This is a genomic window from Helcobacillus sp. ACRRO (assembly GCF_022347125.1).
Lineage (GTDB): Bacteria > Actinomycetota > Actinomycetes > Actinomycetales > Dermabacteraceae > Helcobacillus > Helcobacillus massiliensis.
In genome coordinates this window covers 1-57,671 of the sequence record NZ_JAKRNG010000014.1, presented here as the reverse complement: position 1 = coordinate 57,671, position 57,671 = coordinate 1, and the positions used below count along the sequence as shown (strand labels likewise).

Annotated in this window: 47 protein-coding genes and 6 tRNA genes (1 of these 53 running past the window's edge); 22 read left to right on the top strand and 31 right to left on the bottom strand. The window is 68.7% G+C overall.

Annotation, left to right across the window (positions count from 1 at the left end):
* Positions 1-899, bottom strand: the 5' portion of a protein-coding gene (gene pabB / locus MHY20_RS06695) for an aminodeoxychorismate synthase component I (RefSeq protein ID WP_239375786.1). 1,348 nt of this gene lie to the left of the window's left edge; the window shows 899 of its 2,247 coding nt (coding positions 1-899); its start codon is at positions 897-899; its stop codon lies off the left edge, out of view.
* A gap of 45 nt (positions 900-944) precedes the next feature.
* Positions 945-1,709 (bottom strand): aminotransferase class IV, encoded by a 765-nt coding sequence (locus tag MHY20_RS06690; protein ID WP_183376537.1) that lies wholly within the window; start codon positions 1,707-1,709, stop codon positions 945-947.
* A 174-nt stretch (positions 1,710-1,883) separates the two neighbouring features.
* On the opposite strand from MHY20_RS06690, the gene MHY20_RS06685 reads away from it, so the two are divergent.
* From MHY20_RS06685 to MHY20_RS06665, 5 genes are all read left to right on the top strand, one after another.
* Positions 1,884-3,128 (top strand): dicarboxylate/amino acid:cation symporter, encoded by a 1,245-nt coding sequence (locus MHY20_RS06685; RefSeq protein WP_239375784.1) that lies wholly within the window; start codon positions 1,884-1,886, stop codon positions 3,126-3,128.
* Positions 3,129-3,201: 73 nt separating this feature from the next.
* Positions 3,202-4,488: a sensor histidine kinase gene (locus MHY20_RS06680; RefSeq protein WP_239375782.1), complete on the top strand. Its 1,287-nt coding sequence runs from the start codon at positions 3,202-3,204 to the stop codon at positions 4,486-4,488.
* Entirely contained in the window at positions 4,485-5,264 is a 780-nt protein-coding gene (locus MHY20_RS06675; RefSeq protein ID WP_183376531.1) for a response regulator transcription factor, read from the top strand. The genes MHY20_RS06680 and MHY20_RS06675 overlap by 4 nt, the downstream gene beginning before the upstream one ends.
* 70 nt (positions 5,265-5,334) lie before the next feature.
* The gene (locus MHY20_RS06670; protein WP_239375780.1) at positions 5,335-6,216 is read left to right on the top strand and encodes an ATP-binding cassette domain-containing protein; all 882 of its coding nucleotides are present in this window, start codon (positions 5,335-5,337) and stop codon (positions 6,214-6,216) included.
* Positions 6,213-7,397 carry an ABC transporter permease gene (locus tag MHY20_RS06665; protein ID WP_239375778.1) on the top strand — a complete coding sequence of 395 codons (1,185 nt, stop codon included), beginning with the start codon at positions 6,213-6,215 and terminating at the stop codon, positions 7,395-7,397. The genes MHY20_RS06670 and MHY20_RS06665 overlap by 4 nt, the downstream gene beginning before the upstream one ends.
* Positions 7,398-7,668: 271 nt before the next feature.
* Here MHY20_RS06665 and MHY20_RS06660 read toward each other — a convergent pair.
* Positions 7,669-7,741 (bottom strand) — tRNA-Lys (locus MHY20_RS06660).
* A gap of 191 nt (positions 7,742-7,932) precedes the next feature.
* Positions 7,933-8,751, bottom strand: a complete 819-nt coding sequence (locus MHY20_RS06655; protein ID WP_239375776.1) for an IclR family transcriptional regulator — start codon at positions 8,749-8,751, stop codon at positions 7,933-7,935.
* A gap of 224 nt (positions 8,752-8,975) precedes the next feature.
* Here MHY20_RS06655 and MHY20_RS06650 point away from each other — a divergent pair, with 224 nt between their 5' ends.
* Together MHY20_RS06650 and MHY20_RS06645 are read left to right on the top strand one after the other, a co-directional pair.
* Positions 8,976-9,755, top strand: coding sequence for an N-carbamoylsarcosine amidohydrolase (locus MHY20_RS06650; RefSeq protein ID WP_239375774.1), 780 nt, complete (start codon positions 8,976-8,978; stop codon positions 9,753-9,755).
* Positions 9,756-9,871: 116 nt separating this feature from the next.
* Positions 9,872-11,269 (top strand): MFS transporter, encoded by a 1,398-nt coding sequence (locus tag MHY20_RS06645; protein WP_239375772.1) that lies wholly within the window; start codon positions 9,872-9,874, stop codon positions 11,267-11,269.
* Between the two features lie 132 nt (positions 11,270-11,401).
* Here MHY20_RS06645 and MHY20_RS06640 read toward each other — a convergent pair whose 3' ends face one another.
* The 7 genes from MHY20_RS06640 to MHY20_RS06610 form a co-directional block, all read right to left on the bottom strand.
* The gene (locus MHY20_RS06640; protein ID WP_183377186.1) at positions 11,402-11,707 is read right to left on the bottom strand and encodes a GlsB/YeaQ/YmgE family stress response membrane protein; all 306 of its coding nucleotides are present in this window, start codon (positions 11,705-11,707) and stop codon (positions 11,402-11,404) included.
* Between the two features lie 366 nt (positions 11,708-12,073).
* Entirely contained in the window at positions 12,074-15,991 is a 3,918-nt protein-coding gene (locus MHY20_RS06635; protein ID WP_239375770.1) for a hydantoinase B/oxoprolinase family protein, read from the bottom strand.
* Positions 15,992-16,241: 250 nt separating this feature from the next.
* Complete coding sequence (gene nrdF, locus MHY20_RS06630) at positions 16,242-17,213, bottom strand: class 1b ribonucleoside-diphosphate reductase subunit beta (protein ID WP_239375768.1); 972 nt, start codon at positions 17,211-17,213, stop codon at positions 16,242-16,244.
* A gap of 34 nt (positions 17,214-17,247) precedes the next feature.
* Positions 17,248-19,380: a class 1b ribonucleoside-diphosphate reductase subunit alpha gene (gene nrdE / locus MHY20_RS06625; RefSeq protein ID WP_239375766.1), complete on the bottom strand. Its 2,133-nt coding sequence runs from the start codon at positions 19,378-19,380 to the stop codon at positions 17,248-17,250.
* 5 nt (positions 19,381-19,385) lie between these two features.
* Positions 19,386-19,793, bottom strand: coding sequence for a class Ib ribonucleoside-diphosphate reductase assembly flavoprotein NrdI (nrdI, locus tag MHY20_RS06620; RefSeq protein WP_183377190.1), 408 nt, complete (start codon positions 19,791-19,793; stop codon positions 19,386-19,388).
* 61 nt (positions 19,794-19,854) lie between these two features.
* Positions 19,855-20,115 carry a glutaredoxin-like protein NrdH gene (nrdH, locus tag MHY20_RS06615; protein ID WP_239375764.1) on the bottom strand — a complete coding sequence of 87 codons (261 nt, stop codon included), beginning with the start codon at positions 20,113-20,115 and terminating at the stop codon, positions 19,855-19,857.
* A gap of 368 nt (positions 20,116-20,483) precedes the next feature.
* Positions 20,484-21,818 carry a Gfo/Idh/MocA family oxidoreductase gene (locus tag MHY20_RS06610; RefSeq protein ID WP_239375762.1) on the bottom strand — a complete coding sequence of 445 codons (1,335 nt, stop codon included), beginning with the start codon at positions 21,816-21,818 and terminating at the stop codon, positions 20,484-20,486.
* A 196-nt stretch (positions 21,819-22,014) separates the two neighbouring features.
* On the opposite strand from MHY20_RS06610, the gene MHY20_RS06605 reads away from it, so the two are divergent.
* A complete protein-coding gene (locus MHY20_RS06605; RefSeq protein ID WP_239375760.1) occupies positions 22,015-22,653 on the top strand; it encodes a lysophospholipid acyltransferase family protein in 639 nt (212 codons plus the stop codon).
* Positions 22,650-23,036 carry a universal stress protein gene (locus MHY20_RS06600; protein ID WP_239375758.1) on the top strand — a complete coding sequence of 129 codons (387 nt, stop codon included), beginning with the start codon at positions 22,650-22,652 and terminating at the stop codon, positions 23,034-23,036. The genes MHY20_RS06605 and MHY20_RS06600 overlap by 4 nt, the downstream gene beginning before the upstream one ends.
* A gap of 168 nt (positions 23,037-23,204) precedes the next feature.
* On the opposite strand, the gene MHY20_RS06595 is transcribed toward MHY20_RS06600, so the two are convergent.
* Together MHY20_RS06595 and MHY20_RS06590 are read right to left on the bottom strand one after the other, a co-directional pair.
* On the bottom strand, positions 23,205-24,659 hold the full coding sequence (locus tag MHY20_RS06595; RefSeq protein ID WP_239375756.1) for a catalase: 1,455 nt from the start codon (positions 24,657-24,659) through the stop codon (positions 23,205-23,207).
* A 43-nt stretch (positions 24,660-24,702) separates the two neighbouring features.
* Complete coding sequence (locus tag MHY20_RS06590; protein WP_239375754.1) at positions 24,703-25,158, bottom strand: Fur family transcriptional regulator; 456 nt, start codon at positions 25,156-25,158, stop codon at positions 24,703-24,705.
* Between the two features lie 97 nt (positions 25,159-25,255).
* Between MHY20_RS06590 and MHY20_RS06585 the strand changes: the two genes are divergently transcribed.
* Complete coding sequence (locus MHY20_RS06585) at positions 25,256-26,197, top strand: NAD(P)-dependent oxidoreductase (RefSeq protein WP_239375752.1); 942 nt, start codon at positions 25,256-25,258, stop codon at positions 26,195-26,197.
* A 56-nt stretch (positions 26,198-26,253) separates the two neighbouring features.
* Here MHY20_RS06585 and MHY20_RS06580 read toward each other — a convergent pair.
* The 3 genes from MHY20_RS06580 to MHY20_RS11755 all read right to left on the bottom strand — a co-directional run bounded on the left by MHY20_RS06580 (position 26,254) and on the right by MHY20_RS11755 (position 28,451).
* Positions 26,254-26,326 (bottom strand) — tRNA-Glu (locus tag MHY20_RS06580).
* Positions 26,327-26,417: 91 nt separating this feature from the next.
* Positions 26,418-27,107 (bottom strand): response regulator transcription factor, encoded by a 690-nt coding sequence (locus tag MHY20_RS06575; protein ID WP_239375750.1) that lies wholly within the window; start codon positions 27,105-27,107, stop codon positions 26,418-26,420.
* A 51-nt stretch (positions 27,108-27,158) separates the two neighbouring features.
* The gene (locus MHY20_RS11755; protein ID WP_239375748.1) at positions 27,159-28,451 is read right to left on the bottom strand and encodes a histidine kinase; all 1,293 of its coding nucleotides are present in this window, start codon (positions 28,449-28,451) and stop codon (positions 27,159-27,161) included.
* Between the two features lie 126 nt (positions 28,452-28,577).
* Between MHY20_RS11755 and MHY20_RS06565 the strand changes: the two genes are divergently transcribed.
* The 4 genes from MHY20_RS06565 (at position 28,578) to MHY20_RS06550 (ending at position 32,181) form a co-directional block, all read left to right on the top strand.
* Complete coding sequence (locus MHY20_RS06565) at positions 28,578-30,320, top strand: alpha/beta hydrolase (RefSeq protein ID WP_239375746.1); 1,743 nt, start codon at positions 28,578-28,580, stop codon at positions 30,318-30,320.
* 67 nt (positions 30,321-30,387) lie between these two features.
* A tRNA-Thr gene (locus MHY20_RS06560) sits at positions 30,388-30,460 on the top strand.
* Positions 30,461-30,668: 208 nt separating this feature from the next.
* The gene (locus tag MHY20_RS06555) at positions 30,669-31,886 is read left to right on the top strand and encodes an FAD/NAD(P)-binding oxidoreductase (protein WP_239375744.1); all 1,218 of its coding nucleotides are present in this window, start codon (positions 30,669-30,671) and stop codon (positions 31,884-31,886) included.
* Positions 31,879-32,181 carry a hypothetical protein gene (locus MHY20_RS06550; RefSeq protein WP_239375742.1) on the top strand — a complete coding sequence of 101 codons (303 nt, stop codon included), beginning with the start codon at positions 31,879-31,881 and terminating at the stop codon, positions 32,179-32,181. Before MHY20_RS06555 ends, MHY20_RS06550 begins: the two co-directional genes overlap by 8 nt.
* A gap of 40 nt (positions 32,182-32,221) precedes the next feature.
* On the opposite strand, the gene hrpB is transcribed toward MHY20_RS06550, so the two are convergent.
* Complete coding sequence (gene hrpB, locus MHY20_RS06545; protein ID WP_239375739.1) at positions 32,222-34,861, bottom strand: ATP-dependent helicase HrpB; 2,640 nt, start codon at positions 34,859-34,861, stop codon at positions 32,222-32,224.
* A 42-nt stretch (positions 34,862-34,903) separates the two neighbouring features.
* On the opposite strand from hrpB, the gene MHY20_RS06540 reads away from it, so the two are divergent.
* Positions 34,904-35,704 (top strand): HAD-IIA family hydrolase, encoded by an 801-nt coding sequence (locus tag MHY20_RS06540; protein ID WP_239375737.1) that lies wholly within the window; start codon positions 34,904-34,906, stop codon positions 35,702-35,704.
* A gap of 94 nt (positions 35,705-35,798) precedes the next feature.
* Positions 35,799-35,872: transfer RNA gene (locus tag MHY20_RS06535), tRNA-Asp, on the top strand.
* Positions 35,873-36,017: 145 nt separating this feature from the next.
* Here MHY20_RS06535 and MHY20_RS06530 read toward each other — a convergent pair.
* The 3 genes from MHY20_RS06530 to MHY20_RS06520 all read right to left on the bottom strand — a co-directional run bounded on the left by MHY20_RS06530 (position 36,018) and on the right by MHY20_RS06520 (position 38,531).
* Positions 36,018-36,443, bottom strand: coding sequence for a hypothetical protein (locus MHY20_RS06530; RefSeq protein WP_239375735.1), 426 nt, complete (start codon positions 36,441-36,443; stop codon positions 36,018-36,020).
* Between the two features lie 4 nt (positions 36,444-36,447).
* A complete protein-coding gene (locus tag MHY20_RS06525; protein ID WP_239375733.1) occupies positions 36,448-37,665 on the bottom strand; it encodes a glycosyltransferase in 1,218 nt (405 codons plus the stop codon).
* Between the two features lie 80 nt (positions 37,666-37,745).
* Positions 37,746-38,531 (bottom strand): PIG-L family deacetylase, encoded by a 786-nt coding sequence (locus tag MHY20_RS06520; RefSeq protein WP_239375731.1) that lies wholly within the window; start codon positions 38,529-38,531, stop codon positions 37,746-37,748.
* A gap of 164 nt (positions 38,532-38,695) precedes the next feature.
* On the opposite strand from MHY20_RS06520, the gene MHY20_RS06515 reads away from it, so the two are divergent.
* Positions 38,696-38,768 (top strand) — tRNA-Phe (locus MHY20_RS06515).
* A gap of 100 nt (positions 38,769-38,868) precedes the next feature.
* On the opposite strand, the gene MHY20_RS06510 is transcribed toward MHY20_RS06515, so the two are convergent.
* Complete coding sequence (locus tag MHY20_RS06510) at positions 38,869-39,648, bottom strand: hypothetical protein (RefSeq protein WP_239375729.1); 780 nt, start codon at positions 39,646-39,648, stop codon at positions 38,869-38,871.
* 335 nt (positions 39,649-39,983) lie between these two features.
* On the opposite strand from MHY20_RS06510, the gene MHY20_RS06505 reads away from it, so the two are divergent.
* Positions 39,984-40,898 (top strand): hypothetical protein, encoded by a 915-nt coding sequence (locus MHY20_RS06505; RefSeq protein WP_239375727.1) that lies wholly within the window; start codon positions 39,984-39,986, stop codon positions 40,896-40,898.
* Positions 40,899-41,200: 302 nt separating this feature from the next.
* Positions 41,201-42,874 carry a formate--tetrahydrofolate ligase gene (locus MHY20_RS06500; protein WP_239375725.1) on the top strand — a complete coding sequence of 558 codons (1,674 nt, stop codon included), beginning with the start codon at positions 41,201-41,203 and terminating at the stop codon, positions 42,872-42,874.
* A 281-nt stretch (positions 42,875-43,155) separates the two neighbouring features.
* Here MHY20_RS06500 and mnhG read toward each other — a convergent pair whose 3' ends face one another.
* Genes mnhG through MHY20_RS06470 form a run of 6 tightly spaced genes read right to left on the bottom strand, consistent with a single transcriptional unit; the run spans position 43,156 to position 49,595 of the window.
* The gene (gene mnhG, locus MHY20_RS06495) at positions 43,156-43,713 is read right to left on the bottom strand and encodes a monovalent cation/H(+) antiporter subunit G (RefSeq protein ID WP_239375723.1); all 558 of its coding nucleotides are present in this window, start codon (positions 43,711-43,713) and stop codon (positions 43,156-43,158) included.
* Positions 43,710-44,012 carry a monovalent cation/H+ antiporter complex subunit F gene (locus tag MHY20_RS06490; RefSeq protein ID WP_239375721.1) on the bottom strand — a complete coding sequence of 101 codons (303 nt, stop codon included), beginning with the start codon at positions 44,010-44,012 and terminating at the stop codon, positions 43,710-43,712. The genes mnhG and MHY20_RS06490 overlap by 4 nt, the downstream gene beginning before the upstream one ends.
* Positions 44,005-44,574 (bottom strand): Na+/H+ antiporter subunit E, encoded by a 570-nt coding sequence (locus tag MHY20_RS06485; RefSeq protein ID WP_239375719.1) that lies wholly within the window; start codon positions 44,572-44,574, stop codon positions 44,005-44,007. Before MHY20_RS06485 ends, MHY20_RS06490 begins: the two co-directional genes overlap by 8 nt.
* Entirely contained in the window at positions 44,571-46,133 is a 1,563-nt protein-coding gene (locus tag MHY20_RS06480; RefSeq protein ID WP_239375717.1) for a Na+/H+ antiporter subunit D, read from the bottom strand. Before MHY20_RS06480 ends, MHY20_RS06485 begins: the two co-directional genes overlap by 4 nt.
* Positions 46,133-46,726 (bottom strand): Na(+)/H(+) antiporter subunit C, encoded by a 594-nt coding sequence (locus MHY20_RS06475; RefSeq protein ID WP_183376286.1) that lies wholly within the window; start codon positions 46,724-46,726, stop codon positions 46,133-46,135. Before MHY20_RS06475 ends, MHY20_RS06480 begins: the two co-directional genes overlap by 1 nt.
* A complete protein-coding gene (locus MHY20_RS06470) occupies positions 46,716-49,595 on the bottom strand; it encodes a Na+/H+ antiporter subunit A (RefSeq protein ID WP_239375715.1) in 2,880 nt (959 codons plus the stop codon). Before MHY20_RS06470 ends, MHY20_RS06475 begins: the two co-directional genes overlap by 11 nt.
* A gap of 72 nt (positions 49,596-49,667) precedes the next feature.
* Here MHY20_RS06470 and MHY20_RS06465 point away from each other — a divergent pair, with 72 nt between their 5' ends.
* The gene (locus MHY20_RS06465) at positions 49,668-51,041 is read left to right on the top strand and encodes an MFS transporter (protein WP_239375713.1); all 1,374 of its coding nucleotides are present in this window, start codon (positions 49,668-49,670) and stop codon (positions 51,039-51,041) included.
* 21 nt (positions 51,042-51,062) lie between these two features.
* On the opposite strand, the gene MHY20_RS06460 is transcribed toward MHY20_RS06465, so the two are convergent.
* Entirely contained in the window at positions 51,063-51,758 is a 696-nt protein-coding gene (locus tag MHY20_RS06460; protein WP_239375711.1) for a hypothetical protein, read from the bottom strand.
* Positions 51,755-52,345: a dCTP deaminase gene (gene dcd, locus MHY20_RS06455; protein ID WP_239375710.1), complete on the bottom strand. Its 591-nt coding sequence runs from the start codon at positions 52,343-52,345 to the stop codon at positions 51,755-51,757. Before dcd ends, MHY20_RS06460 begins: the two co-directional genes overlap by 4 nt.
* An 84-nt stretch (positions 52,346-52,429) precedes the next feature.
* Between dcd and MHY20_RS06450 the strand changes: the two genes are divergently transcribed.
* A tRNA-Gly gene (locus MHY20_RS06450) sits at positions 52,430-52,503 on the top strand.
* A 55-nt stretch (positions 52,504-52,558) separates the two neighbouring features.
* Here the strand turns inward: MHY20_RS06450 and MHY20_RS06445 are convergent.
* Positions 52,559-53,824, bottom strand: coding sequence for a DUF1524 domain-containing protein (locus tag MHY20_RS06445; RefSeq protein WP_239375709.1), 1,266 nt, complete (start codon positions 53,822-53,824; stop codon positions 52,559-52,561).
* A 110-nt stretch (positions 53,825-53,934) separates the two neighbouring features.
* On the opposite strand from MHY20_RS06445, the gene MHY20_RS06440 reads away from it, so the two are divergent.
* On the top strand, positions 53,935-56,376 hold the full coding sequence (locus MHY20_RS06440) for an excinuclease ABC subunit UvrA (protein ID WP_239375708.1): 2,442 nt from the start codon (positions 53,935-53,937) through the stop codon (positions 56,374-56,376).
* Between the two features lie 70 nt (positions 56,377-56,446).
* Here MHY20_RS06440 and MHY20_RS06435 read toward each other — a convergent pair.
* A partial coding sequence (locus MHY20_RS06435; protein ID WP_239375707.1) for a hypothetical protein occupies positions 56,447-57,671 on the bottom strand: 1,225 nt, incomplete at its 5' end.

The following is a 57,671-nucleotide window of genomic DNA, read 5'->3' as shown; positions in this document are numbered from 1 at the left end:
CGGGACCCGCCGGGTCCGCTCGCGTGCGCGCTGTGGGTGATGACGTGGGAGTCGGGGCCGTCGAGGGCGCCCATGACGGAGATCTCGGCGCGGGCGTCGTGGGAGTTGGAGTCGAGCCAGACGGCGGTGTCGTCGTCGGCGTAGAGGGCGCGGAAGAGGGCGTCGCCGTCGGCGGTGAGCGGGATGGGGCCCTCGAGCGCGAGCCGGTGGGTGGGGTGCGCTGTGGGGGTTCCGACGGGTGCGCGGCGCGGCGCGGGGCCGCCGGTCTGGGCGGCGCTGGTGCCGGAGCCGGGCACAAGGTCGATGCCGAGGAACGTGCCGATGATGAGGCGGCCCGCGTCGGAGCGGATCGACTCGGGGTGGAACTGCACGCCGATGAACGGGTGGGTGCGGTGGCGGATCGCCTGGATGACGCCGTCCTCGGAACGGGCGGTCACCTCAAGGGCTTCGGGCAGTTCGGTGATGGCGAGGGAGTGGTAGCGGACCACGGTGAACGGGGAGGGGACGTCCTCGAACATCGCATCGCCGGTGTGGGTGACGAGCGATTCGAGGCCGTGCATCGGTTCGGGGGCGCGGGAGACGCGGCCGCCCTCGACCACAGCCATCAGCTGCAGGCCCAGACAGATGCCGAGCACGGGGACGGAGCGGGCGGCGCAGGCCGCAAGGACCGCGGGGCAGATGCCGACATCGGCCGGGTTGTGGGGTGTGCCGGGACCGGGCCCGATGATGACGTGGGTGAACTGGTCGAGGAGGTCGGCGACCGCGTCGGGGCCGTAGTCATCGTTGGCGATCACGACCGGCTCCTCCCCCGTCACCGACGCCACCAGGTGCGCGATGTTGTGGGTGAAGGAGTCGATGTTGTCGACGATCAGAACGCGCGGCGCGCTGCCGATGCCCATCAGTGCCCGAACCTCCCGAGTTCTTCAGCGGCCCCTGGCGGGGCGTCAGTCGCGGTCGGTGAGCGCGCGCAGGTCCTGCGCGCCGGCCCACAGCCGCTGTTGGAAACTACCACGTGAGGGGGTTGCGCCCCGGCCAGCAGCGAGGCCGACGGGTGCGCCGTCCACGTGCGTGACCTCCCGGATCGTGTGCAGGGCGCTCAGCAGCCACACTGCGTCGGCGTCCCGGAGCTCGGCGGGGGTCAGCGGAGCGGTGGTGGTGCGCAGCCCGTCGGCCTCGGCGGCGGCGATCAGCGCTTCCTCCGTGGTGGAGGGCAGCCGGCCGACGGGTGCCGCACTGACCAGGGCGCCGTCGCGCCACGCGACGACGGTGCCGAACGCGGTTTCGCGGATGGTGCCGTCGGGGCCGAGGAGGAGGGCGTCATCGGCGCCGGCGCGCACTGCTGCCTTGCGCACCGCGGTCTGGAACGGGAAGTCGGGGCCTTTGATGTGGGGCCGGGTGCGCTGATCGGGCCCGGGGTGGGTGATGAGCCGGGCGGTGGCGCTGAGGCGGTCCGGGGTGATCGGCCGGGGGTCGATGCTGAGCATCCCGGGGGCGTCGCCGAGGAGGATCTGCGGGAACAGCAGCGGGCCCGCGTCCGCAGCGGCGGTGCGCAGCTCGGTGAGGGCGGTGGTGATGGCGGCCTGGTCGGCGCCGGCGGCCGCGAGGCGCCGACGGTGCCCGTCGGGGTTGATGAGGGCGCTGCCGCGCAGGAGGAAGGAGGTGCGGGCGCCGGGGACCCAGGCGGGGGCCGCGGTCCACGGGGTGGTCACGGTACTGGATCCGACTGGTCGGATGATATTTTCCTCGACTGGCGCATGAACGCAGTCTAAACGGCGGCGTGCGCGAGTGCGCCCATAGAATCCATGCACGCGATGCACATCGTCGTGCAGAGCCCCCGCACCAGCAGTGCGGTCTGAGTCGCCGACATAGGAGTCCCCGACGGCATGAAACTGTTCCAATCCCTTCTCTTCAGGATCCTGATTGCGATCGTCCTCGGCTTCGCCGTCGGCATGATCGCACCGGAGTGGCTGAGCCGCACCTTCCAGACCTTCTCCACCCTGTTCTCCGGGTTCCTGGGCTTCGCGATCCCGCTGATCATCATCGGCCTCATCGCCCCCGCGATCGCCGAGTTCGGTCGCGGCGCGGGCAAGTGGCTCGGCGTCACCGCCGGCATCGCCTACTGCTCCACCATCTGCGCGGGCCTGTACGCCATCTCCGCGGGCTACCTCACCTTCCCGTTCCTGCTGAACCGCGGCGGGGACCTGAAGGAGGTCGCCAACCCCGAGGATGCCGGGTTCAAGCCGTTCTTCGAGATCGTCATCGATCCGGCGTTCGGTGTCCTCACCGCCCTGCTGATCGCGTTCGTCCTGGGCCTCGGCATCGCCGTGCTGCGCTCGCAGGGCAAGAACACGCTGTTCAACGTGGCCGATGAGTTCCGCACCGTTGTCAACCTGCTGATCTCCTCGCTGATCATCCCGCTGCTGCCGGTGTACATCTTCACCGTCTTCGCGACCATGACCGCTGATGGCACCCTCGGCGAGATCATCCTCGACATGCTGACGATCGTGGTCCTCGCCTTCGTGCTGACGGCGCTGATGCTGATCTGCCAGTACACGGTCGCCGGCGTCATCACCCGCCGCAACCCCCTGACGTCCCTGGTCGGCATGCTGCCCGCCTACGCCACCGCCCTCGGCACCGCTTCCTCCGCGGCCACGATTCCGGTGACCACCCGCTGCGCGCAGAGCATCGGCGTGTCCAAGCCGGTGGCGAGCTTCGTGATCCCGCTGTGCGCCACCATCCATCTCGCGGGCTCCACCGTGAAGATCACCCTGTTCGCCCTGGCGATCATGTGGACCACCGGCGCGACCATCTCCGTGCCCGCCCTCATCGGCTTCGTGTTCCTGCTCGGCATCGCCATGATCGCCGCGCCGGGCGTGCCGGGCGGCGCCATTGTGACCGCTGCTGCGCTGCTGCAGTCCAACCTCGGCTTCAACGAGTCGCAGGTGGCGCTGATGGTCGCGATCTACATCGCCATCGACTCCTTCGGCACCGCCACCAACGTCACCGGTGACGGCGCCATCGCGATGATCGTGGACAAGCTGGCGCAGGGCCGCGACATCGTCACCGGCCGCACCGGTCGTGACGCCGAGGCGAACCTCGCCGCGGCCGACGGCCCCACCGCGGCCTGAGGCTCCTCGCCTTCGCGCATCTCCCCCAACCGGCGGATCCCTTCGGGTCCGCCGGTTGTCTATTCTCGTGGGCATGACCGTTCCCGCCCCTGTCGGCACTGATCCCGCCGGTGCAGGCCCCGTCGGCCCCTCCCCCGCCAGGCCGGTGCGGCGCCTCCCGGAGGACTGGCTGCGCCGCGACCTCCTGCTCACCGCGCTGCTGTGCGTGGTCAGCATCGAAATGACCTATCTGACGGCGTTCGCCATGCCAGGCCTGCTGCGGGTCGACACCGGCTGGGCCGTGCTGGTGGGTGTGGCGATCTGCCTGCCCGTGGTGACGGCCCGCCGCTTCCCCATCCCCACGGGCCTGGTGATGATGGCGATGTTCACCGGCTTCGGCATCGCCACCGGGTTCGAAACAGTCGGCACCAATATCGCCATGTTCCTGGCGATGCATGCGATCGGGGCGTGGGAGCCGAACCGTCGGCGAGCCACCATCGCCCGCACCGTCATCGTGGTCATCGCCTGCACATGGATCCTGGGCGAAGCGGTGCGCGGCTTCTACGACCCCACCACCGGTGAGCGGGGCGTCAACGCCTATTTCGCGATGCTGATGATCAACGTGACGGTGAACCTGTTCTACTTCACCGCCGCGTGGGTGTTCGGCAACCGCGCGTGGCAGCAGGCGCTGCAGCGGCAGGACCTCGAGGACGCAGCCGCCACCATCGAGGATCAGCGCACCGTCATCGCGCGCAACGCCGTGGAGCTGGAGCGGATCCGCATCGCCCGCGAACTGCACGACGTCATCACCCACCACGTCAGTGCCATGAGCATTCAGGCCGCGGCGGCGCGGCGCCTCCTGCACCGGGACGCGGACCGCGCCGAGCAGTCCCTGCTCTCCGTGGAGTCCTCCGCCCGTTCCGCGATCGAAGACCTGCGCACCATGGTCGGCACCCTGCGTGACCCGTCCACGAACGCGCCCTCCCCCACGCTCGCGCAGCTTCCGGAGATCGTGGAGGATGCTCGCCGCGCCGGCCAGAAGGTGGAGCTGCGCGTGCTGGACCCCCTCACCGATCTGCAGGAGACGGCGTCGACCGCGCTGCTGCGAATTGCTCAGGAGTCCCTGACGAACGCCCGCAAGCACGCCGGGGCGGCCGCCCGCGTCACCGTCACCCTGCGCCGACGTTCCGACGGCGCCGCCGAACTGGACGTCTCCGATGACGGCTTCGCCCGCCGGGCCGCTCTGCCCGGCACCGGGACCGGCATCCAGGGGATGCGGGAGCGCGCCGAAGCAGTCGGCGGCACCCTGGAGGCCGGCGCGAAGGAGACGTGCGGGTTCCTGGTCCGCGCCGCTGTCCCCATCCGAGGAGGAACCCCATGATCCGCGTCCTGCTGGTCGACGACCAGGCGATGATCCGCACCGGCTTCGCCGCCATCCTCTCCACCGCCGACCTCGACGGCGAAGCGATCGAGGTCGTCGGGGAGGCAGCCGACGGGGCCCAAGCGGTCACCATGGTCCAGGAGCTCCTGCCCGATGTGGTGCTGATGGACGTGCAGATGCCGGTGATGGACGGCATCGAAGCGACCCGCCGCATCACCGCTGAGGACGGTGCACCCGCCGTGCTGGTGCTGACCACGTTCGACCGCGACGACTACCTGTTCTCCACCCTCGATGCGGGCGCCTCCGGGTTCCTGCTGAAGACCGCGGAAGCGGAGACGCTGATCAACGCGGTGCGGGTGCTCGCACGCGGCGATGCGCTGCTGGCGCCGGAGGTGACGCGCCGCGTCATCGCCCGCAACACCGGTGGCAGCGCTGACGGCTCCGGCGCTGAGTCGCCGAGCGCGCCGACGAGGTCTGCTGACGCTGCTGAACCGGCGCAGGCGCAGCACCCGTCGGCCGCTTCCCCGGACGCGGCCGCCGCCCTGGACAGGGCCCCCACCCCGGAGGCGCAGCGCGCCCTCAACCTCCTCACCGCTCGGGAGCGCGATGTGTTCGACCTCGTGGTGCAGGGCCTGTCCAACCGGCAGATCGCCGAGCGCCTGTTCCTCGGCGATGCGACGGTGAAGACGCACCTCTCGAACGCTCTGATGAAGCTGCAGATCCGCGACCGCATCCGTGCCGTCATCTGGGCGTACGAGAACCACGTGGTCGGCTGAGAAGATCTCCCCCGCATATCTCCCCCGGGTGGGGGATCTGCGGCGGACCACGGCTCCGTAGGTTGGAGCCATGATCACACTCACCGACATCAACAAGACCTACGGCACCCACCATGTGCTGCGCGACGTCTCGTTCTCGATCAAACCCGGGCTGATGACCGGGTTCGTGGGCGGCAACGGCGCCGGCAAGACCACCACCATGCGGATCATCCTCGGGGTCCTCTCCCACGACTCCGGTGAGGTCACCGTCAACGGCGAACGGATCGACGCCGACTTCCGCGCCCGCGTCGGTTACATGCCCGAAGAGCGCGGCCTGTACCCGAAGATGAAGGTGCTGGACCAGCTCGTCTTCCTCGGCCAGCTGCACGGCATGAGCGCCAGCTCCGCCCGCAGCAGCGCCACCGACCTGCTGGAGCGCCTCGGCCTCAGCGAGCGCGGCGGCGACACCCTCGAATCCCTGTCCCTCGGCAACCAGCAGCGCGCCCAGATCGCGGCGGCGCTGGTCCACCAGCCCACGGCCCTCATCCTCGACGAGCCGTTCTCCGGCCTCGACCCGATGGCAGTGGACACCACCCTGGAGGTGCTGCGCGATGTCGCCGCCTCCGGCGCACCGGTCCTGTTCTCCTCCCACCAGCTGGATGTGGTGGAGCGGCTGTGCGACGAGCTCATCATCATCGCCAGCGGACAGATCGCCGCAGCCGGCACCCGCGACGAGCTGCTGCGCGCCGGCGCTGAGCCCGATTGGGAGCTGCGCGCCGGCTCCGACACCGGCTGGGTGCGGGACATGCCGGTGACAGTCCGCGAGTTCGACGGCGGCTACGTCCGATTCGCCGCCCGCTCCCTGGAGGACGCCAACGCCGTCCTCGCCGAAGCGCAGGCCCGCGGCACCGTCCTCTCCTTCGGCCAGCGCACCCCCACCCTGCACGAGATCTTCACGGAGGCAATGCGATGAACACCCAGGCACCCCACACCGACCCCTCGACCAACTCGGGCAGCACTGCCGAATCCAGCCGCGTCACCCGCGGCGGCGCCGGCGCCGGCGCCTCCGCCCGCCCCACCTTCTGGCAGGCCGCCCTCACGATCGCTCGTCGCGAGATCATGGTGAAGCTGACCAGCCGCGCCTATGTCCTCTCCACGGTCGTCGCCCTCGCCCTGGTGCTGTTCGCGGGTCTCGCCCTGCCGCGCATGGGTGAGATCTTCTCCTCCGAGGACACGATCGCCGTCACCGCGGACACGAAGCCGCTGGTGGATCAGCTCGGCGACGGCTACACCGCCGAGGTCGTCGCCGACACCGACGCCGCCGAGGCCGCGGTCCGATCGGAGAAGGCCGACGCGGCTGTCGTCCCCTCGGACTCCTCCCCCACGAAGGTCGCCGTGATCGGGCTGCGGGACACCCCCGATGAGCTCACCGGGGTCCTCTCCCTGCGCCCGGAGGTCCAGCTGCTGGATCCCAATGCCCCGAACCCGCTGCTGGTCTACATGATCGCGCTCGGCTTCGGCCTGATCTTCATGATGATCGCGATGACCTACGGCCTGCAGATGGCGCAGTCCGTGGTCGAGGAGAAGCAGTCGCGGATCGTGGAGATCATCCTCGCGACCGTCACGGCCCGCGCCATCCTCGCCGGCAAGGTGATCGGCAATTCAGCGCTCGCATTCGGCCAGGTGGGCCTGCTGGCGCTGGCGAGCCTGCTGACCGTGCAGATCAACGGCGGTGTGCTCAACCTCGACGGCCTCGGAATGCCGATCCTGCTGTTCGTGGGACTGTTCGTGTTGGCGTTCCCGATGATAGCCTCCCTGTACGGCGCTGCGGCGTCCCTGACCTCCCGCCAGGAGGACATGAACCAGGTGGCTGCTCCGCTGATGTACCTGGTGATGTTCCCGTACATCGCGGTCCTGATCTTCCATGACAACCCTGCCCTGATGACTGTGCTCGGCCTGTTCCCGTTCTCCTCTCCGGTTGCGGTGCCCGTGGGCGTGTACACCGGACAGTTTTCCTGGGGCTTCGTGGCGCTGAGCGCGGCGATCCTCGTGGCGTCCCTGGTCCTGGCCGTGATGTTCGCGGCGCGGGTGTACGAGCGCTCCATTCTGCGCACCGGCAAGCGGATCTCCTGGAAGCAGGCTCTGCAGGGCTGACGCGCTGCGCCTGGCGGGACGCGGCCGGCGCGCCCACCGCAGCCGGCGCGCCGCGGCTGACGATCCTTCTGCGCAATCGGGATTTCGCGCGAGGAAAACCCCGAACTCGACGAAGGATCGTCGGGGTCGCGGCCCTGGGGCTCCGGCACCGCCACGACAGCGCATCACCACGCTGACCCGACCGCACAGCACCACGCTGGCCCGACAGCGACGAACCCCTGGCCTCACCGTCATGACGGTGGGACCAGGGGTTCGTCTGCTGTTGTACGAGTGGGCCCTGCGGGGATCGAACCCGCGACCGGCGGATTAAAAGTCCGATGCTCTGCCAACTGAGCTAAAGGCCCCTGCTCGAAGCCCTGCCAGTATAGGGGAGCTCAAGCCAGCCGACGGAATCAGGGAGAACGACGCCTCACACCGAGCACACCGCGCACATCGGCGCTGCGGCATCCGTCGGCCCGACCGCCCCGCAACTCTCTGACCGCGCTCCCCGCCCCCGGGCGGCAGCGCAGCCGGATCAGCCCGCGACGTCCTCCTCTCAGCCTGCGACGTACCCCATCCTCTTCGAGATCTGTTCAGCGGTGTCGCGCACGGTCGCCAGGATGAGGTCGCGGTGCTCACCCTCCACGCGGGCGCGCGGGGCGGAAATGGTGACGACGGCGGCGAGATCACCGTCGTAGTCGTGCACCGGGGCGGAGGCGCCGAACTCCTGCGGATGGGTGAGCCCGTCGTTCACGGCGATCCCCTCACGGCGCACCGACTCCAGCAGAGTCAGCACCTGCCTGCGCTCCTCCGAGCTGCCCACCGGCGGCGCCGACGAGATCTCACCGGATCCGATGATGCTGAGCGCCTCATCCGCATGGAGGTAGGACATCGCAACCTCAAACGAGGAGCTGTGCCAGCGGTTGTACCGGGTGCCCACGTACTGGGTGTGCTTGACGAACTGGGGGCAGTCCACCTGCTCCACGACCACGGGGAACACGCCGTTGAACACACTGAGGGCGGTGGTCTCGCCAGTGGTGTCGGTGGCCTTCTCCAGGAGCTCGGCGGCGACTTTGCGGACGCTGAGGTTCGCCAGCAGCGGGCCGGCGAGCGAGATGAGGCCGAGACCGAGCATGTACTTGCCGCTGCTCTCGCTCCGCTCCACGTAGCCCGCCTCCGCCATGCCCTGCAGGATGCGGGACACGGTGGACTTGTGCAGGCCGACCCGTTCAGCGATCTCGGTGACGCCGAGGACGGGTTCGGCGATGGTGAACGCCTCCAGAACGCTGAAGCCGTTCAGCAGGGACGCGGCGATCCCCTGCGGCTTCGCGGTCCTCTCGGCGCGCTCGGAGTCCGAGACTGGTCGTCGGCTCATGGGCGCTGTCCCCTCTCGTCAGCGTCGGTCTGCGGGCAAAAGCCCAGTTCAGTGTAGGCCGATGAAGGCCGACGGAACCCGGGAAGAGGAATTCCGCGAAACCCCTTCCATTGTGATGCACCGCACTGTATTGTTCTCTGCATCAGCAACTTAGTTTCTGACTCAGCAACAGTAGAGATGGTGGTCGGACCGCACCGCGACCGACCTGACGAAAGGACACTGGCATGACCGACCAGAACAACGACATCGAATCCCGCCTCTCCGCGATCCTCGAAGAGGCGTTCAAGGCAGGCGAGGGCATCTACAACAAGCGCGGCTTCAAGCGCCGCGTGGGCTACGGCAACCGCCCGGCGATCATCCACATCGACCTCGCGAACGCCTGGACCCGCCCCGGCCACCCCTTCACCTGCGCCGGCGTGGACGACATCATCGAGAACGTCCAGAAGATCAACGCCGCCGCCCGCGAGAAGCACGTGCCGATCTTCTACACCACGAACGTCTACGAGAACACCGACGCCACCTCCGGCACCAACGACATGGGCCTCTGGTACTCGAAGATCCCCACCGAGACCCTCCCGCGCGACTCCTACTGGGCGCAGATCGACTCCCGCATCGAGCCAGCGCCGGAGGATGTGGTCATCGAGAAGAACCGCGCCTCGGCATTCCCCGGCACGAACCTCGAGCTGTTCCTCACCTCGAACCGCATCGACACGCTGATCGTCACCGGCGCCACCGCAGCCGGCTGTGTCCGCCACACGGTTGAGGACGCGATCGCGAAGGGCTTCCGCCCGATCATCCCCCGCGAGACCATTGGCGACCGCGTGCCCGGCGTGGTCCAGTGGAACCTCTACGACATGGACAACAAGTTCGGTGACGTCGAAGCGACCGACGACGTCGTCGCCTACCTCAACAACCTGCCCATGTTCGAGGACACCGAGCCGAAGACCCTCGCCGACCCCCAGCCCGAGGTGGAGTGCCCGGCCGATCCGGAGGAGCGCCTCTGACACTCCCCGGGTGAGGTCTGCCTCGTCCACACCAACGGCCCGTGCCGCAGCATCTGCCCGATGTCGCGGCACGGGCCGTGCCGCCTCCTCCGAATCCCCCAGCTCTAGGAGCACCCATGTCCACCGCATCCGATTCACCTCCCGACGCCGCGCCCGCCAAGGTCTCGCAGCAGACCCTCAACAAGGTGACCTTCGCCGGCGGCGCAGGAACCGTGGTCGAATGGTTCGACTTCGCGGTCTACGGCTTCACCGCCCCGATCATCGCCACCACCTTCTTCCCCGACTCCGAAGGAGCCACCGCCCTCCTGCAGACCTTCGCGATCTTCGCGGTCGCCTTCGCCCTGCGACCCCTCGGCGGCGCGGTCTTCGGCCGCCTCGGCGACCGCATCGGCCGCAAGAAGGTGCTGGCCATGACGGTGATGCTGATGTCAGTGGCCACCACCGCGATCGGCCTGCTGCCCGCCTACGCCACCATCGGAATCTGGGCACCGATCCTGCTGACCGTGGCCCGCTGCGCACAGGGCCTCTCCGCCGGCGGCGAATACGCCGGGGCCGCCGCGTACGTCATCGAGCACGCCCCCGATGACCGGCGCGCCCGCTACGGATCCGCCATGCCCGCCGCCACATTCGGCTCGTTCGCGGCGGCGGCCACCATCACCTGGATCCTGACGGAGCTGTTCGGCCAGCAGGGCATGCAGGACTGGGCGCGGCGCGTCCCGTTCCTCATCGCCGCGCCGCTGGGTCTGGTCGCGTTCTTCATCCGACAGAAGCTGGACGAGACCCCGGAGTTCCAGAAGGCGCAGGCGGAGCGGGACTCCGCTGAGGCGGAGCAGCCGTCGATTCGGTCCGTGGTCCGCAGAGAGTGGCGAGCCATGGCAGTGCTCGCCGGCTACATCTCCATCACCGGCCTGAGCTTCTACATGTTCTCCACCTACATGACCACCTTCCTGCAGCAGGTGGTGGGCATGTCCTCAGACACCGTGCTGCTGTCCAACGTGCTCGCCCTGGTGTTCGCCACGGCGCTCGCACCGGTCATCGGCATCATCTGCGACGGCGTGGGGCGCAGACCGATCATGTACGCCTCGGCGCTCCTCCTGGGCGGCCTCGCCATCCCGGCATACCTCCTGGCGCAGAACGGAACGCTGGTCACTGCGCTGTCCAGCCAGATCCTGCTGGCGCTGGGGGCCGTGTCAGCGAACGTGGTGACGGCGGTGCTGCTGTCCGAAGCATTCGCGACGACGAGCCGCTACATTGCCTCCGCGATCACCTACAACGTGGCGTACGCGATCTTCGGCGGCACGGCACCCTACGTGGCGACCTATCTGGTGGACCGCACCGGCAGCGCCATCTCCCCCGCCGTCTACCTGACGGTGATCTGCGCACTCGGCCTGATCGCCATCCGCCTCATGCCGGAGACCAGCGGCCGACCCCTCGCGGAGCAGCTGACCATGACGGGCGACATCCCGGTGGTCGCAGCGGATGAGACCACGGACGACAGTGCCCCACATCACTGAGGGCTGACCCGACAGCACGGCTCCTCGCGCCGCCGCACCCGGGCAGAGACGAAGGAACGCCCCCTCCGCAGCGGAGGGGGCGTTCCTGGTGCTCAACCGCCGCAGGGGGTGCGGCTGGTCAGATCACGGTGATCAGCGGGCGGTGTTGCGGTCGCCAGCGGAGTTCTTGGTGATCAGACCGTAGACGAACATGACGATCAGCGCGCCGATGACGGCGAGGATGATCGTGCCGATGCTCCACGGGTTGTTGATGATGCCGGCAACGCCGTTGCCGCCAAAGAGGCCGCCGATGAAACCGCCGACGATGGCGCCGACGACGCCGAGGACGATGGTGGCGCCCAGGCCCATGGCCTGACGACCCGGCATGATCGCACGGGCGATGAGGCCGATGATGGCACCGATGATGATCCAGGAAATGATTGCCCACAGAAGGCCCATGATGTTCTCCTTTAGAGGGAAGGGAAACCGATTGACTCTTGAATTATATCAAACCGTGACCATCGGTCAAATGTGTCGATTTCAGCGACGCACCCATCGCATCCGAAGCACGTCTCGCCCACTCAGCTTTTCCCGGGGCCCGGCGCCGCGTTTCCCCTGGACAACGGCCTGCAGAGCGCCATCATCTCGACCTGAGAGACGCCCCACCGAGAATAAAAGGTCCGAAATGTCCTTTGAAATTCTCCCGTGATACACACAAGCGCCTTGCGCTCATGCCGGCGGTAACGGACACAAAGACGGCAGGAGCCCCTCCACGTTTGTGGAGGGGCTCCTGCCTCGGAGGCTGATGCACCTCGACCAGAGGTGTCAGATGGTCGCGGCGAGGTGCTCCTCATCCACGACCAGCTCCTGCCTCACCGGTTTGCGGGCCCCGTCGGCCGCCATGGTGCGGCGCAGCTCCTTCGTCGCGTCCTTGTCGACCTTGCCGGCCTGCACGTCCAGCACCACTCCGTACACGTCGCGGGCCTGCTCCTCCGTGGTGAAGCCGTCGAGGACGTCGTTGAGCACGGCCTTCGGCGTGCGCTCGATCGGGTCGCCGTAGCCGCCGCCGGAGGGGACGGTGATCTCCAGGGAGTCACCCGCACGGAACATCTTGGCCGTGACCTTCGACGGCAGCGACTCCTCCCCTTCGCGGCCCGGGTTCTTCGTGAGCTTCGCGTTCGCACCGTCATGGCCGCCGAACACACCCCACGGAGCATCCGACTCCTGGCGGTCCGCCTCCGCGGTGATCACCGTGTCACCGAGGAAGTGGTTCTCGCGCACCACCCCGATGCCGCCGCGGTGCTTGCCGGGCGCAGCCGGGACGTCCGCCCGCAGCTCGTACCGGTCGGTCCGCATCGGGAAGCGGAACTCCAGCTCCTCGATCGGGTTGTTGCGGGTGTTGGCGATGAGGTTGTCGACCGAGTCGAGGCCGTCCCCGTCGGGTCGGGCGCCGTAGGAGCCCTCGTTGACCTCGAGGTACACCCAGTACTCCCCCTGTTTCTCGTCCCAGCCGGAGTAGGACATGAAGTGGATGTGGGCGGAGTTGCCGGCAGTGACCTTCTCGGGGATGACCGGGGCGAGCGCTTCGAGGGCGAGGTCCACCACGCGCTGCACCTGGCCGAAGCGGGCGCCGCACGCAGCCGGGTAGCTCGGGTTGAAGATCGACCCTTCTGGCGCGATCACCGTGATCGGACGCAGGATGCCCTCGTTCTGTGGCACGAACACCGGGTGCGCCGCCTCATCGAGGAAGATCATGCGGGTGATGAAACTGAACGCTGAGACCGTGGTGCCCTCGAACGGACAGTTGTAGGAGGTCTCCACCTGGGCCGCGGAACCGGTGAGGTCGTAGATGATCTCGTCTCCGCGGATTTCCACGGTCACCTTCAGCGGCAGCTTCCGGCCGTAGTTCTTGCCGTCGTCGTCCAGGTACCCCATCGGCGCCTCGTAGACACCGTCGGGGATCTTCGCGATCTCCTGGCGCAGCATCGCTTCGGAGTAGGTGAGCCAGTGGTGGCCGGCGCGGTCCACGGCCTCCACGCCGTAGCGCTCCACGAGTTCCAGGACCCGGTTGGAAGCGAGGGTGCAGGCGGCGATCATCGCTTCGATGTCGCCCTCGTTCTGCGTCGGTGTGCGCGTGTTGGAGAAGATCTGCTTCAGCAGCACCTCCTGGCGCACTCCCCGGTCCTGGATCTTCAGTGCCCGGAAGATCTGTCCCTCGGCCTGATTGTCGACCAGGTCCACGGCCAGGCCCGGGTAGGCGCCGCCGATGTCCAGCAGCTGACCGGAGGCACCGGCGAAGCCGATGCGCTTCCCGTCATGGAAGATCGGGGTGATGATGGCGACGTCCGGCGAGTGGGTGTTCCCCTCGTACGGGTCGTTGTGCATGAAGATGTCGCCCTCGTTGATGTCGTCGCCGGCGAGGCGGATGATCGCCTTGACGATCTTCGGCATGGCTCCCATGAACATCGGGGTGGAGTCCGATTCGGCGAGGGTGTTGCCGTCGTTGTCGAAGATGCCGGCGCCGAGGTCCTCGGATTCGCGGATGATGGAGGAGTACGACATGCGGAACAGAACCGACGCCATCTCCTTCGCCGCCGCAGTGAAAGCACCGCCGATGACGCGCATCAGGATCGGCTCGGCCAGTTCGGCGTCGCTCTTGCCCTCGTGCAGCGGGGTGGAGATGACGATGTTGTTGGCGTCGTCGATCTCGGCGATGAACTTCGGCGGGATCACCACGGTGGCGTCGTACTGCTCGATGACGGCGGGGCCGTCGATCCGCATGCCGACGTTCAGCTTCTCGCGGTCGTAGAACGGGGTCTGCATGCCCTGCGGTTTGCCGTCGACGTCGAAGAAGGTCTCCTGGCGCGCCACTTCCGCGGAGGTGAGGTCGGTGCCGGTCGCCTCGTTCTTCGGGGCGGGCAGGTCGTCGATGCGGCCGTGGGCGACCACGCGGATGTTGACGATCTCCACATGGCCCTCCTCGAAGCGGTGCCCGTACTCGGCGTCGTGCGCTTCGTGGAACGCGGCGATCATGGCCTTCTGCCAGTTCTCGGAGCTGCCCTTCAGCTCGGGGACGCTCACCCGCACCTCGTAGCCCTGACCCACATAGCGGGCATCGGCGAGGCGCTCGAGGGTGCGGCGGTCCTCACTGACGCCGTCGTCATCGAGCTGGTCGGCGGCCTGCTTCTCAAGATCGGCGAACAGTTCGTCGAGCTGCGAGGTCTTGAACGACTCATCGGGGAAGGTGAAGCGGGCAGTGCTCATGAACTCGTACTTCTGGTCCGAGGCGAGCAGGCCGGTGGCGGCGATGATGCCCGGGTGAGCGGGGATCAGCACCTTCGGAATGTCCAGCTCGGCTGCGATCTCGCAGGCGAACAGGGCGCCGGCGCCGCCGCCGGCCACGAGGGTGAAGTCACGCGGGTCATAGCCGCGGCGCACCGAGTTCTGCTCGATCGCCTGGGTCATGCCGAACTTCTGGATCTGCAGGGCACCCATGGCGGCCTCTTCGATGGACATATCCAGGGTCTCTGCCACCGGCTCCATCGCCTTGCGGGATGCGTCGATGTCCAGCTCCATCTCGTCACCGGCGAGCATGCGCTTGGCGCGCATCCGGCCGAGCAGCAGCTGCGCGTCGGTGGAGGTGGGCTCTTCGCCGCCGTGGCCGTAGCAGGCGGGGCCGGGGGTGGCGCCTGCGGACTGCGGGCCCACGCGGAACACGCCGCCGTCATCGACGAACGCGATGGAGCCTCCGCCGGCGCCGATGGTGTCGATATCGACCATCGGAACCATCGCCTGGTAGGCGCCCACCTTGGTGTCCAGCAGGTGGCGCATGCGCATCTGGCCCTTGTGCGCCACGCCGATGTCAGCGGAGGTGCCGCCGATGTCGAGGGTGACCACGTTCTCGAAGCCGGACTTCTTGGCGGACCAGATGCCGCCGATGAGGCCGCCGACGGGGCCGGACATGAGCAGATTCACCGGCTGCTCGGCAGCTTTCATGATCGGCACCATGCCGCCGTTGGACTGCATGAGCAGCATTTCGCGCTTGTAGCCCATTTCGGTGACGGCCTTGTTGAGGCGCTTGAGGTACTTGGAGACCTTCGGGCCCACGAAGGCGTTGAGGGCGGTGGTGGAGAAGCGCTCGAACTCGCGGTAGAGCGGCACCACTTCGTGCGAGGTGGAGACGAACGCCTCCGGGAACTCCTCGAGCACGATCTCCTTGGCGCGCAGCTCGTGCACCGGGTTGAGGTAGGAGTGCAGGAAGCAGATCGCCACGGACTTCACTCCGGCTGCCTTCAGCTCGCGGGCTTTGGCGCGGACGGAGTCCTCATCCAGCGGGATCAGCACATCGCCGTTCGGAGCGGATAGGCGCTCTTTGACGGTGAGGCGGTAGCGGCGCTTGACCAGCGGGTACTCCTGCCACGGCAGGTTCTGCTGGAGGGAGAAGTTGTACGGCTTCTTGTGGCGGGCGATGTGGAGGATGTCGCGGAAGCCTTCGGTGGTGATCATGCCCACCTTGGCGCCCTTGTGGGTGAGCGCGATGTTCGTGGCCACCGTGGTGCCGTGCACCAGCTGGTCGATTTCGCTGAGGTCCACGCCGGCCTTCTCGGACAGGCGCTGGAGCCCGTTGATGACGGCGCGGGAGGGATCGTCAGGGGTGGAGGGGACCTTTTCGATCACCACGCGTCGGGTGGAGTCTTCGCTGAAGTAGAGGTCGGTGAATGTTCCGCCGACGTCAACGCCCATGCGCTTCATGATTGGACCTTTCTGAGACAGTTCTCGACTGAAGCTCCTCTGTGGCCTGAGCCACAGGAGTTGCTTAGTGAGCAACCTTACAGACGGGGTAGCAACGCGACAAGCGTTTTGGGAAAACTGTTCAGTTAAGGAGTGAGGCCGGGCTCCACGCTGCTGCGTGGGGCCCGGCCTTCGTCCCTGGTCACCCGGCACAACGCCGCGGCGGCTCGTGCGCCGGATGATCAGAGCGGATCTTCGGGGATCAGAAGTCCCAGTCGTCGTCCTCGGTCTCTTCGGCCTTGCCGATGACGTAGGAGGAGCCGGAGCCGGAGAAGAAGTCGTGGTTCTCGTCGGCGTTCGGCGACAGGGACGCGAGGATCGCGGGGTTCACCTCGGTCTGGTCCGGGGTGAACAGCGCGTCGTAGCCCAGGTTCATCAGGGCCTTGTTCGCGTTGTACCGCAGGAACATCTTGACGTCCTCGGTCCAGCCGACCGGGTCGTACAGGTCCTCGGTGTACTCCTCTTCGTTGTCGTAGAGGTCCATGAGGAGGCTGTAGGTGTAGTCCTTCAGCTCGGCCTGGCGCTCAGCGGACTGCTTCTCCACGGACCGCTGGAACTTGTAGCCGATGTAGTAGCCGTGGACTGCCTCGTCGCGGATGATGAGGCGGATCATGTCGGCGGTGTTGGTGAGCTCGCCGCGGCTGGACCAGTACATCGGCAGGTAGAAGCCGGAGTAGAAGAGGAACGACTCGAGCAGGGTGGAGGCCACCTTGCGCTTATCCGGATCATCGCCCTTGTAGTAGGACATGATGATCTGCGCCTTCTTCTGCAGATTCTCGTTGGTCTCGCTCCAGCGGAACGCGTCATCGATCTGCGGGGTGGAGCAGAGGGTGGAGAAGATCTGCGAGTAGCTCTTGGCGTGCACCGACTCCATGAACGCGATGTTCGTGTAGACGGCTTCCTCGTGCGGGGTGACGGCGTCGGGGATCAGGGAGATCGCGCCGACGGTTCCCTGCACGGTGTCCAGGAGCGTGAGTCCGGTGAAGACCCGCATGGTGAGGGTCTGCTCGAACTCGTTGAGGCGGTTCCAGGACTGGATGTCGTTCGAGACCGGGACCTTCTCGGGCAGCCAGAAGTTGCCGGTGAGGCGGTCCCAGACCTCCTGGTCCTTCGGGTCGTCGATGCGGTTCCAGTTGATGGCCTGCACCGAGGTCTTCAGATGATCGGTGTTCATGCGATGTCCTTTCGGCAGCAAGGGAGGGCGGGCGTCACAGCATGCAGCTGACGCAGCCCTCGATCTCGGTGCCCTCGAGCGCCATCTGGCGCAGACGGATGTAGTAGATGGTCTTGATGCCCTTGCGCCACGCGTAGATCTGCGCGCGGTTGAGATCACGAGTGGTGGCGGTGTCCGGGAAGAAGAGGGTCAGCGACAGGCCCTGGTCCACGTGCTGCGTGGCAACGGCGTAGGTGTCGATGATCTTCTCGTAGCCGATCTCGTACGCGTCCTGGAAGTACTCAAGGTTCTCGTTCGTCATGAACGGAGCCGGGTAGTAGACGCGGCCGATCTTGCCTTCCTTGCGGATCTCCACCTTGGACGCGATCGGGTGGATCGAGCTGGTGGAGTGGTTGATGTAGGAGATCGACCCCGTCGGCGGAACGGCCTGCAGGTACGCGTTGTACATGCCGTGGGTCTTCACATCCTCGGCGAGCTGCTTCCAGTCCTCCTGCGTGGGCAGATGCGCGTTGGACTTCTCGAACAGGGAGCGGACCTTCTCGGTCTGCGGGGCCCACTCCTTCTCGATGTACTTCTGGAAGAACTCACCGGAGGCGTATTTCGAGTTCTCGAAGTCGTAGAACTTCTCACCGCGCTCCTTCGCGATGCCCATCGACGCCTTGATGGCGTGGTAGGTCACCGTGAGGAAGTACATGTTCGTGAAGTCCAGGCCCTCCTCGCTGCCGTAGTGGATGTGCTCGCGGGCGAGGTAGCCGTGCAGGTTCATCTGGCCGAGGCCGATGGCGTGGGACTTCGCGTTGCCGTTGGCGATGGTCGGCACCGAATCGATGTCGGAGGTGTCCGAGACCGCGGTGAGGGCGCGGATCGAGGTGTCGATCGTCTTGGCGAAGTCCTCGGAGTCCATCGCGTAGGCGATGTTGAGGGAGCCGAGATTGCAGGAGATGTCGCGGCCGAGCTCCGAGTAGGAGAGGTCGGTGTTCATCTCCGACGGAGTCGAGACCTGCAGGATCTCCGAGCACAGGTTGGAGTGCGTGATCTTGCCGGCGATCGGGTTCGCACGGTTCGCCGCATCCTCGAACAGGATGTAGGGGTAGCCGGACTCGAACTGGATCTCCGCGATGGTCTGGAAGAACTCGCGCGCCTTGATCTTCTTCTTGGCGATGCGGTGATCATCGACCATCTCGCGGTAGTGCTCGGAGATGTTGACGTCGGCGAACGGCTTTCCGTAGACGCGTTCGACGTCGTACGGGCTGAACAGGTACATCGGCTCGTTGTTACGAGCGAGCTCGAAGGTGATGTCCGGGATCACGACGCCGAGGGAGAGGGTCTTGATGCGGATCTTCTCGTCGGCGTTCTCGCGCTTGGTGTCGAGGAAGCGCAGGATGTCCGGGTGGTGGGCGTGCAGGTACACCGCACCGGCGCCCTGACGGGCACCGAGCTGGTTGGCGTAGGAGAAGGAGTCCTCCAGCAGCTTCATCACGGGGATGACGCCCGAGGACTGGTTCTGGATCTGCTTGATGGGCGCGCCGTACTCGCGCAGGTTGCTCAGCAGGAGGGCCACACCGCCGCCGCGCTTGGACAGCTGCAGGGCGGAGTTCACGCCGCGGCCGATGGACTCCATGTTGTCCTCCATGCGCAGGAGGAAGCAGGAGACGAGTTCGCCGCGCTGCGCCTTGCCGGCGTTGAGGAACGTCGGGGTGGCGGGCTGGAAGCGGCCGGTGAGGATCTCATCGACGATGCTGCGAGCGAGCTCCTCATCGCCGCGGGCGAGGGTGAGCGCGACCATCATGACGCGGTCCTCGAAGCGCTCGAGGTAGCGCTTGCCGTCGAAGGTCTTCAGCGTGTACGAGGTGTAGTACTTGAAGGCGCCGAGGAAGGTCTTGAAGCGGAACTTGTGCGCGTAGGCCTGGGCGGAGAGGGACTCGATGAACGAGAAGTCGTACTGGTCGAGCACCTCCTTCTCGTAGTACTCGTTGTCCACGAGGTACTCGAGCTTCTCGCTGAGCGAGTGGAAGAAGACCGTGTTGGGGTTGACGTGCTGCAGGAAGTACTCCCGTGCCGCCTCCCGGTCCTTGTCGAACTGAATCTGACCGTTGGAGTCGTAGAGATTCAGCATCGCGTTGAGCGCGTGGTAGTCGAGCGCCTTGGAGTGCTCGTGAGCCGGCATGTCAGTCAGTTGTGCCAAAACCGTTCCAATCCCTGTTTCACCTGGTCGACATCCTGCGGGGTGCCGAACAGCTCGAATCGATACATGTGCGGGACCTGGCATTTGGCGGAGATGATGTCTCCCGCCTTGCAGTAGGCCTCGCCGAAGTTGGTGTTGCCACCCGTGATGACACCGCGAATCAGAGTGCGGTTGCGCTTGTCGTTCAGAAAGGTGATGACCTGTTTCGGAACAGCGCCCTTGACGGTGCCGCCCCCGTAGGTGGGGACGACCAGCACGAACTCATCCTCCATCACGAGAGGATCCTCCGTGCGTCGCAGAGGGATCCGATGGACCGAGTCCTCGGAGTAGTCGAGCTTGTCGACGAACCTCTTGGTGTTGCCTGAGACGGACGAGAAGTACACGAGGCTGCCCATTGCGCGCTTCCCTGCCCTTTCTTGCTCGATGTGGTGGGTGCGGCCTGCCCGGCCGACGGGGTCAGACTGCGCGTGCATGCGCCGCGGTGTCCGCCATCTGTGCGGCGGTGGCCTTGATCTTGTCGGGGCGGAAGCCGGCCCAGTGATCGATCGAGGTCATCACGACGGGCGCCTGCTGGTAGCCGAGGGCCTTGACCGTGGCGAGGGCGTCAGCGTCCTCGGTGAGGTCGACGACGTTGAAGGCAACGCCGGCCTTGGTGAACGCGCGCTTGGTCGCATCGCACTGCACGCACATCGGCTTCGAGTAGACGGTGATCTCCATGGTGACAAGCTGCCTTTCGCTGAGGGACGGGAAGAGCTGAGGGGGCTGGTCTCCTTGTGGATGACCAACGGGGACAACACTACACCTAGTGTCTGAGGCTTTGCCAGACCACTAGATGTACTGAATTACATGGATGTGGTGTGGAGGCATTGTGGATGGAGGTGGACCCTGTGTGCACAGTCCGCGCCTCTCCCGCCCAAACCCGCAGGCCGGCCGTGGATAACCCTGTGGACGAGCGGAGCGGGCCGGTCACGACGGTGGATATCTCGTTCAGAGAACCGGTGGGAAAGCTCTCAGGAAGCAGAGCGCCCGGGTGCAGAACTCGTCTGCGCCCGGGCGTGTCACGCACTGGGATGAGAACGGAGCACTCAGCTCTCGGTCCCGCGAGGAGACTCGCTCGCCTCAGGGGCCGCGTCCGCGGGGGCAGAATCGTCAGCGTTCTCGGGGGCATCGATCGGTTCGGGCACGTCCTCGACTGCCGGCATCGGTTCGGCGGCGTCGTCCGCTCCGTCACCAATCTGGTCGTCTGCCCGGCCGTCCGCTGGGTCGTCCGCCGAGTCAGCGTCGGGGTCGTGGTCGATGTCGCGCCCGTCGGCCTCCGCGATCTGGGCGAGGAGCGTGCGCGCGACCTCGGCGTCCAGCAGCGCGTCCTCCACGGTGCAGCGCGGCGCCGCCCCCTCCGTGATCGTCGCGGCGAACGCCTCGTACATGGCGTACGCGGGCGAGTGCTCCGAGTCGATCTCGGTGGTGACGACCTTGCCGCTGGTCTTCTGCGTCACCGAATAGCGGCCGCACACGTCGAGGTCAGCAGGGTTCGGCAGGTCCACGCGGCCCTGGCGGCGCACGCCGACGAACCGGATCGAATCCCGCAGCTGCGGCGCGAACGGCAGATAGTGCCACACCATCCGCACCCGCGCGCCGTCCTCCAGGGCGCCGAGCACTTCGAACGACCCGGGGGTGACGGTCTCGGGCCACTGCCGAACCGCGTGCAGCTCGGTCATCGCGCCGTACACCGAGCGCAGCACCCCGAGCTGCACGGCCAGACCCGACAGGATGCCCTTGAGCAGCAGGTCGCGGTCCCGCTGGTTCGCGCCCGGGCCGGCAGCAGCCTCCAGCGCCGCATCCATCGCTTCGCGGCGGTGGGTGCGCTCCTCGAACGGCAGGTCGTACGCCGCGGACGTCACGTGGTGGTTGCCGTAGAGGGCGTTCATCGCCGGCATCAGCGTCTCGAACTCGATGATCCGCAGGTCGCGGGCGGTGTTGTCGTCCTCCATCTCCACGAGCGCCTGGTCATGCGCCTGCGCGTTCGCCACCGTCACGAGGGACCGCCCGGTCATCCGCTCGAACTCCGCGATCCGGTTGATCTCCTCGGCGCCGTAGCCGACGGGCGGCTCCAGCAGCACGTGGATGCCGCGCTTGATGATGGCGAGGACGTCGTCGGCCTTGACCCCGTCGGCCGCGTACACCACGGCGTCCACGGCGAGGTCGCGGGCGCGCACCGCCGCCATCAGGTCCTGGACGGACGCGAAGCGGGCGTCCTCGCCGAGGCGCCACTTCTCCCCCACGTCCTGACGGCGGCGCTCGGAGATGTCCACGATCGCCACGGTCTCGAACCGGTCGTGCCGGCGCAGGATCATGGGCAGGTGCACGGACTGGGCCATCGAGCCCAGCCCCACGACAGCGACGCGGATGTTGTCCGCCATTGGTCCTCCCGGGGTCGGCCGGCGCCGCACCGCCCCGGTCTCGGCAGTCGGGGCCGACGGGTGCGCGCTCTCAGCATGTCCCGCCACATTAACGCACGCCCAGCGGAAGCCTCGCATCCCAGGCGCCCCGTCCCGCCCATGCGGGCGTACAGTAGAGAGGTCCCCGCTCCCCCACGCCGCAAAGGATGCGCGCCCCGTGTTCTACGAAAACGCCCGACGGCTCCTCGTCCCCGTGGTTCGTCTCCTCTGGCGGCCCCGCATCGCCGGGCTCGAGAACGTCCCCACCAGCGGGCCCGTGCTGCTCGCCTCCAACCACCTGGCGAACATCGACTCCCTGGTGATCGCCGTGATCGCCACCCGCAAGGTCCGCTTCATCATCAAGGACGAATACTGGAAGCGCACCGGCCTGAAGGCCCGCATCCAGCAGAGGTTCTTCGAGTCGATCGGCTCCGTCCCCGTGGACCGAGGCACCCTGAAGTCCGCCCGCGGCTCCCTCGAGGCCGCCCTCGAGGTCCTCACGGGCGGGGACGTGTTCGCGATCTACCCCGAGGGGACACGGTCGAAGGACGGCCTGCTCGGCAAGGGCAAGCAGGGCGCAGCGTGGCTGGCGCAGAGGTCCGGTGCGCCCGTGGTCCCCGTCGGCCTGAAGGGCACGGAGAAGCTGTGGAACAAGGGGCAGATCCTGCCGCGCCTGCACCGCTTCTCCGTCTCCTTCGGCGCGCCGATCGACTTCTCCGACCTCGAAGAGATCCCCAGTGAGGCCGCCCGGCGCCGCGCTATGACCGAGCGCATCATGGATGAGATTCAGGCACTGTCCGGACAGGAGCGTCGATGAGCATCGTCGTCGGCTACATCCCCACCGCTGAGGGCGACGCCGCCCTGGGCGCGGCCCTCGCCTGGGCGGAGAGCTCCGGCTCGTCCGTCGTGATCGCGAACCTGCAGCGCGGCTCCTCCCCCGATCCCCGGCACGCCACTGCGGACCAGCTGGAGTCGGCCCGCGCCCGCGGCACCGAGGCCGGCCTGTCCGTCGCGGTGCGCACCGTGCAGGTGCCGGAGGACGTCTCCACCTCCACCGCGCTGATCCGCCTGGTGGAGGAGGAGGGCGCCGACTCGCTCACCATCGGGGTGCGCCGCAACCGCGAGTTCGCGCCGCACCTGCTGGGCTCCACGGTGCAGCACATCCTGCTCGACGCCCCCTGCGACGTCCTCGTCGCCTGAGCCCCAGCACAGCTTCCCAGCGCTGCACCCTCACGTCCCCGAACAGACAGCAGACGACCCGCTCAGCATCATGCTGGACGGGTCGTCGTGCATTCCCCAGGCCCCCACCCGGGCCACCGGTCACCCGGCGGTCACGGGTGGGCCCTGCGGGACACGCGGCTCAGAAGCTCACGCGCCCTTGACCTTCGCCTCGATGCGCTCACCGACCTCCTGGTCGATGTTCTTCCAGTACTCGAACACGCGGCTGAGGACCGGCTCCGGGATGTCGGCGACACCACCGGCAACGGTCTCGATGAGGCCCTCGCGCTCCTCCTCGGAGAACACCTCGCGCACCAGGATGCCCGGCTGCACGAAGTCGCTGTCCTCCTCGTGGAGGGTGTACGCGGCGCGGATCATCTCGCCATCGGCCTCCCAGCCGGTCTCTGAGACGACCTCGCCCTCCTGGTAGGCGCGACCGAACGAGTTCGGGCTGTACACCGGAGCGTCACCGCTGTGGTGGAACTGCATCGCACCCTCCTTGTCATAGGAGTTGGTCGGCACGATCGGGGCGTTCACCGGCAGCTGGTTGAAGTTGGTGCCCAGGCGGTTGCGCTGTGCATCCGGGTAGGAGAAGGAACGGCCCAGCAGCATCTTGTCCGGCGACAGGCCGATGCCCGGCACCAGGTTCGACGGGCTGAACGCCGCCTGCTCGATCTCCGCGAAGTGGTTCTTCGGGTTGCGGTTCAGCGTGAAGTGACCCACCTTGATCAGCGGGTAGTCCTTCTTGGAGATCGTCTTGGTGAGGTCGAACGGGTTGAAGCGGTAGGTCTTCGCGTCCTCGTACGGCATCACCTGCACGTGCACATCCCACTTCGGGTGGTCGCCGCTCTCGATCGCCTCGAAGAGGTCACGGCGGTGGGCATCGGCATCCTCACCGGCGATGCGCTCGGCCTCCTCGTTGGACAGGTACTCCACACCCTGCTGCGTGTGGAAGTGGTAGCGCACCCAGAACTTCTCACCGGACTCGTTGACCCACATGTAGGTGTGCGAGCCGTAGCCGTTCATGTGGCGCCAGGTCTTCGGAAGACCGCGCGGGCCCATCAGGTAGGCGACCTGGTGAGCGGACTCCGGCATGAGGGTCCAGAAGTCCCACTGCATGGTGGCCGAGCGCAGACCGGAGTCCGGCAGACGCTTCTGCGAGTGGATGAAGTCGGGGAACTTCATCGGGTCGCGGAGGAAGAACACCGGGGTGTTGTTGCCCGTGATGTCGTAGTTGCCCTCCTGCGTGTAGAACTTGAGGGCGAAGCCGCGGACGTCGCGCCAGGTGTCGGGCGAGCCGAGCTCACCGGCCACGGTGGAGAAGCGGGCCAGCATCGGGGTCTTGCGACCCTTCTGGAACAGGTCCGCCTTGGTGTACTGCGAGACGTCCTCCGTCACCTCGAGCTCACCGAAGGCGCCGGAGCCCTTGGCGTGGGGGCTGCGCTCCGGGATGCGCTCGCGGTCGAAGCGGGCGAGCTTCTCAACGAGGGCGATGTCGTGCAGGAGCAGCGGGCCGTCGTGGGAGACGCTGAGGGAGAAGCGGTCGGACTCGCGGGGAGCACCGTTCTCAGTAGTGGACTTGGCCTTCGGATCGAAGCTGGTCATCATTCCTCCTTGGGGATCTGTGATGAACGATCGGTTCGGTGGGTCAGGAGCGAGCTGCGCAGTCGGGACACAGGCCCCGGTAGGTCACCTCGGCTTCGTCGACAGCGAATCCGTGGGACTCGCTCTCGGCGACGGGGATGCACGGAGCCTCACCGACGGCGCACGGCACGTCCTCCAGGCGGCCGCAGCGGCGGCACACGAGGTGGTGGTGGTTGTCGTGTCGGTGGAGCTCGTACAGTGCGCGGCGGCCGTCGAGGCTGACCTTGCGGGCCAGTCCCGCGTCGGTCAGGGCTGCGAGAACGTCATAGACGGCCTGCTTGGAGACGGCCCCGAGCTTGGCCCGCACCTCGGCGGCGATGACCTCGGCGTCCACATGGGCGCTGGAGGCCAGGACCTCGAGTGCGGCGATGCGCGGTGCAGTGACGCGCAGCCCAGCGTCGCGCAGCGCCTGGACCCAATCGGTCCCGGCGCGCTCTGCGGCGGTGAGGGATGCTGTCATGGCGATAACAGTAGCAACATTTTCTGGACACAGTCCAGGAAATGACTGCCTCCATTCACTTGGTGTTCACCTCGTGGGCCCGACCTAGGGTAGGACCATGACCACCAGCTCTCCTGAGACCCGCGCCCCGATCCGCCCCACGCGGCTCCTGCTGACCGGACGCTTCGCCCGGCGGGTCCATGAGCACCTCGAATCCTGGGGGACGCCCATCCGGCTGCGCCACGCAGCCGAGCCGTCGGCTGAGGACCTCAGCTGGGCGGACTCCGTCGCCGGCTGGCCGTTCCCCGATCCGGACGGCACTGGCCGCTACGTCTGGGCGCACACGATGAGCGCCGGTCTCGACGCCTTCGCGCCGTACACGGACCGCTTCGAGGTCCTCACCCGCACGATCGGCACGATGCCCGAGCAGATGGGCCGGTACGCGCAGGCGTGGGTGCTCAACCACTGCCTGCACACCGCTCACTATGTGCGTGCGCAGGACCGCCGCACGTGGGAGCCGCGCCGCACCGCCCCGCTGCCCGAGCGGGCGGTGGTCCTCGGCACCGGCCCGATCGGCGCAGGGGTCGCACGAGCACTGGAGTCGCTCGGCATCGCAGTGGTGGGCGCGAACCGCTCCGGTCGGGACGCCGACGGGTTCTCCCGCACCGCACCGCTCAGGCAGATCCATCCGGAGCTGGAGCGCGCCGGCGTGGTCGTCTCCGCCCTGCCGGGCACGGAGGAGACAGCGGGGATCCTGAACGATGACCTGTTCTCGCACCTGGACGAGGCGCTGCTGATCAACGTGGGCCGCGGTGTGAGCCTGGATGAGGCGGGGCTGCGCCGGGCACTGGATGCGGGCCGAGTGAGCGGGGCGGTACTGGACGTGTTCGAGACGGAGCCGCTGGATGAGGACTCGTGGCTGTGGGGCGATGAGCGCATCCACATCACGCCGCACATCTCGGCGCAGACCCGGCCCGTGGACATCGCCGCCGCTCTGCATGAGGCGGTGCTGGCGTTCGAGCGGGGCGAGGAGCCGCCGACCGCTGTGCACCTGGCCTGAGGGCCCCTGAAGAAGCGAAGAAGCCGCCTTCCGAAGAAGACGGCTTCTGCTCTGTGTACCCCGTACGGGATTCGAACCCGTGTTGCCGGCGTGAAAGGCAGGTGTCCTAGGCCGCTAGACGAACGGGGCGTACCGGTCCGACTATAGCGGCACCGCGCCACCGCGGCCAACCTGGGATTCCGTCGCGCGTGAGCGATGTCTCCGCGAACGCCCGGCCGTATCAGAGGTCGACCGTCAGCCCCGCCTCGTGCGCCACGATCGCGATCTGCACCCGGTTGGTGCATTCGAGCTTCGCGAAGATCTTCGAGATGTGCGCTTTCACCGTTGCTTCACTCATGAACAGGCGCTGTCCGATCTGCGCGTTGGAGAAGCCGGCGCCCACGTTCGCGAGCACCTCGGTCTCCCGCTGCGTCAGCTTGTCCAGGCCCGGCACCTCCGGCGCGGCCTGCGCGGGGTTCGCGTGCGTGAAGTGCTCCAGCATGCGGCGGGTCACCGCCGGCGACAGCATCGCATCGCCGCGCGCCACGACCTCCACCGCGCTGATCAGATCCCGTGGCGGCGTGTCCTTCAGCAGGAACCCCGCGGCCCCGGCCTCCAGGGCAGCGAACACGTACTCGTCCAGGTCGAAGGTGGTGAGCATAATGACTCGCGGCGATTTCGGCAGCGCCTTCACACTGCGCAGCGCGGTCAGGCCGTCCACCTTCGGCATCCGCACGTCCATCAGGAGCACGTCCGGGTAGTGGCGGTTGACCAGGTCCACGGCGTCGGCCCCGTCGGCCCCCTCCCCCACCACGGTGATCGTGGGGGCGGATCCGAGGATCATGCTGAGGCCGGCGCGGACCAGGGAGTCGTCGTCGATGAGGACCACCCGGGTGGGGCGGTCGGCGGGTGCGGAATCAGAAGCGGTCATAGCGTTCCTCGGATCGTCAGCAAGGCGGGGCGGGCGGCGGGCGGATCGGGGTCAGGAGGTGGGGCAGGCGCCCCAGGGGATCTCAGCGCGGACGGTGAAGTCCCCACGGGCCGACGGGAGAACACGGAACGTGCCGCCGGCCTGCTTGACCCGCTCCTCGATCCCGACCAGTCCCATCCTCGCACCCGGGAGGGAATGGTTCGGGTGGTCGGGGATCCGATTGTGCACCTCGATGCACAGGGCGCGCTGCCCCGCGGCCTCGGACCCGTCGGCCCCCTCCAGCGGGCACCGGCCGATCACGACCAGTGCCGCGCGGTTCAGCGCGTGCTTGTGGACGTTCGTCAGGCATTCCTGCAGGACCCGGTAGGCGGTGCGAGCCACCGCCTCGGGCACAACCGCATCGTCGCCGAGGCGGTTGTCGAGTTCGATCCGGGCGCCGGCATTGTTGGAGGTCTCCACCAGGCCGATGACATCGGACCAGGCCGGCTGCGGCGTCAGGGGCGCGCTGGTGTCCTCGTCCCGCAGAACCCCGAGAACCTGCCGCAGCTCCGTGAGCGCGTTCGATGCAGTCGACCGGATCAGCGCGGTCCCCTCCGCCATCTGTTCGCGCGTGAGCGAATCGTTCACCTCCATCGCACCGGCCTGCAGCGCGATCAGGGAGATCTTGTGCGCCACGATGTCGTGCATCTCCCGGGCGATGCGGGTGCGCTCCGATGCCCGGGCCTGCTCCACGGCGGCTCTGCGGCCCTCCTGCGCGATCCGAAGCCGATCCTCCATCGCCGCGGTCCTCTCCCGCCGCATCGCGACATAGATGCCGATCGCCATCGCCAGGCTGAGCGACAGCAGGGCGATCAGCTCCAGGGAGGTGATCATCACCGCTTCGAAGGTAGGGGTGATGGGGTCGTTCGCGAACTCCGGGTCGTTGATGAGCCGCTCGCGTTCGCCCGTCAGGAAGTAGGAGCCGACGTTCCACGCCACGTGCGCGGTGATCGTGCCGCCCAGCCAGGCGCCCGTCCGCATCCGGCTGGGCTGGCGCTTCGCGTACCCGTACATCGCGATGTGGGCGAACGGGAAGCGGCCGAAGCTCAGCAGCATGACCAGCGGCAGGCTCCAGCGCCAGGTGCGGTGCCGGGTCAAGAGGAGCGCGAAGCACACCGTGGAGATGACGAACCCCATCACCTGTCGCCACGTCACGGTGAGGAACTGCAGGACCAGAAGCATGGCCAGCACTTCCAGTGCGAAGAGGATGCAGATGACGATCGTGCCCAGGCGGGGACGGACGAAGCGCACGAAGCGCAGGGCGGCGTCATCCAGAGCGGAAGCGGTGGGGGCGTCGGTGTTCACGACCTCAGTGTGGCGGCCCGTGACTGCTCGCCGCCAGCTCCGAGGACCACCGCTGGCCCAAAGTCGTACCCGTCATGGCAGACAGTCGATGCCTGAACGCCTCCTCCGGGCCGCTCGGGTGGTTCAATGGCAGGCACGACACCGGATACGAAGGACACCATGACAGTGCATTCGCCTCGCCGACGCCGCAGTGCCGCGGCCCTCATCGCCTCAGCCGTGCTCGCGCTGTCCGGCTGCGGGTTCATCTCCTCCCTCAGCGGCGACGGCGACACGGACACGACCAAGCCCGGAACCGCTCCCGGCATCACCGACGCGAAGCTCGACGAGCCGCGCAGCCTCGACGGTGCCTCCCCGATCGGCCCCGGCACCGACGGCATGGCACAGCTGACCGGAGCCTCCCCCGTCGCCACCGACTCCGACGCCCTCAAGCTCACGGTCGACCCCCGCACCGACGGGGCCTACGCGAAGTACTACTCGCAGAAGATCGAATGGAAGGGCTGTGAGAAGCCCGAATGGCGGCAGGCGCAGTGCGCGACCGTGACGGTCCCGCTGCAGTGGTCCGACCCGTCCAAGGGCGACATCGAGCTGCAGCTGACGCGGCGCGCCGCCGCCGATGGTGAGAGGAAGGGCTCGATCCTCATCAACCCGGGCGGGCCCGGTGGGTCCGGCGCCGACATGGTCGGCAGCTACGGTGATTACGTCGTCACCGACACCCTGCGCAGCAGCTTCGACATCGTCGGCTTCGACCCGCGCGGTGTGGCCGACTCCCACGGCATTCGGTGCATCGGCGATGACAAGATGGACGCCTGGATGGACGGCACCTACTTCTCCTCCGACCCCGATGACGTCGAGGGGCAGGCCAAGGAGATGAAGGAGGCGTTCGATCAGTGCGCCCAGAACTCCGGCGACATCCTGCCGTACATGGACACCTTCTCCTCCGCCCGCGACATGGACGTGATCCGCGCGGCGCTCGGCGAGGACAAACTCGACTACCTCGGCTTCTCCTACGGCACCTTCCTCGGCGCCACCTACGCCGAACTGTTCCCGGACACCACCGGCCACTTCGTGCTGGACGGCGCGCTCGACCCGCAGCTGACCGGCGACGAGATCGCCGCCGGGCAGGCGCGGGGCTTCCAGGCTTCCCTGGAGAAGTTCGCGAAGTTCTGCATGGACAGCGGCTCCGAATGCCCGCTGACCGGCACCCCCGAAGAGGGCGCCCAGCAGATGATGGACTGGGCCTCGAGCCTCGAGGACAAGCCGTTGAAGGGCCCCGACGGCCGCTCCCTCACCCCGAACCTCGCACGCACCACCATCATCTCGATGATGTACAACACGCAGAACTGGCAGCCGCTGCAGAACGGCCTCAACCAGGCCATGAAGAACGGCGACGCCACCACCATGATGATGCTGGCGGACTTCGCCACCGAACGGAACCAGGACGGCACCTACAAGGGCAACTCCACCTGGTCGATCAACGCCGTCAACTGCCTGGACCGCCAGTACGTGACGGACCAGAAGTGGATGGATGAGGAGTCCGAGCGCCTGAAGAAGGCGTACCCCGCCGTCGGCGATCAGATGGCCTACACCGGAGCCATCTGCGGGTCCTGGCCGCAGAAGCCGGTCCGGCAGGCCGCCACCATCGACGCCGAGGGCGCCGGCCCGATCGTGGTGATCGGCACGAAGAACGACCCCGCCACCCCGTACGAGTGGTCGGTGAGCCTCAATGAGCAGCTCGCTGACTCCACCCTCATCACCTACGACGGCTGGGGCCATACCGCCTACGGCTCCTCCGGCGGCTGCGTGGAGGACGCGGTGGACGAGTTCTTCCTCAACGGCACCAAGCCGCAGGACGGCCTGACCTGCTCGTGACCTGAGCGACAGTTCCCCCGACCGCTTTGCCCACCCGTTGAGGCGCTGTGTAGATTAGGGAGGCGTTGCCTCCTTAGCTCAGTCGGTAGAGCGTTTCACTCGTAATGAAAAGGTCGCCGGTTCGATTCCGGCAGGGGGCTCCGAGAGAAGCGGCCCGCTCCAGCACACACGCTGGGCGGGCCGCTTCGCTGTGCAGTGAGGGGGCCGACGGGTGCCGCCGCCCGCCGAGTCCGAGCCTCCGCTGGGAGGCCGGCGGTGAAGCTGAACGCGCACCCAGCGCGCGGGCCTACCGTGGGGAGAGGACCAATCCCAGGGGCGGCTGTCTGAGCCGCCCGGCGAGGAGGAGACATGACCGAGCGGCAGTCGTTCGACTACGTCATCATCGGCGGCGGCATCGCCGGCGCAAACGCCCTGGCGCGCCTGCGGGAACTCGACCCCGACGCCACCTGTGCTCTGTTCAGCGCCGAGAAGAACCCGCCGATCTACCGGCCCGTCCTTTCCAAGGACCTGTGGCTGGACGGCGAGGAGACCGCTGAGGGCAACCACCTCGTCCCCGCCGGCGATGAGGACCTCGTCCATCTGCAGACCCGGGTGGAGTCCCTGGACCCGTCGGCCAAGCTGCTGACGCTGAAGGACGGCACCGAGGTCGAGTACGGCGCCCTGCTGCTGGCGACCGGGATGTCGCCGGTGAAGAACGGCATGGCGCCGTCGGACCGGATCGCGTTCTTCCGCACCGAAGGCGACTACGACAGGGTGCGGGAGCTCGCGAAGCCCGGTGCGCACCTCGTGGTCGCAGGCGGCGGCTACATCGCCACCGAGATGGCGGCCGCGCTCGTGCAGCAGGACGGTGTGGCGGTCACGTTCGTGACGCCGTCGCTGCCGCTGCTGGGCCACATGCTGCCTGCTGAGCTCTCCGATCGGATCACTCGGCGCTTCGAGAAGGCGGGCGTGCAGCTCGTCACCGGCCGAGTGGAGACGGTGGAGAACACCACCGACGGCGTCCGCGTGCAGCTGGAGGACGGTCAGTCCGTCGCCGGTGACGGCGCAGTGATCGGCATCGGCGCGTTCCCCAACGTGGGGCTGGCGAAGCGGGCCGGTCTCCACATCGACGAGGCCACGGAAGGCGTCCGCGTCGACGCGGGCCTGCGCACCTCCCATGACAGCATCTTCGCCGCCGGCGACATCGCCACCTACGAGGACTCCGCGCTCGGTGTCCGCCGCGTGGAGCACGCCGATCAGGCGGAGCGGATGGGAAGGGCCGCCGGCAAGGCGATGACCGGCGCCGAGGTGAACTACACCCGCACCCCCATGTTCTGGTCCGACCTCTTCGAGGACGGGTACGAAGCGGTCGGCGAGATCGACTCGTCGCTGCAGACCGTCGTGGACGCCGGGAACGACGACCTCGACACCGCCGCCGTCTACTACCTGAAGGACGGGGTGGTGCGCGGAGTCCTCACCTGGAACGTGTACGGGAAGATGGATCAGGCGCGCCGCCTGATCAAGCGGACCGTCACCGAGCCGGTGCAGGACAGCGCGTCGCTGAAGGGCGCCGTCCCCCTTGCCTGATCGTCCCCGCGGCCGCAGCAGCACGATCGCGATCCTCACCGGGATCGGGATCCTCGCCGTCGGCGTCGGCATCATCGCAGCCGCCGCCCTGTGGAACGGCCACCTCATGTCCCTCTACGGCGCCACCAGCGCCTGGGTGGGGATCCTGTTCGTGCTCGGCTGGGCGGTGTGCCTGCTCGGCTCCGCCGTGTTCTCCGTGGGGCTGCTGGCGAGCTTCGTGATCGCCTCCGGCGCCTCCGCCCGCAGCCGGGCCGCGAGCGCCCGCGACCTGGAGGGCGAACGGATCGTCCCGTAGGGGACGCGCTACAGCCGGGCGGTCCTCAGCGGGGCGGTCCTCAGCGGGGCGGGCGGCGCTTGGTCCGCGCCGTCGCCTCCGCACTCCACGGGTCCTCCGGCCACGGATGCTTCGGGTAGCGCCCCCGCATCTCCGCCCTCACCTGTGCATACGCACCGTCCCAGAACGACGCCAGGTCATCGGTCACCGCCAGCGGCCGCCGCGCCGGCGACAGCAGGTGGAACTGGATCGATGCCGCGCCGTCCGCGATCCGCGGTGACTGAGCCAGCCCGAACATCTCCTGCAGCTTCACCTCCGCCACGACCCGGCCCGGGGCGGAATGCTCGGCCCCGTCGCTCGCGTCGGCCCCGTCGGCTTCCTCCAGCGGCGGGTAGGTGAGCCGGATGGCGGAGCCCGACGGCACCTCCAGCCGCTCCGGCGCCAGCTCCCTCAGGCGGCCTGCGGCGGGCCAGGGCAGCAGGCGCTGCAGGATCGGCAGCATATCGATGGCCGACGGGCGCACCGGTTTCCCGCCGATCCCCGCGAGGCGGTCCAGTTCCGGCGCCGCGACGTCGTCGAGCCGGGCGATGATCGCTGCGTCCGACAGGTCAGGCCACGGCTCCCCCAGCGTGCGGTGGAGGAACTGCACCCGTTCACGCAGGGAGCGGGCGGCGTCACTGAAGCGGAATGCGCCCAGTCCCTGCTCGCGGATCCCGTCGATGACGGCTGCGCGCGCCTCAGGCCCCTCCGGCCGTGCCGGTGCACTGGACAGGGTGATGGCGCCGAGGGAGCGGATGCGCCGCGCCTGGGCACCCTGCTCGGTGAATCGGGTGGTGACGCGGTCGGCCAGCAGGTGCTCTCCCATGCTCAGCGCCGTCTCCTCCGAGATCGCGGCGGCGAGCCGCGCCACCGCACCGGTTCCGGCGGCGGCGCGGGCCTGCGACCGGCCGGAGTGCGCCACCACGATCCACTCCTGGGTCGCGAGGTGACCGGCCGGCACGCCCACACGGGTGCCGGAGGCGAGGAGGAAGGATGCGGCTCCGTCGGGCCCATCGACCATGCGGCGGGCGATGTTCAGCGGGAAGGCGCGAGCGATGACCCGCCCGACGGCGTCCGGGTCAGTGCCCGACGCACCCGCACCCCCGCCTGTTCCTGAGCCCGAGCTTGAGCCTGAGCCTGTGCCGGTGCCTGCGGATCGCGCGGCGATGCGGCGCAGGCGCTCCGCTTCCCGCTGATGCTTCCTGTCACCGCGGGCGGCGGCGAGCGCGCGGTCCGCTTCCAGGGACGCGGGGCGCCCGTCGGCCCCCAGCAGCGCGATGACGTCAGCGGCGAGCTCCCCCTCCCCCGCGGACGCCGAGTCGAGGAGGGCACGGGCGAGGCGCGGATCGGTGGGGACGGCGGCGAGCATCCGGCCCAGTTCCGTGGCGTGCCCGGTCTCCGTGAGCGCGCCGATGGCGGTGAGGTCAGTGCGAGCATCGGCGGCGGCGCGCGGATTGAACGGCTCGAGCATCCGCAGTCCCTCCCCGCCCGGGGCGCCCCAGCAAGCGGCGGTCAGCATCGCGCCGGTGAGGTCCGCCGTGGTGACCTCCGCAGCGGCGGCCTGGGCGGCGCCCGCAGCGGTCGACGGGTCGCAGCAGCGGATCACGGTGCCGGGGCCGAGCCGTGCGGCGCGGCCGGCGCGCTGCGTCATCGACGCCTTGGATGCCGTCAGCGTCACCAGTCCGGTCATGCGCCGCAGGGAGTCGCGGCGCGGCTCCCGTGCCAGGGCGCTGTCCACCACCACGCGCACACCGGGCACGGTGAGGGAGGACTCCGCGAGGGCTGTGGAGACGATGATGCGGCGGCCGGGGGCGTCACCGCCGGAGACGATGCGGTCCTGCTCGCGAGGCGGCACCTGCCCGTGCAGTTCGAGGACCTCCACGCCTGAGTCGGTGAGGCGGTCGCGGATCCCGTCGGCGCAGCGGCTGACCTCCCGTGCCCCGGGCAGGAACACCAGCACATCGCTGTCCGGATGGGTGCGGTGGGCGTCGGCGGCGGTCGCGGCGACGTGCTCGAGGAATGCCGGTGTGACGCCGCGGTCATCGAGCCGAGGCCCCGGCGGCGGCGCCCACTGTTCGGTGAGGGGGTGCAGGGCGGTGGGCGAGTCGATGACGGGTGCGCCGTCCATGAGGCGGGAGAAGCGGGCGGCGTCGAGCGTGGCCGAGAGGGCCAGCAGGCGCATGTCGCCGCGCAGCTCCCGCACATCCAGCAGCATGGCGAGCGCGAGGTCGGAGTCGAGGGCGCGTTCGTGGACCTCATCGAGGATCACCGCGCTGACACCGGTGAGCTCCGGGTCCGCGAGGAGGCGGTTGATGAGGATGCCGGGGGTGACGAACTCGATGATCGTGCTGGGACGGGTGGTGGACTCACCGCGGACGCTGAACGCGACGGCGCCCGTCGGCAGGTCGGGGCAGAGCTGGTGGAGGCGACGGGCGGCGGCGCGCGCGGCCACCCTCCGGGGCTGGGTGACGATGACGCGCCCACCCGCGAGGTTCGCGACCAGCGGCGGGACGAGGGTGGTCTTGCCGGTGCCGGGCGGGGCCTGCACGACCGCGGCGGCGTCCTCGGCGGTGAGGGCGCGGGCGAGGTCGTCCAGGACGTCGGCGAAGACGAGGCCGGAGCCGATGGCGGTCAGGTCGAAGGGAGTCTCGGGGAGGTGCACGCACCCATTGTGCCCACTGCCGGGATGAGCGATCATGGTCACATGAAGATCGACCGCACGCTCGCTGACGTCCAGACCTGGCTGACCGATATGGACGGCGTCCTCGTCCACGAGAACCATGCGCTGCCGGGCGCGGCGGAGCTGATCGATCACTGGCGGGAGAAGGGGCAGCGCTTTCTGGTGCTGACCAACAATTCGATCTACACCCCGCGCGACCTCAACGCGCGCCTGCAGGCCTCCGGCATCGACATCCCGGAGGAGTCGATCTGGACGTCGGCGCTGGCGACCGCGCAGTTCCTGAAGAAGCAGCTGCCCGGCGGCCGCGCCTACGTGATCGGCGAAGTGGGCCTCACCTCCGCGCTGCACGACGCCGGGTTCGTCATCACCGACACGAAGCCGGACGTGGTGGTGCTCGGCGAGGTGCGCACCTACTCCTTCGAGGCGATCACCCGCGCGATCCGTCTGATCTCCGAGGGCGCCCGCTTCATCGCCACCAACCCGGACGCGACCGGTCCGTCCCGAGAGGGCATCGTGCCCGCCACCGGCGCGGTCTCGGCGCTGATCACGGAGGCGACGGGCCGTCACCCGTATGTGGTGGGCAAGCCGAACCCGATGATGTTCCGCTCCGCCCTCAACCAGATCGAGGCGCACTCGGAGACGACCGCGATGATCGGCGACCGGATGGACACCGACATCGTCGCCGGGATGGAAGCCGGCATGCACACGATCCTCGTCTACACGGGCATCACGCAGCCGGGCACGCTGGAGCAGTTCCCGTTCCGTCCCGACCAGGACTTCGACGGTGTGGCGGAGCTGCTGGAGGAGCTGAAGGACCTGACCTGACCTGTGCGATCAGAGTCACAGCCCCAGGATTGGCGCTCGGCCCTGGGGTCGCGTAGAGTATTTCTTGTCGCTCCGAGAGGGGCGGAAAAAATGAGGCCCTGTAGCTCAGTTGGTTAGAGTGCCGCCCTGTCACGGCGGAGGTCGCCGGTTCAAGCCCGGTCAGGGTCGCAGGACGAACAAGAGCCCCACTTCGGTGGGGCTCTTGTTGTTTGTGCGGACGCGGACGCGCAGCGGCTCCGCGCTGAACGGTGTCCGCGTTCAGGCGGGGCCGGCTGCGCTGACTGTGCCGCAGGTCATGACCGAGTGAGCGCCCTCACCAGCGGGACTTCTCCATCGCCTCCACGGCCGCGTCGTCCTCCCGCCACGGCTTCTCCACCAGCAGGGTGAACACCCAGAAGACGATGGTGAAGCAGATCGCTGCGGCGATCACGATCCCGCCGCCCAGCAGGATCGTGCCGAACAGCAGCGCCGCGAGCGGCGGCAGCGCCAGGTCCACCACCGTCACGGCAGTGCTGCCGGGGCGGGGGTGGCGGCGGCGCAGCGCCACCACGTGGAACATCACCGCGCTGACGGTCTCCACCAGGATCATGGCGACGAACGCGAAGGTCAGCGCGTGGGAGAGGGTGATCTCGCTGATGGCGCCCGTGGCGGAGGTGGCGAACAGCATCAGCGCCACGAACACTGCCTTGATGGCGCCGGAGATCATGTGGCCGGTGAGGGTGGCCGAGAAGCTCGGCACGCGGTCATCGTAGAGCGCTTGATTCATAGGAGTCCTCCAACTGTTCGGCGGCGCATGCCCAGGTGCGGCGCTGCGCCCGCTCGGCGGCGGAGCGGGACAGTGACTCGAGGGCGGCGGGGCTGGTGATGAGGGTGCGGATGCCGTCGGCCCAGGCCGACGGGTCCCGGGTGTCCATCAGGATCCCGGTGACGTGGTCGATGACGGATTCGCGCATGCCGCTGGAGCGGTGCGCGATCACGGGGGTGCCGGAGGCCGCGGCTTCGATGTTGATGATGCCGTAGGTCTCCGAATAGGACGGGTTGATCAGCAGGTCACTGCCGGCGAGGAGAGCGGCGAGGTCCTCCCGGTCGACAGCGCCGACGAACCGCACCCGGTCGCTGACGCCGAGTTCGGCCGTCAGGGCGTGCAGCCGGCGTTCGTAGTCGCGGTAGTCCTCGGCGGCGGCTCCGGCGATGGTGAGCGTGACGTCCTCGTCGCGGAGGGCGGCGAGGATGCGGATCGCCTGGTCGATGCCCTTGAGGGGTTCGAGGCGGGCCACGCAGGCGAGGCGATGGGGCCCCTCCCCCTGTGCTGCGGCGGTGGGCGCGGCACCCGTCGGCCCGCTCGGTACGGCCTTGCGGGGGTGGAACAGGTCGAGGTCCACCCCGGGGCGGACCACGTCGATCGCATCCGGGTCGGCGCCGCACCGCTGGATGATCATCTGCTTCTCGGTGTCGGAGACGGCGATGACGAGGTCCGATTCTGCGGCGGCGCGCTGCTCCCCTGCCCGGCGGCCGTCCGATTCGGGCTGCTCGCCGGCGTCGAGGCCGTCCTCGCCCACGGCCGCGGCCACGGAGTGGTAGCTGACGGCGTGCGGGATGCTGCGGCGGCGGGCGATGTCGAGGACCGCGGCGGCGGAGAACCAGTGGTGGGAGTGGATGATGTCCACGCCGTCGCCGTGCTCCTCACACCAGGTGTCGAACGCGTCGGCGAACGGGGCGATGAGGCGTTCCGCCTGCGGTTTCGGAACGGTGACGGGCGGCCCCACCGGCAGGTGGTGGAGGGTGACGCCGGGGTGGACGTCGCGTCGGTCCGGCTGGTCGGGGGCGGTGCGGCGGGTGACGAGGTCGACCTGCCAGCCGCGGTCGGCGAGGGCGGCGGCGATGCTGGATACCATCACGTTCATGCCGCCTGCGTCCGCGGAGCCGGGGCCCGCGATCGGGGAGGTGTGGACGGTCACCATGACGACGCGGCGCCCCGCGGGGGCAGCGCCGCCGGGTGCGGGACGGCAATCTGGAGCGGGGCGGCCGACGGGTGCCCCACTCATGCACCGACCTCGACGCCGCGCAGCCCCACGCTCGTCTCGATCGGGGTGCGCTGCCCGCCCACGTGGACGAGCTCGTCGCCGTCGACCCGCATCTGCGTCGGGTAGTGGGCGAGCGCACGCTGCGCTGCCCGGAACCCGTCTGAGGCGTCCAGGCGGGTGAACCCGGCGTCGCTCTCGGGGCCGACGGGTGAGAGCACCTCCAGCATCGGCAGGCCCGTGACGCGCGCCGTTTCGACCGCGACCTCGTGCGCCCGCACATGGTCGGGGTGGCCGTAGCTGCCGTACTGGTCGTAGGAAATGATCGCGGTCGCGCCGAAGTCAGCGGCGAAGGCGGAGGCATCCGCGGCCGCCTCCGCGATCGGCGCGGCGGTGAAGGTGCGCTCATCGGTGGTGTCGGCGGGGCCGGCCACGCCCGGTGCGACCCACTGCATGCCAGAGTCGCGGTAGTGGCGGGGCTGGGCGCCCTCGCGCAGGGCCGGCTCAGTGCCGAGGTAGGCGTGGGCATCGACCGCCAGTTCCCGCAGCGAGCCGGCGAGTTCGCGGGCGCGGACCGTGACGAGGTCGTCCCCGTCGGCCAGCGTCCCCGGCACGTATTCGCCCTCCTCCCCGCGGGTGCAGGTGAGGACGGCGACGGCAATGCCGCGGCCGGTGGCCCAGGCGGTGAGTGCACCGGTCTGGGCCGCTTCGTCGTCGGGGTGGGCGTGGATGAACAGGAGGCGGTGCTGATCTGCTCGGACGTCACTGCTGGTGAGGGCGGCGATCAGCGCGGAAGAGGTGCTCAACGGGTCGTCCTGGGGGTTCGGGGGTGGTGCCCTCAGCGTAGTGGGTGCGCCTCCACCCGGGTTCGGGCGTGGCCTCCCTCTCAGTGGGGCCGACGGATTCGCGCCGCGCATCGGTTCTTGCTACTCTGATCTGGTTCGTGAGCACCACTGAGTGTTCGTGACACGGCTCTGTAGCTCAGTTGGTAGAGCGTTCGACTGAAAATCGAAAGGTCACCGGATCGACGCCGGTCGGAGCCACTGGAACCCCCGCGTAGCTTCTACATCGCGGGGGTTCCTTCATGCCCGGGGGCATGCACGAAGCTGCAGCGTCAGAGCGGCCCCCCAGCCACCACCGCCGTCAGGACAGGCGGATGCTGTTGACGAACGACTTGAACTCCGCACTCTGCGCATAGCTCGGCGTCACCATGCCGCGCATCACGTGGTACGCCTTGTGCTCCTCCACTTCGATCATCATGAGGATCGACACCGCCTTCGCGCCGGTCTTCTTGATCTTCACGGCGATCAGCTTCGTGAACGCCTTCTGACCGGTCGAGATGTCCCACTGCTTCACCGCTCGGCTCTCGACGAACTCGAGATCGGAGGCGTTCTTGATGTCCTTCTCCCAGTTCGATGCCTGGGTGTACGGGCCGCCGCGCAGCTTCACCACGTCGGTGATCCGCAGGTAGCCGTGGCGACCGTTGTTGATGTCGTACCCGGCGACGTCGCGGCTGTCCAAGCGGCTCTTCTGCACCGGCGTCCACGTCTTCGGCACCGTGTACTGGAAGCGGCCCGTGGCGGCCTGAGCACCGGAGGCCTTCTCCTGCCGGAAGTCTCCGTTGCCGTCACCGCTCGGGACGGTGTCGCCGGAGTCGTCACCGCCGAACGGATCGCTGCCCTGGTTCTGGCCATCGGTGCTCTGGCCGTCGTGGCCATCGCTGCTCTGGCCGTCGTCGCCATCGCTGCTCTGGCCGTCGCTGCCGTCGCCCTTGGCGTCCTTCCTGCTGCGGTCCTGGTCGTCCCCGTTCGTGTCGTTGTCGCCGTCGCCGCCGAACAGCTCAGAGGGATTGCAGCCGGTCGCCGCGGCGAGGACGAAGCCGGAGCCGGCAAGGGTGAGGAATCGTCGACGATTGATGGTCATGATGCGTCGCCTTCAACGGGGCCGCTGATCGCCAACGGCCGATGACCCCGACGCTACGGATACCCGGGCACCGACACGATGGGCACCGAAGGACACCGCGACCTGGGCTTCCATCCCCGAGCACCAGTGCCCGGGCACCGGTGTCCATGCCGCAGACTCTGGATGGCCTGCACCGCTGGCCGCTGTGCCCGGGGAGCTGCCCGTGACCTCACCGTGACATTCCTCCCGGTGATCGTGGCGGGCGCCACATGCATCTGATTGAATCAAGTGACGCCGCCGCCCCCGTCGGCGCACCACCCGGGCCCGCTGGCTCGGACCGACCGAAGGAGCACACCATGGACAATCTTCCCGGCTGGGTCATTCCCGCGATCATCATCGCGCTGGTCCTGCTCGCCCTGATCATCCTCATCTCCGTTCTCAGCTCCAAGAAGAAGCAGCGACAGGCCGAAGCCGACCGCCGCGAGGCAGCTGAGCTGCGCCAGAGCGTTGCCCAGGACCGCACCCGCATCGAGGAGGACGAGCTCGCAGCCCGCGAGTCCGAGGTGCAGGCCGACCGTGCCCGCCTCGAGGCCGAGCGCCAGAAGCGCGCCGCTGACGAGCAGGCTGAGCGCGCCGCTCAGCAGAAGCGCGACGCCGTCCAGGCCCGTGAGGACCTCGATGACCGCCTGCGCCGCGCCGATGAGCTCGACCCGGACACCAATGCCACCGGCCGCCGCCGCGCGGACCGCCCCGCCGCCGATGCTGACCACCGCGACGCGGTCGACCATGACCGCCGCCTCGACGAGGAGCACGTGGAGCACCGCTCCGAGGGCCGCCCCGCCGCCGTCGTCGGCGCCGACCAGGACAGCCGTGATGACCGCCTCGAGCGCCACGAGGACCGAGAGGTCCGCACTGACCGCGTCGAGGATCGCACTGATCACCGCGACGACTCCGGCTACGAAGACTACTCGCAGACCGATGACCCCCGCCTGTACGACCGCGGCCCCGGCGACGCACGCCAGGGCGACATCGACGTGGACACCCGCGCGGGCAGCGACGCCGGCTACCAGGACTTCTCGCAGGAGGTCCAGGTCGACGACTCCGGGTACCAGGACTTCTCGCAGGACACCCAGGTGGACGACGCCGGCTACCAGGACTTCTCGCAGGACGCCCAGGTGGACGACTCCGGCTACCAGGACTTCTCGCAGGACGCCCAGGACGACCTCGGTGATCGCCACGGTCGCCACGAAGGCCGCCCAGACGGCCGCTGACCCACCAGCAGCCGCCCACTGACGGGGCGGGGCAGGACCAACCGGTTCCGCCCCGCCCCGTCTGTTCGCCGGGATCCGTCGGCCGGCCTCCCCTCGGCGCCGACGGGCCCAGATGGGAGCGTCCTCACAGCCGCCCATAACGGGCACGCCCCCGTTCGTGACGGGGGCCATACGGCACCGGTTCCGCACAGCAACCGCTCAATGCGCGGGCTTAGCATGAACATCAGCTGGCCCCGCCCGGGCTGAACGAATGAGCCCTGGCAGCGGACAGTTCGACTTCTACATCGTCAAAGGAGATTCGAATGACGGCTTCTGAGAACCCGGATCTTAAGATCGCACAGGCGCACACCCTCAAGCCCATCGGCGAGATCGCCGAGAAGGCCGGCATCCCCGAGGACGCCCTCATCCACTACGGCAAGCACATCGCCAAGGTGGACATGAAGAAGATCGGTGAGCCGAAGGAGCCCGCAAAGCTGGTTCTCGTCTCCGCTCTCTCCCCGACCCCCGCCGGCGAGGGCAAGTCGACCACCACGGTCGGTCTGGCGGACGCCTTCAGCCTCAAGGGCAAGAACACCATGGTCGCCCTGCGCGAGCCGGCCCTCGGCCCGATCATGGGCGTTAAGGGCGGCGCGACCGGCGGCGGCTACGCCCAGGTCGTCCCGATGGAGAACATCAACCTTCACTTCACCGGTGACTTCCACGCCATCCAGATCGCGAACAACACCCTCGCGGCCCTCGTGGACAACAGCATCCACCAGGGCAACCCGCTGAACATCGACCCGCGTCGTGTGCAGTGGAAGCGCGTTGTGGACGTCAACGACCGCGAGCTGCGCAACATCGTCGTCGGCCTCGGCGGCCCCGCCCAGGGCGTCCCGCGTGAGGACGGCTTCGACATCGTCGTCGCCTCCGAGATCATGGCCGTGCTCTGCCTCGCCACCGACCTCAAGGACCTCGAGAAGCGCATCGGCGACATCGTCGTGGCCTACAACTACGACCGCGAGCCCGTCACCGTGCGTGAGCTCGAGGTGCAGGGCGCCATCACCCTGCTGCTGAAGGACGCGCTGAACCCGAACCTGGTGCAGACCCTCGGCGGCACCCCGGCACTGGTGCACGGCGGCCCGTTCGCGAACATCGCGCACGGCTGCAACACCATGATCGCCACCAACCTCGCCCGCTCCCTCGGCGACATCGCCGTGACCGAGGCCGGCTTCGGCTCGGACCTCGGCGGCGAGAAGTTCATGGACATCAAGTCCCGCTTCGGTGACTTCGGCCCGGACGCGGTCGTCATCGTCGCGACCGTCCGCGCTCTCAAGATGCACGGCGGCGTCAAGAAGGACGACCTCAACACCGAGAACGTGGACGCACTGCTCGAGGGCACCTCGAACCTCCGCAAGCACGTGGAGAACGTCCGCAAGTTCGGCGTGGAGCCCGTCATCGCCCTGAACCGCTTCCCGAACGACACCGAGAAGGAGATCAAGGCGGCTCTGGACTGGGCTGAGGAGAACGGCTTCAAGGCTGCTCTGTCCGAGGTCTGGGCCAAGGGCGGCGAGGGCGCACTCGAGCTCGCCGACCAGGTGCTGAAGGCGATCGACGAGCCGGTGAAGTTCGCTCCGATCTACGACACCGAGGACGGCATCGAGAACGCCATCGAGACCATCGCCAAGGAGATCTACGGCGCGTCCGAGGTGCAGTACGTGGGTTCGGCTCCGGCCGCACTGCGTCGCCTGAAGAAGAACGGCTGGGACAAGATGCCGGTCTGCATGGCGAAGACCCAGTACTCCTTCTCCGATGACCCGACGAAGCTCGGCGCTCCCGAGGGCCATGTCCTGCACATCCGCGACCTCATCCCCAAGCTCGGCGCCGGCTTCGTCGTCGCGCTGACCGGTGACGTCATGACGATGCCGGGTCTGCCGAAGCAGCCTGCAGCTCTGCGCATGGGCCTGGACGACAACGGTGAGGCGTTCGGTCTGTTCTGATCGGATCAGGTCAGGCACCCGGTCCGAGTCGGCTCAGCTGAGCCCGACCGGCCGGGAGCCCTGATCACCTGACAGCGGCGGCCGACGGCTGCTGGCCCTAGATGGGGCCGGTGGACGTCGGCCGCTTTGTCATGCCCGGCGGCGTGGGCCGCCCCACCCTCTCTCCCCCGCCCCCACCTGTTTCCGAACGTGCGGCGAATCATCCACCTCACGGGCCGTCCTGAGGTGGATGATTCACCTGAAGTTCGCGGAAGCGAGGGGTGCCGGTTCCGGGCGCCGGTTCAGGCGGGGCGGTTCGGCGCGTCGCGGTCGGTCCGGTCGTCCTCGGGACCGAGATCCACGCGGCCGTCCGTGCCGGAGTCTGCAGCCCAGCTCTTCAGCTCCGCCAGGTCCATGCCCGAGGTGTGGATGAACCGGTTGTCCGGCAGCGACTCCGCGCTCGCCGGATCGGCATCCCCCGGCCCCGCGTACTCGTCGATGAACCCGTCGTCGTCATCATCGGGCTCCCCACCCATCGCCAGGCGGGGCGACAGCTCATCGACCGCATACTCACCGTCGTGGATGAAGCCGCGGCGGAACGCGGCCCGGCCCACCATCGCACTGGACGCCGGCACGGTCACCATCTGGGCAAGGCCCACCATCGCCAGCAGGGCCGCCACGCTGACGGAGCCCACATCGATTGCGACGCCCACGAGGAACAGGATCATCCCCACCGTCTGGGGCTTCGACGCCGCATGCATCCGCGTGAGGACATCCGGGAAGCGCAGCAGTCCGATGGTGGAGATGCCGGCGATGATCGCGCCGGCGAGCACAAGAGCACTGGAGAGGAACGCCGTCACAGCTGCTTCACCCCGTCACTCTTGTCCTTCGCCTGCGACGTCTCCTCACGGGACACGAAACGGGCAAACGCCATCGTGCCGATGAAGCCGAGCGCAGTGATCGCGAACATCCCGACAATGGCGAAGGTGGAATGCGTGGCCGCTGTGAACAGCGCCAGTGCGAGCAGCACGAACACCATCAGCATGTCCGCCCCCACCGACCGGTCGAGGATCGTGGGGCCCGCCACCATCCGGTAGATCACCGGGATCGTGGACAGGGACAGGATGATGCCCGCCACCAGAATCACCCAGTCAGGCATCGCGCCCTCCCTTCCGGACGCTGAAGCCGGCCCCTTCGAGGACCTCGCGCCGGGCGAATGCCCGCAGGGCCCGCTCCTCCTGGTCGAGGATGGACTGGCGGAACTCCTCCACCTCCTCGGGGGTGGTGACGTCGAAGGCGTGGAGGAACACCGTTCCGCTGGAGCGCTGCGCCTCCACCACCACGGAACCCGGGATGAGGGTGGCGAGCATCGCGGTGAAGGTGAGGAACAGGTCCGATCTGGACCGCAGCTGCACCCCCACCACCGAGCAGTCGGGGACCGGCCGCGGCCGGATCGCCGCCCAGGCCACCTCCAGGCCGGAGCGGAACATGTCGAAGAAGAACCGGGCGAGGAACACCACCGCCGCCACCGGTCGCACAGTCAGCTCGCGACCGATCGCCGGCATCGGGAAGATCAGCTCCAGCAGGAGGACGACAGCGACCCCTCCCACTACGTTCAGAAGCGTCGGCCCGCCCCACAGACCGCACCACACGATCAGTGCGACCGCTATGCCGATCACATGCTCGGGAAGGCCGCGCAGGCGCCTGCTGAGCTCGCTCATCGCTGCACCACCCGCTGCCCGTCCTCACCGAGCCGGTACACGATGCGGTCCACGCCCTCATCGCCCAGCACCGCTCTCACATACGGGGCGCGCGCCTGCAGCGACTTCGCCGCCTCCTCGGCGTAGCCCATCAGCGGACCCGCCACCACCGTCAGCGCGATGGTCACGGCCACCAGGGCGGCGGTCGCGGCGTACGGTGCCTCGGGGATGTCCGGGTTCTGCTTCAGCACCTCGGGCGGCGCCGACTGCCAGAACGCGCGGTTCCACACCTTCGCAATGGCGTACAGTGTCAGCAGGCTGGCGATCACGGACACCGCCACGAGGGTCCAGGACAGCCAGGTGTCCGACTGGATGCCGGCGCGGATCAGCCCCACCTTCCCGATGAAGCCGGAGAACGGCGGGATGCCGGCGAGGTTCATCGCCGGGATGAAGAACAGGATCGCGATCACCGGGGACAGTTTCGCCAGCCCGCCCAGCTTCGCCAGATTCGTGGACCCGCCCCTGTACTCCACGAGCCCGGCGGCGAGGAACAGGGTGGACTGCACGGTGATGTGGTGCGCCACGTAGAACACGGTCGCGGTCATCCCCAACTGGGTGGACACTCCGATGCCGAACAGCATGTACCCCATGTGGCTGACCAGGGTGAAGGACAGCACGCGCTTCAGGTCCGTCTGGGCGATCGCACCGAAGATGCCGATGATCAGTGACAGACCGGCCGCCACCAGCAGCAGGGTGGAGATCTCCGAGAACGGGAACAGGAGGGTCTCCAGGCGGATGATCGCGTAGATGCCCACCTTGGTGAGCAGACCCGCGAACACGGCGGTGACGGGAGCGGGTGCGGTGGGGTACGAGTCGGGCAGCCAGGCCGACAGCGGGAAGATCGCCGCCTTCACACCGAACGCCACGAGCAGCACGAACTCGATCATCAGCCGCGTGCTCTCACTGATGTGGTCCATGCGCACAGCGATCTCAGCGAAGTTCACGGTGCCCACGGCCATGTAGACGGCGGCGAGCCCCACCAGGAAGATCATGGAGGACAGCATCGACACGATGACGTACACCGTGGCGGCTCGGACTCGTTCCTTCGAGCCGCCGAGGGTGAGCAGCACGAACGATGCCGACAGCAGCACTTCGAACCCGACGTACAGGTTGAACAGGTCGCCCGCCACGAACGCGATCGACACTCCCGCCACCAGCACCAGGTAGGACGGGTGGAAGATCGCCACGGGTGTCCGCTCGGCGCGCCCCGCGTTCGACTGCGCACTGGAGTAGACGAGGACCGCGAGCGTCACGATGGAGGACACCAGCAGCATCAGCGCTGATAGGCGGTCGACGACCAGCACGATCCCGAGCTGCGGGGTCCAGCGGCCGATCTGGAGGACCATCACGTCACCGGTGTGGGCGTAGAACACCAGCATGGCCGCGACCGCGAGGATCGCGACCAGAGTGGAGATGGTGACCCACAGCTGCAGGCGGTGGCGTCGGCGGGTCAGCAGGGCCACGGCCGCGCCCAGCAGCGGCAGCATGACCGGCAGGGCGATGAGGGTTGCCGGATCCATCAGCACTCCCCTCCCGTCGGCCGACTGCCTCGCTGGCCCTTCGGCGGGATGATCACGGTGCGCACGGTCTCCTCATCAGCCTCCGTCTCCGGGCCTTCGACGTGGTCGTCGGAGGTGAGGTCGTCGGAGATCTCGTCATGGTCGTCGTCGGGGAAGTCGGCCTCGGCGCCGACGAGGTCCACGAGGGCCCGCTGGGGGCCTGTCGGCGTCCCGGTCGCCTTCGAGGAGCGGCGCCGACGGGTGCGCGCCCGGACCCGTCGGTCCTCGACGTCGTCGGGGACCTCGTCGTGGCCGAACAGCTGCCAGGCGCGGTGCGCCAGCGCCATCCCGAACGCGGACAGCGCCATCGAGATGACGATCGCGGTCAGCACCATCGCCATCGGCAGCGGGTCGCTCATCTCCTCCACCGGCGCCGCCCCCTGGAACGGGGGCCTGCCGGGCACACCGATCGCCATCAGGAACAGCAGGTTGATGCCGTTGGACAGCAGCACGAACCCCATGATGATGCGGGTCAGGGTGCGCTCCAGCACCAGGTACACACCGCAGGCGATGAGCACACCGGAGACGATGACGAGTGTGAGGCTAATGGGCACTGAGCTCAGCCTCCTGCTGTCGATCGATCTGCTCACCGAGGGTGCGCAGGAAGTCCAGCACCATGCCGAACACCACGAGGTACACGCCGATGTCGAACACGAGGGCGCTGGCGAGCTCCACCTCGCCGATCACCGGCACAACGGGGTGCAGGACCACGGAGTCGAAGATGCCGCCGCCCCACAGCAGGGGCGCGGCGCCGGAGAGCACAGCGATCGCCATGCCGGCGCCGAGCACATGCCCAGCCTGCACCGGCATCGCCTCCGCCAATTCGAACCGGCCGCCGGCGAGGTAGCGCAGTGTGACGGCGAGACCGGCCACAAGACCGCCGGCGAAGCCGCCGCCGGGGTGGTTGTGGCCCGCCATCAGCAGGTACACCGACAGCACCATCAGCAGCGGGAACACCACGCGGGTGATCACTTCGATCATCACGAGGCGGCGCTCCGGGGCGAGGGTCTTCGAGGCGTGCAGCCAGGTGTGCCAGCGGTTGCCGTCGGCCTCCTCCGGGGTGGCGTCGAAGTGGGTGATGTTGTCCGGCAGGTCCGCGTCCTGGCTGCGGCGCCACACCGGCACGGTCTGGTTCACATCCCGCACGCGGATCACATGGTTCTCGCTCTTGGTGACGAACAGCAGGGACGCCACCCCGGAGGCCACCACGAGCAGCACCGCGATCTCGCCCATGGTGTCCCACACGCGGGCATCCACGAGCGTCACGTTCACTGTGTTGTGGCCGCCGCCGATCTCGTAGCCCGCGTCGATGAGGTCGGGTCCCGTCGGATCGGCGCTGCGCGCGGACGCCGCGTACACGGCGAGGAGGCACACCACGATCGCGGTGCCGATCGCGAAGATCCACCGGGACCACTGGTCCCGCTTGAGGGGCCGGATGGAGAAGTGGGTGGGCAGGCGGCGCAGCACGAGCACGAACACCACCGTCACCACGGTCTCCACCAGAAGCTGCGTGGCCGCAACATCGGGGGCGCCCGCCACCATGAACAGCAGCGCCACGGCGTAGCCGCTGCCGGTCAGCAGCAGCGCGGCACGCAGGCGCCGGCGACTCCTCGCCGCGCCGATGCCGGCGCCGATGGCGAGCACCGCGATCGCTGCTTCGCTCCAGTGGTGGAACGCCACAACGTTCTGCGGCCAGAAGCCGCGGGTCAGGATCAGCACACCAGCCAGCATGATCATCACACCGAGGATCGTGCCGACCGTCAGCGGCAGGGAGCCCCTCTGGTACTGGGCGGTGGTCTTCACCGACACAAGGTCGATGCCGCGCATGAATGAACGGAAGCCGCGTTCGGCGTCCACATACTTCCCCCACGGCCGCTCCAGCGGGGAGACGCGCTTCTGGAGCGCCTCGAACCCGTCGGCCCACAGCGCGAGGAGGACACCGCCGACGATGGCGATGCCGCTGGCCAGCAGCGGGAGACCGAGCACGGGGACGACGTGCAGGTCGAACGGGCCGGTGACGATCGCGTGCAGCACAGTGTTCAGAGCTCCCACCAGCGGGATCAGAGCAGCAGAGACTGCCACGAGCAGCGCCGCGGGGGCCCAGAACAGAACGGGGACGGGCCGCTCCAGGATGCCTCCCTCACCGGGGAACACCCCGGCGATGAACCGCCACGAATAGGCGACGGTGAGCACGGAACCGGCGGTGACGCCGACCAGAACCGGCAGGCCCCAGCCGCCCATTTCGTGCATCGCGGTGAACACCGCTTCCTTCGCCATGAACCCATACAGCGGCGGGATCGCCGCCATCGACGCGGCAGCGAGGATCGCGATGATGCCGAGGGCGGGGGCGTCCTTCCACACGCCGTGCAGGCGCCGCAGGTCACGCGTGCCGTACGACTTGTCGATCGCACCGACCACCATGAACAGGGGCGCTTTGAACAGGGCGTGCCCGATCACGAGCGCCACCGCCGCGAACACGGCCTGATCGGTGGCGAGGGCAGCGATCGCGGCCATGAAGCCGAGCTGCGACACGGTGCCGTAGGCGAGGAGCAGTTTGATGTCGAACTGGCGCAGGGCCCGCCAGCCGCCGAGGACCATCGTGGCCACACCGAGAACAGCCGCCGCGATCCGCAGCGAATCGTAGAGCTCCAGTGACGGCGCCATCCGCAGCAGCAGGTAGATGCCGGCCTTCACCATCGCAGCGGCATGCAGGTACGCGGACACCGGGGTGGGGGCGGCCATCGCGCCCGGCAGCCAGAAATGCCCGGGCACGAGCGCGCTCTTGGTGGCGCAGCCGACCAGCACCAGCACGAGGGCCACCACGCCGACGGATTCCGGGCGTTGAAGCACGTCCGAGAGCAGCATGGAGTCCGCGTCGTGTGCGATGATCAGCAACCCCACCATCATCGCCAGGCCGCCGATGGTGGTGGAGATCAGTGCGTTCATGGCGGCGCGACGCGACGCCTGCTTCGTCAGGTAGTGCCCGATCAGCAGGTACGAGAAGATCGTGGTGAGCTCCCAGAAGATGAACAGGAGCATCATGTCGTCGGCGATGACGAGACCCGCCATAGCACCGGCGAACGCCAGCAGGACGCCGGCGAAGCGGCCCAGCCCGGGCTCGGAGTCACTGAAGTAGCGGGCGCAGTAGGCGAAGATCAGGGCGCCGATGCCGGAGACGATCAGCAGGAACACCCAGGAAAGAGCATCGAGCCGCAGCGTGAGCGTCATGCCCAACTGCGGGATCCACGGGTGCGCCTCCACCACGGGGGAGCCGGCGATCACCTGCGGACCCAGCACCGCGACGTACACGGCGGTGGCGGCCGGCACCAGGGCGAGCAGGTAGAAGGCTCCGCGTCCCAGGCGGCGCACGAGAGCCGGCGCGAGCGCCGCCGCGGCGAAGTGGACGGCGAGAGCTGTGAACACGGCGTTCTCCGTCCTGGCCGGGGAAGGGTGGAATGGGCCCAGTCTAACGACCGCGCCGCCTATTCTGGAATCATGACCGCAGTTCAGGAGGGCCCACTCACGCCCCGCCGTTCCGCCCTCGCCGCGCAGATCCGGGCGTTCGGCCTATGGGACTGGGGAATCTCCGCCTTCTCGTCGGTCATCCTCACCTTCGTGTTCGCGGCGTACATCACCACCGGGGTCGCCACCGCCGGCATCGAGGACCCCGCCGCGGCGCAGGCCGCCACGGACCGCGCCTCCGCGCTGCTGTCCAGCACCCAGATGTGGGCCGCGGTCGCGGTCGCACTGCTCGCCCCTCTGCTCGGATCCCTCGCCGACACCGGTGGCCACCGCAACACCCTGCTGCGCATCACCACCCTCGCCACCGGGGTGCTGGTGGCGCTGATGGTGACGGTCGCGATGGACCCCGCCTTCGTGCTGTGGGGCTGCGTCCTCATCGCCGCCGCCGTGGTCACCTCGGAGCTGGCGCTGGTGTTCGTCAACTCGGTGCTGCCGCAGATCTCCACGGAGCAGAACCGGGGGCGCATCTCCGGCACCGCGTGGGCGCTCGGCTACTGGGGCTCCATCCTCTGCATGGTGCTGGTGCTGTTCGTGATGCCCGGCACCGGTCTGCTCGGCATCACCTCTGAGCGCGGCTGGAACCTGCGCGCCATCGCCCTGTTCACGGCCCTGTGGATCATCGTGTTCACCCTTCCGATCATGCGGTGGGTGCCGCCGTCACCGCGGGACCCGTCGGCCCCGCGCTGGACCCCGTGGGACGGCTACCGGCAGATCGGGCGCCGGCTCGTGCGAACGTGGCGCGACGAACCGCAGATGCTGCACTTCCTGGTGGCGTCAGCGGTGTACCGCGACGGGCTCGGCGCCGTGTTCACCCTCGCCGGTGTGATCGCCGCGGGAGCCTACGGCTTCTCCACCGTCATGATCATCGTGTTCGGCATCGCCGCAAACCTCATCGCCGGTGTGGGTGTCTTCATCGGTGGGCGTGTTGAGGACCGGGTGGGTCCGCGCGCCGTCATCGTCGCGTCCCTGGTGGCGGTGATCGTGCTGGGCTGCGTGATCCTCGTAGCCGGCACAGCAGCCGCGTTCTGGGCGGCGGGTCTTGCCCTGTGCTTCTTCGTGGGGCCGATCAACGCCTCCAGCCGCACCCTGCTGACGCGCCTGAGCGACCCGGACCGCTACACCGAGAACTTCGGCCTGTACGCCACCTCGGGGCGCGCGTTCGGATTCCTCGGCACCGGCGCGTTCACCCTCGCGGTGACGCACCTGGGCGGGGTCACGATGGGCATCCTCGGGATCGTGGCGGTGCTGCTGCTGGGCCTGGTGCTGTTCCTGCCGGTCAGGCTCGGTGCCGCGGGGCGGGCACCCGTCGGCCCCTCCCCCGCCGAGGAGCGGGAGGCCGACGGGTGATGCCCGCGCGGTGAGGCGTCGTCAGTGGATGTCGTCGGGGTTCACGAGGAAGCCGTCGCCGTCCACGATGAATCCGCCGACCTTCTCGTGCAGCTGCTTGGCCACCGCCGCGCACGCGAGGTAGGCCTCGCGCTCCATCCGCCGGCGGGCCGCGTCATCGAGCCCCTGGCCCTCTTCGCGGTCGGGCCGCTGCGTGAGGGACACGTAGTAGCGGACCGCGCCCTCCTTCACCCAGTCCACGTGCGCCACCGTCATCACTTCGCCTTCGAAGAGGGGCCGGACCCGCACGATGACATCGGCGAAGGGGAACACGGCGGCGGAGATCTGGTGGGCGGCTCCGTTCGCGTGGGGGCCCTCATCGAGCACGGCTTCGCGGATGAGGCCCTTCACCACAGCGAGGGTGTCGTCCTCCTCCAGTGCGTACGGGGAGATGACGTCGAGGGCGGGAACGTCGAAGCGGCTCGGCTCGATCTCGTGGCCGCCCTCCAGCTCCGCCTTCCCGCCGATGCGGCGGGCGATCGCGACGATCAGATCCTCCATCCCCTCCGCGTCACCGGGCTCGAGGGTGAGTTCGCGCTCCCCCGCGGAGGTCAAGGATGCGCCCTGACCGATCTCGATGGTGTCGAGGCTGTGGGTCGCTTCGGGGTAGCGGGAGCGCACAAGGGAGTGAACGGCGTCGAGGTCGATCGGGTCGTCGGCCAGCAGGCGGTGGCTCATGCGGTCTCCTTGGGGATGTGGGTGCGGTGGAAGTTCAGGTAGGAGCGGGACGCGGTCGGTCCGCGCTGCCCCTTGTAGCGGTTGAGGTTGCCGGCGCTACCGTACGGCTTGTCAGCGGCGGAGGACAGCCGGAAGAAGCACAGCTGCCCGATCTTCATTCCGGGCCACAGCGCCACCGGCAGGGTCGCCATATTGGACAGTTCGAGGGTGATGTGGCCGTCGAACCCGGGGTCGATGAACCCGGCGGTGGAGTGGGTGAGCAGGCCGAGGCGGCCGAGGCTGGATTTGCCTTCGAGACGGGCAGCGATGTCGTCGGGCAGTTCCACGGTCTCGTAGGTGGAGGCGAGGACGAACTCCCCGGGATGCAGCATGTACGGCTGGTCCGGGTCCACCTCCACGAGGCGCGTCATCTCATCCTGCTGCTCGGCAGGGTCGATCATGGCGTACTTGTGGTTGTCGAACAGCCGGAAGAACCGGTCGATGCGCACATCGACGGACGCCGGCTGGATGAACTGGTCATCGAACGGGGTCAGGCGGATGCGGCCCTGCTCGATCTCACTGCGAATATCGCGATCCGAAAGCAACACGCCCCCAGACTACCCGGCCCGGCCGTGATTGCGGCCCCCTCGTTTTGGCCGACGGGGCGTGCCGGGGCTAAGCTGACGGGGTACGCGGGTGTAGTTCAATGGTAGAACTTCAGCTTCCCAAGCTGACAGCGCGGGTTCGATTCCCGTCACCCGCTCCACGGAACCCCAGGTCCCAGCCCCGGCTGGCCTGGGGTTCACTCGTTGCCGCGGGTATCAGCGCGGGCGCTTCTCGCAGGCGACGCCGTCGCCGTCGCCGTCATGCTTCGACTCGTAGCCGGGGTCGCCGCGGCGCAGGGGCGCGGCGCCCGCATCCCATGCCTCCCGGCAGTTCTTGAACCGCACCGAGCCGCCGCTCGGCTCCCGCCCGGAGCCGGGCTTCTTCTGGGAGTCGCCGACGACGCCCTGCTTCTGCTCCTTCTTCGGAGCGGCCGGCTTCGGCGACGAAGCGGGCTGCTTCTTCTTCGGTTCGCTGGTCGTCGAATCGCTGCCGCTGACAGGCTTCGGGCGCTCCCCTTCGCCGATCACGTCCCCCTCACCGCGGCCCGGCCACGCCAGGGACGCGCTGGAGTAGGTCTTCTGGTCGGGGCAGGAGGTGAGGATGCGCTCCATCGCGTCGCGCTCCGGCGGGGTCACCCACAGACCGTACTTCTTCTTCACGGAGATCTGCCGCGCCACGTATTCGCAGCGGAACGCCGTGTTCGGCGGCAGCCAGGTCGCGGCGTCAGCAGAGCCCTTCTGCCGGTTGAGGGATGCATCCACCGCGATCAGGTTGAGGGGGTCGTTCGCGAGCTCCACACGCTTCGCACTACCGAAGCGGAACGCACCGGTGACGTGCGCGTTCTGCAGGGCCACGATGTGGTCGATGTCCGCGTCGGAGGGTTCGTCGAAGGTGATGACCTTCCCGGAGTACAGGTCGGTGAACTGCCCGGCCGCTACCACGCAGCCCCTGGTGCCGCGTTTGAGGATCACGGCCTGGAGGTCGCGACGCAGCACGTCGTTGCGGGTGTCGCAGCCGTTGTGGTCGGTGTCCTGGCGCCACTGATAGTCGTGCCGGTCATACCCGGTTTCGGGTGCGCGGCCCTTCACCTCGAGGGTGCGCAGGGTCGCGAGCGCGGTCCCGTCAGCCGGGGCGGGGGTGCCCTTCTGAGCGGGGGCGGCCGACGGGGTCTGCGCGGTGGACGGCTTCGCCGCCGGGGTTGGGGCCGCGCTCGAGGCGGCGGGAGTGGTCGGCTGCGCGGTCGCGGTGGCCGACGGCGTCGGGGAGGCCGACGGGGGCGCGGACGCAGGCGTCGCCGTGCTGGGCTCGCCGGTGGGGGCTTCGCTCAGTTCTATGCCGGGGCGGGTCTGCTCAGGGCTCGCGGTGGTGTCGCCGGCGATCACGCCGATCGCCACCAGCAAGCCGATGAGGAGGACCATCAGCGCAGTGCAGCAGCCGGTGCCGCAGCCGATGAGGCGGCGGGTTTCAGGGGGAAGAGACACGAACCGTCCGATCATTGAAGCAGCAGTGAGGAACCAGCGTACTGCGCTGTGCGGCGCGGATCGGACTGCCGCGCCGCAGTGGTCTCACGGACCGTTGCTACCGTGAGCGCATGTCCGATCTCGTCCGCGTCCGCGACGCCCACCTGCACAATCTCCGCCACGTGAACGTCGACTTCCCCCGCGGGAAGGTCGTGGCGTTCACCGGGGTCTCCGGCTCCGGCAAGTCCTCGCTCGCGTTCGGCACGGTCCACGGCGAGTCGCAGCGCCGCTACCTGGAGTCCGTGGCGCCGTTCGCGCGCCGCCTCATCGGCTCAGCGGTGGACCCGCAGGTGGAGCACATCGACGGCATCCCACCCACGGTCGCCCTCGAGCAGCGCACCGCCGCCGGGGGCGCCCGCTCCACAGTCGGCACCCTGACGAACCTCTCGAACTCGATCCGGCTGCTGTTCTCCCGCGTGGGCACCCATCCGGACGGGCTCCAGCTCTACTCCGACTCCTTCTCCCCCAACACCGCCGAGGGGCAGTGCCCCCGCTGCCACGGCGCCGGCTACCTCATGGAGCCCACGGAGTCCTCCATGGTCCCGGACCCGACCCTGTCCATCATGGACGGCGCGATCGCATCCTGGCCCGGCGCCTGGCAGGGCAAGAACTTCCGCGACATCCTCGCCGTCCTCGGCGTGGACGTCCACGCCCCCTGGCAGGACCTCCCGCAGGACACCCGCGACTGGGTCCTGTTCACCGATGAGACCCCCGTGGTGACGGTGACCCCGGAGCGCTCCCCCTCGCAGACGCAGCGCACCTACCAGGGCCAGTGGATGAGCGCCGCCGACCACCTGAAGAAGTCCGCCGCGAACTCGAAGTCCGAGCACACCCGCGCCCGCGCCCTCAAGCACATGAACCGCAGCACCTGCCCCGACTGCCGCGGCCACCGCCTCACCCCCGAAGCGCTCCGCTTCCGGTACCTCGACCGCTCCATCGTCGACATGACCGCTATGCCGCTGGAGGACCTGCGCGCCCTCCTCACGGACCGCGCCGAGCGCGCCGGTGACCCCACCACCCCGCAGGAGGAGGCGGAGCGGATCCTGCTGCCCACCGTCCTGCCGGTGCTGGACGCCGTCACCGGCCTCGGCCTCGGACACCTCAGCATGGACCGGCAGGCCCGCACCCTCTCCACCGGCGAGCTGCAGCGCCTGCGCCTGGCCGCCCTGCTGCGCTCCGGCCTGTTCGGCGTCGCCTACGTGCTGGATGAGCCGTCAGCAGGCCTGCACCCCAGTGAGAAGGGGATCCTGCAGGACCTGTTCACCGACTTCATCGAGCAGGGGAACTCCGTGCTCATCGTGGAGCACGACATGTCCCTCGTTGCGCAGGCGGACTGGATCGTCGATGTGGGGCCCCGCGCCGGTGAAGGCGGCGGCGAGGTCCTGTTCTCCGGCCCGACGGATGAGCTGGAGTCCGTCGGCGCATCCCAGACCGCGCGTTACCTCGGGGCCGAGAAGCCCCAGCCGACCGGACCCGGCGACGCCCGGGCCGCGGCGGGCGAACTCGTCATCACCGGCGCGAGTGCCCGCACCCTCCAGAACGTGACCGTCCGCGTCCCCTTGGGCACGCTGACGGCGATCACCGGCCGCTCCGGCGCCGGCAAGACCACCCTGCTGACGGAGGTGATCGGGCGGGCCCTCAGCGAAAACGTCCGCACCACCGTCAACGACGACGACCCCGCCGACCCCGCTGATGCCGCGGACCCCGTCGGCCCCGACACGGACGACTCCGCCCCGGTGCTCGGCGGCGTCACCGGCGCGGACCGGGTGAACCGGCTCGTGCACATCACGCAGAAGCCGATCGGCCGCACGCCACGGTCCTGCCTCGCCACCTACACCGGCCTGTTCGACCGGGTGCGGCAGCTGTTCGCCGGAACCGAGGAGGCGAAGCGACGCGGCTGGGGCGTGGGCCGCTTCTCCTACAACTCCCCCGAGGGCCGCTGCCCCGACTGCTCCGGAGTCGGCCAGATCGAAGTGGAGCTGATCTTCCTGCCGGGCAGCTTCACCACCTGCCCCACCTGCCACGGGCAGCGCTACGCCCCCGACACCCTCGACGTGCAGTGGAACGGCCTCACCATCGCCGATGTCCTCGCCCTCACCGTGGATGACGCGGTGGAGGTGTTCGCCGAGGACCAGCGGGTGGCGCGGGCGCTGCGGGCCCTGCAGGCGATCGGGCTGGGGTACTTGCGGCTCGGGCAGAGCGCCACGGAGCTGTCCGGCGGCGAGGCGCAGAGGATCAAACTGGCCACGGAGCTGCAGCGCACGGCGCGCGGCCGCACCGTCTACCTGATGGATGAGCCGACCACGGGCCTGCACCCGGCGGATGTGGACCTGCTGGTGGCGGAGCTGAACCGCCTGGTCGACGCGGGCGCCACCGTGATCGTGGTGGAGCACGACATGCGGGTGGTCGCCGGCTGCGACCACGTGATCGACCTCGACGCGGGCAGGATCGTCGCCGAGGGCACTCCCGCTGTCGTGGCGGCCTCGGGAACTGCGACCGGCGACTGCCTCTGACTCGCGCTGCCCCAGCCGGGGCGCTCCCGCGCAGCGCGCCGGGCCTCAGCGGCGGGGCGGGCCGACGGGGTCAGTCGTCCCGCAGGTCCGGTTCCTTCACGCCGCGCACCTGCGCCCACATGCCGACGATCACCAGCACACCGCACACCGCGATCAGCAGGCGCAGGATCGGGCTGGACCCATCGGACCCCACCTGGGCGACGAACGGCGCCAGCACCGCGGCGAGGATCGCCGCCGCGGCGACGCCCGCAGCGGTCGCCTGCGCGATCAGCGCCGTGACGCGGGCGGATGCTGCATCCACGGTGACAGCGGAATGGCCCCAGGAGCCGCGGCCGCCGAAGCGGTCCGCGTGGTACTCGGCGAGCGCCGCCACCGCGGTGCGCTCCCGCACCGCCGCCACCACGGTGAGGGTCGCGGCCGCGGCCGCGAGGACCGCGACGTAGGACTGCAGGGCGGCGCCGCCGATGCCGAACGCCGCCACGCTGATGCCCGCGGGAGCGAGCAGCACCGGCACGAGCGCGAGCGTGCGGCCGCGGACCGCGCGGGACTCCAGCGGCGCGTCAGCGCCCGAGTCAGCGGCGTCGCGGGCATCGAGAACGGAGTCCGCGGTGGTGCGGCGCAGCGCCTCCGCGAGCAGCCCGGCGAGGATCGCGGCGCTGACCAGGCCCAGGAGGCCACCGGCGAGGATCGTCGGTGAGGAGAGGGCGTCGCTGCGCAGGGCGCGGTCCTCCCACAGCACCGGCAGGCGCTTCGTGCCGCCCAGAACGTTCGAGATCGGCACCAGCAGACCGATCAGCGCACCACCGAGGACGGCCCCCGTCAGCACCCGTGAGCGCGCCTCGCCGAGAGCGGACAGCACCACAGCGGCGGCGAGCGCCGCGGCGAGGGTGAGCATGAGCGCGAACTCCCGGTTGCCGGTGGTGAGCACCAGCAGACCGGTGCCGGCGGCGGCGAGGACCGCGCCGCTCACCGTGACGACGAGGGCGGTGGTGCCGAACCCTGCGAGCTGCGCGCCGATGTGGCCGGTGCGGCCGGTGCGGGCCTGCCGCTGCACCAGCTCTCCCGCGGTGATGCGGTGGCTGAGGACGGCGATGGCGAGAGCGGAGAGCGCGCCGATGCCGAGGGCGATGCCGATGAGGGCCGACGGGTTCTGCCCGTGCAGCACGATCTCGTCGGCGACGCGCTGCACCGCCGGGGAATCATCGAGGCCCTCCTGGAACTGGTGGAAGTTCCGCGCCATCTCCTCCATCTGCGGCTCCAGCACATCCCGGTTCAGCGGGGCGGGCGGGGACCCG

Bases quoted from the DNA above. Each gene is read 5' to 3' on its own strand.
- MHY20_RS06685 (WP_239375784.1), top strand. From the start codon at position 1,884: ATGAAACTGTTCCAATCCCTTCTCTTCAGGATCCTGATTGCGATCGTC.
- MHY20_RS06680 (WP_239375782.1), top strand. From the start codon at position 3,202: ATGACCGTTCCCGCCCCTGTCGGCACTGATCCCGCCGGTGCAGGCCCC.
- MHY20_RS06675 (WP_183376531.1), top strand. From the start codon at position 4,485: ATGATCCGCGTCCTGCTGGTCGACGACCAGGCGATGATCCGCACCGGC.
- MHY20_RS06670 (WP_239375780.1), top strand. From the start codon at position 5,335: ATGATCACACTCACCGACATCAACAAGACCTACGGCACCCACCATGTG.
- MHY20_RS06665 (WP_239375778.1), top strand. From the start codon at position 6,213: ATGAACACCCAGGCACCCCACACCGACCCCTCGACCAACTCGGGCAGC.
- MHY20_RS06655 (WP_239375776.1), bottom strand. From the start codon at position 8,751: ATGAGCCGACGACCAGTCTCGGACTCCGAGCGCGCCGAGAGGACCGCG.
- MHY20_RS06650 (WP_239375774.1), top strand. From the start codon at position 8,976: ATGACCGACCAGAACAACGACATCGAATCCCGCCTCTCCGCGATCCTC.
- MHY20_RS06645 (WP_239375772.1), top strand. From the start codon at position 9,872: ATGTCCACCGCATCCGATTCACCTCCCGACGCCGCGCCCGCCAAGGTC.
- MHY20_RS06640 (WP_183377186.1), bottom strand. From the start codon at position 11,707: ATGGGCCTTCTGTGGGCAATCATTTCCTGGATCATCATCGGTGCCATC.
- MHY20_RS06635 (WP_239375770.1), bottom strand. From the start codon at position 15,991: ATGGGCGTTGACGTCGGCGGAACATTCACCGACCTCTACTTCAGCGAA.
- nrdF (WP_239375768.1), bottom strand. From the start codon at position 17,213: ATGAACACCGATCATCTGAAGACCTCGGTGCAGGCCATCAACTGGAAC.
- nrdE (WP_239375766.1), bottom strand. From the start codon at position 19,380: ATGCCGGCTCACGAGCACTCCAAGGCGCTCGACTACCACGCGCTCAAC.
- nrdI (WP_183377190.1), bottom strand. From the start codon at position 19,793: ATGGGCAGCCTCGTGTACTTCTCGTCCGTCTCAGGCAACACCAAGAGG.
- nrdH (WP_239375764.1), bottom strand. From the start codon at position 20,115: ATGGAGATCACCGTCTACTCGAAGCCGATGTGCGTGCAGTGCGATGCG.
- MHY20_RS06610 (WP_239375762.1), bottom strand. From the start codon at position 21,818: ATGGCGGACAACATCCGCGTCGCTGTCGTGGGGCTGGGCTCGATGGCC.
- MHY20_RS06600 (WP_239375758.1), top strand. From the start codon at position 22,650: ATGAGCATCGTCGTCGGCTACATCCCCACCGCTGAGGGCGACGCCGCC.
- MHY20_RS06595 (WP_239375756.1), bottom strand. From the start codon at position 24,659: ATGACCAGCTTCGATCCGAAGGCCAAGTCCACTACTGAGAACGGTGCT.
- MHY20_RS06590 (WP_239375754.1), bottom strand. From the start codon at position 25,158: ATGACAGCATCCCTCACCGCCGCAGAGCGCGCCGGGACCGATTGGGTC.
- MHY20_RS06585 (WP_239375752.1), top strand. From the start codon at position 25,256: ATGACCACCAGCTCTCCTGAGACCCGCGCCCCGATCCGCCCCACGCGG.
- MHY20_RS06575 (WP_239375750.1), bottom strand. From the start codon at position 27,107: ATGACCGCTTCTGATTCCGCACCCGCCGACCGCCCCACCCGGGTGGTC.
- MHY20_RS06565 (WP_239375746.1), top strand. From the start codon at position 28,578: ATGGCAGGCACGACACCGGATACGAAGGACACCATGACAGTGCATTCG.
- MHY20_RS06555 (WP_239375744.1), top strand. From the start codon at position 30,669: ATGACCGAGCGGCAGTCGTTCGACTACGTCATCATCGGCGGCGGCATC.
- MHY20_RS06540 (WP_239375737.1), top strand. From the start codon at position 34,904: ATGAAGATCGACCGCACGCTCGCTGACGTCCAGACCTGGCTGACCGAT.
- MHY20_RS06525 (WP_239375733.1), bottom strand. From the start codon at position 37,665: ATGGTGACCGTCCACACCTCCCCGATCGCGGGCCCCGGCTCCGCGGAC.
- MHY20_RS06510 (WP_239375729.1), bottom strand. From the start codon at position 39,648: ATGACCATCAATCGTCGACGATTCCTCACCCTTGCCGGCTCCGGCTTC.
- MHY20_RS06505 (WP_239375727.1), top strand. From the start codon at position 39,984: ATGGACAATCTTCCCGGCTGGGTCATTCCCGCGATCATCATCGCGCTG.
- MHY20_RS06500 (WP_239375725.1), top strand. From the start codon at position 41,201: ATGACGGCTTCTGAGAACCCGGATCTTAAGATCGCACAGGCGCACACC.
- MHY20_RS06490 (WP_239375721.1), bottom strand. From the start codon at position 44,012: ATGCCTGACTGGGTGATTCTGGTGGCGGGCATCATCCTGTCCCTGTCC.
- MHY20_RS06485 (WP_239375719.1), bottom strand. From the start codon at position 44,574: ATGAGCGAGCTCAGCAGGCGCCTGCGCGGCCTTCCCGAGCATGTGATC.
- MHY20_RS06480 (WP_239375717.1), bottom strand. From the start codon at position 46,133: ATGGATCCGGCAACCCTCATCGCCCTGCCGGTCATGCTGCCGCTGCTG.
- MHY20_RS06465 (WP_239375713.1), top strand. From the start codon at position 49,668: ATGACCGCAGTTCAGGAGGGCCCACTCACGCCCCGCCGTTCCGCCCTC.
- MHY20_RS06460 (WP_239375711.1), bottom strand. From the start codon at position 51,758: ATGAGCCACCGCCTGCTGGCCGACGACCCGATCGACCTCGACGCCGTT.
- MHY20_RS06440 (WP_239375708.1), top strand. From the start codon at position 53,935: ATGTCCGATCTCGTCCGCGTCCGCGACGCCCACCTGCACAATCTCCGC.